Annotated in this window: 54 protein-coding genes and 1 tRNA gene (1 of these 55 running past the window's edge); 49 read left to right on the top strand and 6 right to left on the bottom strand. The window is 37.4% G+C overall.

What is annotated here, in order from left to right:
* The 13 genes from J3U71_RS08185 to J3U71_RS08125 all read left to right on the top strand — a co-directional run.
* Positions 1 to 6: the end of a LytTR family transcriptional regulator DNA-binding domain-containing protein gene (locus J3U71_RS08185; protein ID WP_267393775.1), read on the top strand. 729 nt of this gene lie to the left of the window's left edge; the window shows 6 of its 735 coding nt (coding positions 730-735); its start codon lies off the left edge, out of view; the stop codon is at positions 4 to 6.
* A gap of 148 nt (positions 7 to 154) precedes the next feature.
* Entirely contained in the window at positions 155 to 598 is a 444-nt protein-coding gene (locus tag J3U71_RS08180) for a CidA/LrgA family protein (protein WP_220268555.1), read from the top strand.
* Entirely contained in the window at positions 598 to 1,323 is a 726-nt protein-coding gene (locus tag J3U71_RS08175; protein WP_220220208.1) for an LrgB family protein, read from the top strand. The genes J3U71_RS08180 and J3U71_RS08175 overlap by 1 nt, the downstream gene beginning before the upstream one ends.
* 225 nt (positions 1,324 to 1,548) lie before the next feature.
* Complete coding sequence (locus tag J3U71_RS08170) at positions 1,549 to 2,808, top strand: PTS sugar transporter subunit IIC (protein WP_267393779.1); 1,260 nt, start codon at positions 1,549 to 1,551, stop codon at positions 2,806 to 2,808.
* A gap of 44 nt (positions 2,809 to 2,852) precedes the next feature.
* Entirely contained in the window at positions 2,853 to 4,322 is a 1,470-nt protein-coding gene (locus J3U71_RS08165; RefSeq protein WP_267393781.1) for a glycoside hydrolase family 1 protein, read from the top strand.
* Between the two features lie 596 nt (positions 4,323 to 4,918).
* Positions 4,919 to 5,818: a metal ABC transporter solute-binding protein, Zn/Mn family gene (locus tag J3U71_RS08160; protein ID WP_374106524.1), complete on the top strand. Its 900-nt coding sequence runs from the start codon at positions 4,919 to 4,921 to the stop codon at positions 5,816 to 5,818.
* A gap of 19 nt (positions 5,819 to 5,837) precedes the next feature.
* Positions 5,838 to 6,980 carry an SLAP domain-containing protein gene (locus J3U71_RS08155; RefSeq protein ID WP_267393783.1) on the top strand — a complete coding sequence of 381 codons (1,143 nt, stop codon included), beginning with the start codon at positions 5,838 to 5,840 and terminating at the stop codon, positions 6,978 to 6,980.
* Positions 6,981 to 7,033: 53 nt separating this feature from the next.
* Positions 7,034 to 7,654 carry a metal ABC transporter ATP-binding protein gene (locus J3U71_RS08150; protein ID WP_267393851.1) on the top strand — a complete coding sequence of 207 codons (621 nt, stop codon included), beginning with the start codon at positions 7,034 to 7,036 and terminating at the stop codon, positions 7,652 to 7,654.
* The gene (locus J3U71_RS08145; protein WP_267393785.1) at positions 7,654 to 8,451 is read left to right on the top strand and encodes a metal ABC transporter permease; all 798 of its coding nucleotides are present in this window, start codon (positions 7,654 to 7,656) and stop codon (positions 8,449 to 8,451) included. Before J3U71_RS08150 ends, J3U71_RS08145 begins: the two co-directional genes overlap by 1 nt.
* A 167-nt stretch (positions 8,452 to 8,618) precedes the next feature.
* Positions 8,619 to 9,854, top strand: a complete 1,236-nt coding sequence (locus J3U71_RS08140; RefSeq protein WP_220268550.1) for a lactate oxidase — start codon at positions 8,619 to 8,621, stop codon at positions 9,852 to 9,854.
* Positions 9,855 to 10,031: 177 nt separating this feature from the next.
* Positions 10,032 to 11,528, top strand: coding sequence for an ABC transporter substrate-binding protein/permease (locus J3U71_RS08135; protein WP_220268549.1), 1,497 nt, complete (start codon positions 10,032 to 10,034; stop codon positions 11,526 to 11,528).
* Positions 11,521 to 12,270 carry an amino acid ABC transporter ATP-binding protein gene (locus J3U71_RS08130; protein WP_220220204.1) on the top strand — a complete coding sequence of 250 codons (750 nt, stop codon included), beginning with the start codon at positions 11,521 to 11,523 and terminating at the stop codon, positions 12,268 to 12,270. Before J3U71_RS08135 ends, J3U71_RS08130 begins: the two co-directional genes overlap by 8 nt.
* Positions 12,271 to 12,285: 15 nt before the next feature.
* Complete coding sequence (locus J3U71_RS08125; RefSeq protein ID WP_267393788.1) at positions 12,286 to 13,428, top strand: ArgE/DapE family deacylase; 1,143 nt, start codon at positions 12,286 to 12,288, stop codon at positions 13,426 to 13,428.
* 105 nt (positions 13,429 to 13,533) lie between these two features.
* Here the strand turns inward: J3U71_RS08125 and pepF are convergent, their stop codons facing one another.
* On the bottom strand, positions 13,534 to 15,339 hold the full coding sequence (gene pepF / locus J3U71_RS08120; RefSeq protein ID WP_267393790.1) for an oligoendopeptidase F: 1,806 nt from the start codon (positions 15,337 to 15,339) through the stop codon (positions 13,534 to 13,536).
* Positions 15,340 to 15,492: 153 nt separating this feature from the next.
* Between pepF and J3U71_RS08115 the strand changes: the two genes are divergently transcribed.
* The 5 genes from J3U71_RS08115 to J3U71_RS08095 all read left to right on the top strand — a co-directional run bounded on the left by J3U71_RS08115 (position 15,493) and on the right by J3U71_RS08095 (position 19,993).
* A complete protein-coding gene (locus tag J3U71_RS08115; protein ID WP_267393792.1) occupies positions 15,493 to 16,677 on the top strand; it encodes an LCP family protein in 1,185 nt (394 codons plus the stop codon).
* Between the two features lie 28 nt (positions 16,678 to 16,705).
* Positions 16,706 to 17,065 (top strand): hypothetical protein, encoded by a 360-nt coding sequence (locus tag J3U71_RS08110; RefSeq protein ID WP_220268544.1) that lies wholly within the window; start codon positions 16,706 to 16,708, stop codon positions 17,063 to 17,065.
* Between the two features lie 118 nt (positions 17,066 to 17,183).
* The gene (locus tag J3U71_RS08105) at positions 17,184 to 18,731 is read left to right on the top strand and encodes an ABC-F family ATP-binding cassette domain-containing protein (protein ID WP_267393795.1); all 1,548 of its coding nucleotides are present in this window, start codon (positions 17,184 to 17,186) and stop codon (positions 18,729 to 18,731) included.
* A gap of 7 nt (positions 18,732 to 18,738) precedes the next feature.
* Complete coding sequence (locus J3U71_RS08100) at positions 18,739 to 19,515, top strand: threonine/serine exporter family protein (RefSeq protein ID WP_103752952.1); 777 nt, start codon at positions 18,739 to 18,741, stop codon at positions 19,513 to 19,515.
* Position 19,516: 1 nt separating this feature from the next.
* Positions 19,517 to 19,993: a threonine/serine exporter family protein gene (locus J3U71_RS08095; RefSeq protein ID WP_103752951.1), complete on the top strand. Its 477-nt coding sequence runs from the start codon at positions 19,517 to 19,519 to the stop codon at positions 19,991 to 19,993.
* A 208-nt stretch (positions 19,994 to 20,201) separates the two neighbouring features.
* Here J3U71_RS08095 and J3U71_RS08090 read toward each other — a convergent pair whose 3' ends face one another.
* Together J3U71_RS08090 and J3U71_RS08085 are read right to left on the bottom strand one after the other, a co-directional pair.
* The gene (locus J3U71_RS08090) at positions 20,202 to 20,906 is read right to left on the bottom strand and encodes a C39 family peptidase (RefSeq protein ID WP_103752950.1); all 705 of its coding nucleotides are present in this window, start codon (positions 20,904 to 20,906) and stop codon (positions 20,202 to 20,204) included.
* A gap of 160 nt (positions 20,907 to 21,066) precedes the next feature.
* Positions 21,067 to 22,644, bottom strand: a complete 1,578-nt coding sequence (locus J3U71_RS08085) for a multicopper oxidase family protein (RefSeq protein WP_220268540.1) — start codon at positions 22,642 to 22,644, stop codon at positions 21,067 to 21,069.
* A gap of 360 nt (positions 22,645 to 23,004) precedes the next feature.
* On the opposite strand from J3U71_RS08085, the gene J3U71_RS08080 reads away from it, so the two are divergent.
* From J3U71_RS08080 to lacG, 6 genes are all read left to right on the top strand, one after another.
* Positions 23,005 to 23,580: a hypothetical protein gene (locus tag J3U71_RS08080; protein WP_267393798.1), complete on the top strand. Its 576-nt coding sequence runs from the start codon at positions 23,005 to 23,007 to the stop codon at positions 23,578 to 23,580.
* Between the two features lie 88 nt (positions 23,581 to 23,668).
* A complete protein-coding gene (locus tag J3U71_RS08075) occupies positions 23,669 to 24,289 on the top strand; it encodes an LVIS_2131 family protein (RefSeq protein WP_220268538.1) in 621 nt (206 codons plus the stop codon).
* Positions 24,290 to 24,468: 179 nt separating this feature from the next.
* On the top strand, positions 24,469 to 25,320 hold the full coding sequence (locus J3U71_RS08070; protein ID WP_267393803.1) for a PRD domain-containing protein: 852 nt from the start codon (positions 24,469 to 24,471) through the stop codon (positions 25,318 to 25,320).
* 14 nt (positions 25,321 to 25,334) lie between these two features.
* Complete coding sequence (locus J3U71_RS08065; RefSeq protein WP_220268536.1) at positions 25,335 to 25,691, top strand: PTS lactose/cellobiose transporter subunit IIA; 357 nt, start codon at positions 25,335 to 25,337, stop codon at positions 25,689 to 25,691.
* A gap of 31 nt (positions 25,692 to 25,722) precedes the next feature.
* A complete protein-coding gene (locus tag J3U71_RS08060) occupies positions 25,723 to 27,444 on the top strand; it encodes a PTS lactose transporter subunit IIBC (protein WP_220269718.1) in 1,722 nt (573 codons plus the stop codon).
* Between the two features lie 14 nt (positions 27,445 to 27,458).
* On the top strand, positions 27,459 to 28,877 hold the full coding sequence (gene lacG, locus J3U71_RS08055; protein ID WP_267393806.1) for a 6-phospho-beta-galactosidase: 1,419 nt from the start codon (positions 27,459 to 27,461) through the stop codon (positions 28,875 to 28,877).
* A 98-nt stretch (positions 28,878 to 28,975) separates the two neighbouring features.
* Here lacG and J3U71_RS08050 read toward each other — a convergent pair whose 3' ends face one another.
* A complete protein-coding gene (locus J3U71_RS08050; protein WP_267393808.1) occupies positions 28,976 to 30,526 on the bottom strand; it encodes an O-antigen ligase family protein in 1,551 nt (516 codons plus the stop codon).
* A gap of 106 nt (positions 30,527 to 30,632) precedes the next feature.
* The gene (locus tag J3U71_RS08045) at positions 30,633 to 30,947 is read right to left on the bottom strand and encodes a DUF2187 domain-containing protein (protein WP_220268533.1); all 315 of its coding nucleotides are present in this window, start codon (positions 30,945 to 30,947) and stop codon (positions 30,633 to 30,635) included.
* Positions 30,948 to 31,045: 98 nt separating this feature from the next.
* On the opposite strand from J3U71_RS08045, the gene J3U71_RS08040 reads away from it, so the two are divergent.
* The 4 genes from J3U71_RS08040 to J3U71_RS08025 all read left to right on the top strand — a co-directional run bounded on the left by J3U71_RS08040 (position 31,046) and on the right by J3U71_RS08025 (position 34,316).
* A complete protein-coding gene (locus J3U71_RS08040) occupies positions 31,046 to 31,594 on the top strand; it encodes a guanylate kinase (protein WP_220268532.1) in 549 nt (182 codons plus the stop codon).
* A gap of 179 nt (positions 31,595 to 31,773) precedes the next feature.
* Complete coding sequence (locus J3U71_RS08035) at positions 31,774 to 32,259, top strand: C40 family peptidase (protein WP_220268531.1); 486 nt, start codon at positions 31,774 to 31,776, stop codon at positions 32,257 to 32,259.
* A gap of 225 nt (positions 32,260 to 32,484) precedes the next feature.
* Positions 32,485 to 33,234: a C40 family peptidase gene (locus J3U71_RS08030; RefSeq protein ID WP_220268530.1), complete on the top strand. Its 750-nt coding sequence runs from the start codon at positions 32,485 to 32,487 to the stop codon at positions 33,232 to 33,234.
* Between the two features lie 167 nt (positions 33,235 to 33,401).
* Complete coding sequence (locus J3U71_RS08025) at positions 33,402 to 34,316, top strand: C40 family peptidase (protein ID WP_267393812.1); 915 nt, start codon at positions 33,402 to 33,404, stop codon at positions 34,314 to 34,316.
* A gap of 120 nt (positions 34,317 to 34,436) precedes the next feature.
* On the opposite strand, the gene hflX is transcribed toward J3U71_RS08025, so the two are convergent.
* Entirely contained in the window at positions 34,437 to 35,702 is a 1,266-nt protein-coding gene (hflX, locus tag J3U71_RS08020) for a GTPase HflX (protein ID WP_267393814.1), read from the bottom strand.
* Positions 35,703 to 36,074: 372 nt separating this feature from the next.
* On the opposite strand from hflX, the gene J3U71_RS08015 reads away from it, so the two are divergent.
* The 21 genes from J3U71_RS08015 to J3U71_RS07915 form a co-directional block, all read left to right on the top strand.
* Positions 36,075 to 36,530, top strand: coding sequence for a PTS sugar transporter subunit IIA (locus J3U71_RS08015; protein WP_220268528.1), 456 nt, complete (start codon positions 36,075 to 36,077; stop codon positions 36,528 to 36,530).
* A 21-nt stretch (positions 36,531 to 36,551) separates the two neighbouring features.
* The gene (locus tag J3U71_RS08010) at positions 36,552 to 37,952 is read left to right on the top strand and encodes a PTS galactitol transporter subunit IIC (RefSeq protein WP_220268527.1); all 1,401 of its coding nucleotides are present in this window, start codon (positions 36,552 to 36,554) and stop codon (positions 37,950 to 37,952) included.
* Positions 37,953 to 37,986: 34 nt separating this feature from the next.
* Entirely contained in the window at positions 37,987 to 38,277 is a 291-nt protein-coding gene (locus tag J3U71_RS08005; RefSeq protein ID WP_220268526.1) for a PTS sugar transporter subunit IIB, read from the top strand.
* 48 nt (positions 38,278 to 38,325) lie between these two features.
* Positions 38,326 to 40,434, top strand: coding sequence for a BglG family transcription antiterminator (locus tag J3U71_RS08000; protein WP_267393817.1), 2,109 nt, complete (start codon positions 38,326 to 38,328; stop codon positions 40,432 to 40,434).
* A gap of 362 nt (positions 40,435 to 40,796) precedes the next feature.
* Positions 40,797 to 42,236 (top strand): MFS transporter, encoded by a 1,440-nt coding sequence (locus tag J3U71_RS07995; RefSeq protein ID WP_267393820.1) that lies wholly within the window; start codon positions 40,797 to 40,799, stop codon positions 42,234 to 42,236.
* A 249-nt stretch (positions 42,237 to 42,485) separates the two neighbouring features.
* Positions 42,486 to 42,773: a type II toxin-antitoxin system HicB family antitoxin gene (locus J3U71_RS07990; RefSeq protein ID WP_220268523.1), complete on the top strand. Its 288-nt coding sequence runs from the start codon at positions 42,486 to 42,488 to the stop codon at positions 42,771 to 42,773.
* A gap of 344 nt (positions 42,774 to 43,117) precedes the next feature.
* Entirely contained in the window at positions 43,118 to 43,684 is a 567-nt protein-coding gene (locus tag J3U71_RS07985; RefSeq protein WP_267393822.1) for an aldose epimerase, read from the top strand.
* A gap of 106 nt (positions 43,685 to 43,790) precedes the next feature.
* Complete coding sequence (locus tag J3U71_RS07980; protein ID WP_267393824.1) at positions 43,791 to 44,903, top strand: LCP family protein; 1,113 nt, start codon at positions 43,791 to 43,793, stop codon at positions 44,901 to 44,903.
* Positions 44,903 to 45,520, top strand: coding sequence for a glycerol-3-phosphate acyltransferase (locus tag J3U71_RS07975; protein ID WP_267393826.1), 618 nt, complete (start codon positions 44,903 to 44,905; stop codon positions 45,518 to 45,520). Before J3U71_RS07980 ends, J3U71_RS07975 begins: the two co-directional genes overlap by 1 nt.
* A 40-nt stretch (positions 45,521 to 45,560) precedes the next feature.
* Positions 45,561 to 48,536: an LTA synthase family protein gene (locus J3U71_RS07970; protein WP_220268519.1), complete on the top strand. Its 2,976-nt coding sequence runs from the start codon at positions 45,561 to 45,563 to the stop codon at positions 48,534 to 48,536.
* Between the two features lie 270 nt (positions 48,537 to 48,806).
* Entirely contained in the window at positions 48,807 to 50,072 is a 1,266-nt protein-coding gene (gene tyrS, locus J3U71_RS07965; protein WP_267393829.1) for a tyrosine--tRNA ligase, read from the top strand.
* A 128-nt stretch (positions 50,073 to 50,200) separates the two neighbouring features.
* A complete protein-coding gene (locus J3U71_RS07960) occupies positions 50,201 to 50,590 on the top strand; it encodes an NUDIX domain-containing protein (RefSeq protein WP_267393831.1) in 390 nt (129 codons plus the stop codon).
* Positions 50,591 to 50,716: 126 nt separating this feature from the next.
* Complete coding sequence (locus J3U71_RS07955) at positions 50,717 to 51,055, top strand: heavy metal-binding domain-containing protein (RefSeq protein ID WP_103752923.1); 339 nt, start codon at positions 50,717 to 50,719, stop codon at positions 51,053 to 51,055.
* 59 nt (positions 51,056 to 51,114) lie between these two features.
* Positions 51,115 to 51,187: transfer RNA gene (locus tag J3U71_RS07950), tRNA-Thr, on the top strand.
* A gap of 274 nt (positions 51,188 to 51,461) precedes the next feature.
* Positions 51,462 to 51,956, top strand: coding sequence for a hypothetical protein (locus J3U71_RS07945; RefSeq protein ID WP_267393833.1), 495 nt, complete (start codon positions 51,462 to 51,464; stop codon positions 51,954 to 51,956).
* An 80-nt stretch (positions 51,957 to 52,036) separates the two neighbouring features.
* The gene (locus J3U71_RS07940; protein WP_267393835.1) at positions 52,037 to 52,870 is read left to right on the top strand and encodes a hypothetical protein; all 834 of its coding nucleotides are present in this window, start codon (positions 52,037 to 52,039) and stop codon (positions 52,868 to 52,870) included.
* 420 nt (positions 52,871 to 53,290) lie between these two features.
* Complete coding sequence (locus J3U71_RS07935) at positions 53,291 to 54,955, top strand: hypothetical protein (protein ID WP_267393837.1); 1,665 nt, start codon at positions 53,291 to 53,293, stop codon at positions 54,953 to 54,955.
* A 170-nt stretch (positions 54,956 to 55,125) separates the two neighbouring features.
* Positions 55,126 to 55,437 carry a hypothetical protein gene (locus tag J3U71_RS07930; protein WP_267393839.1) on the top strand — a complete coding sequence of 104 codons (312 nt, stop codon included), beginning with the start codon at positions 55,126 to 55,128 and terminating at the stop codon, positions 55,435 to 55,437.
* On the top strand, positions 55,437 to 56,510 hold the full coding sequence (locus J3U71_RS07925; protein ID WP_267393841.1) for a helicase HerA domain-containing protein: 1,074 nt from the start codon (positions 55,437 to 55,439) through the stop codon (positions 56,508 to 56,510). Before J3U71_RS07930 ends, J3U71_RS07925 begins: the two co-directional genes overlap by 1 nt.
* A 2-nt stretch (positions 56,511 to 56,512) precedes the next feature.
* The gene (locus J3U71_RS07920) at positions 56,513 to 57,058 is read left to right on the top strand and encodes a hypothetical protein (protein ID WP_267393843.1); all 546 of its coding nucleotides are present in this window, start codon (positions 56,513 to 56,515) and stop codon (positions 57,056 to 57,058) included.
* 126 nt (positions 57,059 to 57,184) lie between these two features.
* On the top strand, positions 57,185 to 57,671 hold a 487-nt coding region (locus J3U71_RS07915; RefSeq protein ID WP_267395732.1), incomplete at its 3' end, for a Rep family protein.

Below are 57,671 nucleotides of genomic sequence, written 5' to 3'. Positions count from 1 at the left end.
ATGTAAAAAGAAAAAATAGGACTTGTGAAAGTTGCTAGGTGCAGTTCACAAGTCTTTTTTTGCAGTTCGCCGTTAAATCGCTTTCAAGATAATATTTTTCCGTTAAGGTAGTTACTGAAGGCAATCAAAGATGTAATGAGAAAGGAAATGGCTTATGAAGAAGGGAAAAGCAGAAAAAACAAAGTCAGCGCCGATTTTGGTTCAGATGTTTATTTATGCTGCAATATTATTTGCATCCCAGATAATATCTGATTTAATGCCAAAATCATTTCCAGTGCCAACGCCAGTCATTGGGTTAGTTTTACTCTATCTCTTGCTAACCTTTCATCTTATTAAAGTTGAATGGGTTGACTCGTTTGGAAGTGCGTTGATTTCGCTGATTGGTTTTATGTTTGTTCCGTCAGGAATTTCACTAGCAGCTAATCTGAAGATAATGGAAACGCAAGGAGTGCAATTAGTAATTGTAATTATTGCTTCAACAATTATTCTGCTGGTTGTCGTTGCTTATACAACACGGTTTTTTAGCTGGGCTGTTCATAAGATTACTAGCAACCAAACTAGTATTGTTGATCATAAAAAAGTGGGAGGTGTTAAATAGTGAAATATATTGCAAACCCATTATTTGGCGTTTTCTTATCATTGGTCCTTTTCTTGATTGGACAATGGCTATTCAAAAAATCCAAGGGATTTTTCCTCTTTCAGCCACTTTTTGTCAGCATGGTTTTGGGAATTGCCGTTTTGGTTATTCTGGGCAAGTATTTTAATGTCACGACTGCGACAGTTTATGCTAAAGCCTATAAACCAGGTGGCGACATCATTTTTTGGTTTATTACACCGGCCACAATTGCTTTCGCTGTACCATTGTATAAACGTAATGATGTTGTTAAGAAAAATTGGCTCGTCATTTTATTGGGCTTAATCGTTGGTACTTTTATTTCAATGGTATTAATTACTTTAGTGTCTAAGGCAGTTGGACTTGATAAGGTTGGTATTAGATCAATGCTCAGCCAATCCGCTACTACTGCTGTTGCAATGCCGCTCACTTCTTCAATCGGAGGCAATGCTTCAGTAACCGCCATGGCATGTATTATCAATGCGGTTGTAATTTATGCTCTTGGCAAACAATTAGTGGACTGGTTCAAACTAAACAGTGATCCGCTAGGAACAGGCTTAGGGCTAGGAACTGCAGGCCACACGGTTGGCTCTGCTTTTGCCTTGCAACTAGGATCAATTCAGGGAGCAATGGCGGCTGTCGCCGTTGTAGCAACTGCTTTAGTTGATAATTTGTTGGTTCCAATCTTTTCACATATGATTGGATTATAGATTTAGAATTAGAAGATTTGTTTATACGTTTACTTACACTAAAAGCGTGCGGGAATTTCTGCACGCTTTTTAGTTTGTAGGCTTGCATAATAATCTGGAAAAAGAGCATGAAATATCTGTCTTTTGTGTATAGAACGAAAAAAACATAAATTTATAATAATATTAACTGATCAATTTTTAAATTAGGATGAAAGCGCTATTTTATTATGCAGGAGGAAATTATGCATGAAAATACAAGATAAATTCTTAAAAGGTGCTCAAGCGATACAAAATAACATTTATGTTAAGTCAATCTCAGATGGTTTATTATCATTAATGTCAATTATTATATTAGGTGCAATCGGTAGTTTAATTAATAATCTTCAAATACCAGTTTATCAGAAATTACTTGTTTCACTGAACCTAAAACCGATTTTGAGTATACCAGCAAATGTAACAATTAACGTTTTAAGCTTATATGCCACGTTTTTAATTGCAAATAAGTTTTGTGAATTAAATGGTAATGAAAACAAAAAATATGGACTTGAAGTTGGAATAATTGCGCTAGTCAGCTTTTTAATCGTAACTCCATTTAATGTTGACAAATCTTTCTCAATTACAGGAGTTCCGAGTGAATGGTTAGGCGCTAAAGGCTTATTTACATCATTCTTAGTTGCATTAATAGTAGCTAAACTTTATCTTTTTTTGAAGAAAAAGGGTTGGACAATTAAAATGCCCGATGGGGTTCCTCCTACTGTATCAAGTTCCTTTGCTGCACTAATACCTTCTTTTATCATAGCTTTTGTTTTTTTGGCAATCAGATTCTTGTTCTTAGCCACTAAATTTCAGAGTATGCAAAACTTTATTTATACAATAATATCAACACCATTGACTATGCTTAGCAACAATGCGTTTACAATGATTTTATTGGTTTTTTTGACTCAGTTGTTATGGATATTTGGTATTCATGGCGTTATGATCGTTGTCTCTGTTTTTATTGGAATTTGGATGCCGCTTGACGCTGCTAATCTTGCCGCATTTAATGCTGGACATGCAATTCCTAATATATATACTGGAGCAATATACGGAATGGCGACTTTTGCTGGTTCTGGTTTAACGATTGGTCTTTGCATTGCAATGCTAACGGCTCATAAAGAACAATATCGGATTTTAGGTAAACTATCTTTAATTCCGAACTTGTTTGGTATAAATGAGCCTTTGATTTTTGGAACGCCAATCGTGATGAATCCGATATTAGCAATACCATTTATTCTGACCCCTTTAATTGGAATAGTAATTGCTATTTTAGGAATTAAAATGGGTCTGTTACCTATTCTTCCAGGAATTAGCGTTCCTACTGGAACACCGATTATCCTTCATGGCTTTTTAGCTGGGGGAGGTAGCATTGCCTGGGCTATTTATGAATTAATCATAAGTATAATGAGTTACTTCACATATTTACCATTTTTTAAGAAACTTGATTCTGAGCCTGAAGCAAAAGAATAAATACTTTAAGATAAATGTTAAATCGGTATGATTGAAAGGAAAATATGAGTAATAAAAGATGTACAAAAACTTTTCCAGCTAATTTTTTGTGGGGAGGGGCTACTGCTGCTAGTCAAATAGAAGGAGCATGGAAAGAAAAAGGGAAAGGGGTTACGATAACTGAGGTTGTACCACAACCTAATTTCAAGCAAAAGTTGGCATTTCCAGAGGTAACTAAAGACAGTATTAAGCGTGCATTAGCTGATCATAATGATGCTCGCTATCCAAAAAGAAATGGAATTGACTTCTATCATTCTTATCAAAAAGACATTCGCTTATTGCACGAAATGGGCTACCGTGCATTTCGGTTTTCTATTTCTTGGGCAAGAATTTTTCCAAATGGAATTGAAGAAAATCCTAACCAAGATGGTCTCCAATTTTACGATAAAATTATAAATGAGTGTTTAAAATATCATATTGAACCAGTAGTAACGATGCACCATTTTGATTTGCCGTTAAACATAACTTTAAAACAAAATGGTTGGGCAAGTAGAAAAACAATTGATTTGTTTACAAAGTACACTGAGGTAATTATTAATCGTTATAAAGGAAAAGTTAGATATTGGATAACTTTTAACGAAATAAATTCTGGTACTTGGGGGTTTGTCGGTACTGGAGCTTTAGAGGATGGACTTAGTAATAATCAAAAACTAAATCTTCGATATCAGTCTTTGCATCATATGTTTCTTGCGAGTGCATGTGCTGTTAAGCAAGTACACAAACTTGACCCAAATGCACAAGTTGGCTGCATGATTGCTAAAGATTTAATTTATCCTTACTCCTGTGACCCTCAAGACGTTCTTTTGGCGCAGAGAAAAGAAAATTTAAATTATTTTTGTAGTGATGTTCAAATCAAAGGCAAATATCCTAGTTTTATGAGTAGGTATTTTAATGAACATCAGATTCAAATTGATTGGGAGCAAAACGATCAGAAAACTCTTGAAGAAGGTAAGTGCGATTTTTTGGCATTTAGTTATTACTCATCTTTAACAGTCTCAAGCTCTAAGCAAGACAATAGTCAACATGGCAATATGGCGCTAGGAAAAGCTAATCCATATTTAAAGAAAACACCTTGGGGCTGGCAAATAGATCCAATTGGACTGCGTATTACTTTAAACGGTTTTTGGAATAGATATCAAATCCCGCTGTTTATTGTTGAGAATGGGTTAGGAACTGCAGATAAGGTTGAAAATGGAGAAATTCATGATTCCTATCGAGTTGACTATTTGAAGCAACATATTGCACAAGTGCTGGAGGCAATTAAAGATGGAGTAAAAGTAATTGGCTATTTAATGTGGAGTCCCTTTGATTTAGTTAGTGCGTCCACTTCTCAAATGTCTAAGCGATATGGCTGCATTTATGTTGACCTAGACGATAATGGCAATGGCACTTTGAAGCGAATACCTAAGGATTCTTTTTATTGGTATAAAAAGGTCATTGAAACTAATGGAAAATTAATTGAAAATAATAACTGACATAAAATTATTTGAGCAGAAAAAGTGAAGATCAAGAATCTGGGGAGAAATTAGTTCTTTGAGCAAAAAGAGCAGGTAATACACTGAAAAAAGTGTTTTGCCTGCTTTTTACTTCTTTACGCAACCCAAGTTAATTATTAGACTCTTCCTAGAGCATATTGTTAGAGTAAAGAAAACAACTGCTTGATTAGATGAACTACGTGCATACTGGCGTAAAAGTTACTAATCATGTGGTAAGAAATCTTCTGCCGGTTAACCATATACATCATGGGCAGATTTTCGGTAAGCATTTAAGCGACACCGCGTCCATAAATGCTTTACGACTTTGAAAACCAATAAAAATATATATCAGTTACTATAATAAGCAAAGCTAAAAGAACTAATTCCGATTGAATATCGGGAATTAATTCTCAACTGAAATTTATTAAACTGTCCTAAATCTTGAGGTTCACATTGCAAGTTCAGCATTTTTTGTTAGCCTAGGAGAATTGTTTCTTCTCAGGCTCTGTTTAGTGTATAATGGTTATTAATTGTAAGTAACTTTTATTGCTGCGACGGTCCAATTTATGTTATTAAAAAAATAAAATAGAAAAGGAATGACAACAATAATGACATTTGCTAAATTAAGGAAAATTTTTACAGGTACGGCTTTAATTGGTCTGGTTCTCCTCTTACTCAGTGCTTGCACGCAGAAACCACAAAAAAGTAGTAAAATTTCGATTATGACTACGACCAACGTTTATGCTGATATTGCTCAAAATGTGGTGGGAAAATATGGTACGGCACAGGCAATTATTAAAAACGCCAATGCTGATCCACACGACTTTGAGCCAACAACTAACGATGCCAAAGCATTATCAAATGCTGACATTGTTGTCGCTAACGGATTAGGTTATGATGGCTGGATGAATAAACTTGCTTCTTCGGTTGATAAAGAACCGGTGCTTGTGGGTGAAGACCTAATGAATTTGAAAAAGGGCGCTAATCCGCACATCTGGTTTGATTTGACTATGCCAACAAAGTATGTTAATTACTTAGTTAGAAAGCTCAGTAAAAAAGATCCACGTCATGCAAGCTATTACCGTGATAACGGGCAAAAGTATTTGCGTAAAATAGCTCATATTCAAAAATCGGCTTCTCAAATAGATGGTAAGAATAGCAAGCCAGTTTATGTTAGTGAACCTGTGTTTGATTACGCATTAGAAGCCGCTCACTTAAAAGTCGCCGATCAAGAATTTGAACAAGCAATTCAGAATAATACGGATCCAAGTCCTGCAACTGTCCGGGCAATGTCAGAGGGAATTAAGCAGCGCAAGATTGCTTTCTTTGTTGCTAATTCACAGACTTCTAGTTCAACTGTTAACAGTTTTATCAAGTTGGCTAAAGAGCAGGATATTCCTGTTCTCTATGTCCGGGAAACAATTCCTTCTAAGACAACTTACCTTGAATGGATGACTGAAAATTATCAAAAATTGGCTGCTGTAGCCAAAAAATAGTTATTACGAGGAAAGAAAAATGAGGAAAATAATTGCGGCTTTAGCTTTTGCTGCAGGAATAACAGTTCCAACTGTCACTGCAGTTGCAACTAAGCCAGTAGCAGTTCATGCCAGTTCAATTAATGATATGGCTAAGCAAAATAGTTACGGAGGCATAACTTACCTCAACCAAATGTTGCAGCAAAAGGGAATACCATTTAACGATTTTCAAGCCCAAAATAAAATTAATTATCGTAATGGTAAACCTGAAGGTGTTGTTATTCACGAGACAGCGACGCCTGGTGCTTCAGCCTATAATGAGGCAATTTATTTTAACCGCGAATGGATGAATATTTATTCGTATGTTCATGCTTTCGTTGACAAGACTGGCGTTATTCAAATGACGTCAACTGATTATGGCGTTTGGGGCGCTGGTCCGCAGGCTAATAATCGCTTTTTCCAAGTAGAATTATGTGAAGAAAATAATCTTTCTGACTTCGCCAAAAGTGTTAATAATGACGCAATTTACGTTGCACAAGTGATGCGTAAATATAACTTGGTACCAGATAATGCCGTCCATGATGGCAAGGGAACTGTTTGGTCTCACCGCGCGGTTTCTCAATTTTTGGGTGGAACTGACCATGGCGATCCTGATGGCTATTTTGCTAAATGGGGTTACTCGATGGACGACTTTTTTGACCTCATCAAGTACTATTATGATAATGGCTCAGCTGGTAGCGTAACTCCAGCTCCCACACCGGTTGCGCCGCAGCCAACTAAGCCTAAGCCAACTGCACCAACAGCTCCCACACTACCTAAACCAGTTGGAACTAAATTGTTAATGCATAACGCTTTGATTTACGATCAAAGCGGTGTCAAAACTAAGCAGGCAACTAAGAAGGCTGGGACTAAGTTAACAGTTTATGGCACGAAAGTTATTAAAGGTAGAAAGTACTTGCAAGTTGGCACTAATCAGTATGTTGTCGCAACTAATGTTGACGGCAGCTTAAGGCTCCTAAAGCATAATGCTTATATCTATGACGAAGATGGTATCCGCATTGGCACGGATAAGTTATTGCGGGGCAATTATGTTAGAACTTATGGCGGGCGCGTCAAGATTCATGGGCGCAAGTACTATATTATCGATAATGGACAATTTGCTAAGGTTGGCAATTTTAAATAAAAAAGTTTCAGAGGTGCAATTTGTCTGATATTTTAACAGTTAATAATCTCTCAATGAGGTTTGACAAAAAGACCGTTTTTGAAAATTTGAATTTTAAACTAAAAAAAGGGTCGATGACTGCGCTCTTAGGTCCCAATGGTACTGGTAAGACAACGTTAATCAATGTTTTAATGAAAATGCTGGTACCGTCAAGCGGTTCATTTGAATTTGCGGATGGTGTTCGCTTAGGCTATGTTCCCCAGTTTCGTAATATTGATGCGGAATACCCGCTATCAATTGCCGCTTTTATTGGTTTAAATGCACCTTTAATTAAAACGGGCAAGGTAAAGAAAACTATTAAAGCCCAGCTGCAGGAAACAAACTTATACGATATTAGGAATACGCGGATGGGTGAAGCTTCAGGCGGGCAAAAGCAGCGTGCTTATCTAGCCCAAGCGCTTCTTGATAGTCCAAATGTAATTATTTTGGATGAGGCTACTGCCAGCTTAGATCCAGTGGCTAAGGATGAACTCATGCGGTTGATTAAGCACTTAAATGAAAAACACAAAATAACGGTTTTATTTGTAACGCATGATATCCCGTTGGCGGAAAAATATATGCAGGACTACCTGTATTTGAACCACCAAAAAATTGAGCAGGGGGAAATGGCGAATTTCAAGGAGGCTTATGAATAATGTTTGCATATGACTTTATGCGCAATGCCTTCTTGGCTAGTACTTTTATTGCGATTACCTGTGGTACCGTAGGGGTTTATGTGGTTGCCCGCAACTTTAGCTTTTTAGCGCATACCTTATCAGAAATCGGCTTTGCCGGAGCAGCCTTTGCTGTCTGGTGCGGGATTGGACCGTTATGGGGCATGTTATTATTTACCCTTCTTGGTTCAATCAGTGTTGGTGAATTATCACTGCACAGTGAGCAAAAAGAATCGTCAATTAGTGCGATTTCTGCCTTGTTCACGGGGCTAGGGGTATTATTCTTGGCCATTTCCGGTGCCAATAGTAATTATGCTACTAATATTTTGTTTGGCAGCATAATCGGTGTTGATAAGCACGGCGTAGTTCAACTGGTTATTTTATCCATCATTGTGTTATTAATGATTTTCGGTATGCAAAAGCAGCTTAATTTTGATTCATTTGATCATATTGGCGCACTGGCGCATGGGGTTAAAACTGGCTGGGTTAGTCTGGTATTTTTAATTGCCTTAGCAATGTCTGTATCAATTGGTGCACAAATTGTTGGTTCATTATTAGTTTTTATTTTACTGACTTTGCCACCAGCTACGGCTAATTATCTGGGTAAGACGGTTGGCGCAATGATTGCCTGGTCTGTCTTCTTTGCTCTTGTTGGTGTTTGGCTAGGGTTATATCTTGGTTTTATTACCAATTTACCAGTTACCTTTTTCATTGCCGTAATTGAAGTTGTAATTTATCTTATTACTTACTTCATACATTTATTTAGACGTAGTCTATAAAATAGTTAAGAAGAAAATTTGCAAAAGCAGGTTTTCTTCTTTTGCTTGTGAAAAAATATACAGCAAGAGGCTTAACAGAATAACATTCTTTTTAAAAATTCACTAACTATTGTAAGCATTTCCATGTATAATAGAAGTAGATAGTTTTAAACAAAGGAGTCTTACCAATGACATCATATTATAATGGGTTTCCTCAAAGTGATCGAGACGAAGCAATAAGCATGATTAACCTCGATGAGCTTGAGGAGCGTGCAAAAGAAGTCATGCCAGAAGGAGCTTATTATTACATTGCCTCTGGCTCGGAGAATGAGTGGACATGGCGTAATAATACTGCTGCGTTTAATCATTTTCAGATTGTGCCCCGTGCGTTGACTAATATGGATAGCCCGCAACTTGATACCGAGTTTATGGGAATGAAGCTGAAAACGCCGGTAATAATTTCACCAATAGCTTGCCACGGTATTGCGCATAAGGATGCTGAAGTTGCTACACAAAAGGGTGCAGCTGCGGCTGGTGCACTATTTACATCCAGTACTTACGCAAACAAGAGTGTTGAGGATATTGCGGCCGCTGCTCCTAATGCACCAAGATTTTTCCAACTTTATTTAAGTAAAGACTGGGATTTTAATAAGATGGTCTTTGATGCGGTCAAAAAAGCCGGTTATTCTGGCATTTTCTTAACTGTTGATGCTCTTGTTTCCGGTTTTCGTGAAGCTAACTTAAGAACTAAATTTGCTTATCCAGTTCCACTAGATTTCTTTACCCGCTATCAAGGCGCAAAGGGTGAAGGTCAAACTGTTGCGCAAATGTATGCTTCTTCGGCACAAAAGATTGGCCCAGAAGATATTAAGCGGATTAAGGAAATGTCAGGCTTACCTGTCTTTGTCAAAGGTGTTGTTTGTGCTGAAGATGCCTTCTTAGCAATGGGTGCCGGTGCTGACGGAATTTACGTAACTAATCATGGTGGTCGTGAAATTGACTGTGGTCCAGCAACAATCGACATGTTGCCAGAAATTGCTAAGGCAGTTGACCACCGTGTACCAATCATCTTTGATTCAGGCGTACGGCGCGGTTCGCATGTCTTCAAGGCTTTAGCCCTTGGTGCTGATTTGGTCGGAATTGGTCGTCCATATCTATACGGCTTGGCACTTGGCGGTGCAAAGGGCGTTCAATCAGTGATTGAACAACTTAACCAGGAATTGCTAATTGATATGCAATTGACTGGTTGCAAGACAATTGCAGATATCAAGCATGCCCGGTTGACTCATTTCAACTATACTGCTGATAACTTGAAATCAAATACTGATCCATCAAGAATTACCCCATATCCTGTAACTAATGATAATCAGCTAAAAGAAGAGGATTCAGCAACCGATGCTGTTTCTGGTGCTTCTCAAGAATAGAATTTTAAATATTATTAACGAAAATGTTCTGCATTTACAATCTAACAAGGTTAGTAAGCAGAACATTTTTTATTTTGGCTATCAAAAATGAGAAAAAAAGTCAAATATGACGTTGTAATTTAATATTTATATTATTATAATTGCTATAATGTAAAAGCTAATAATGGAGGAAAAGTTATGAAAAAGGCGTGGAAATGGCTTGAGATGGTCCTCGCAGTGTTCATGTTGTTGGCCTTGGTGCCACAAAAAGCGCTAGCTACCAAAGACACTCAATCCACTAAAATAACGGATACTTACCTGAAAAAAGTAAAAAGTAAGGGCGAGCTTGTTATGGGAACCAGTCCAGACTTTCCTCCTTATGAATTTGTCAAAAATATTAATGGCAAATCTAAGGTAGTCGGGATGGACATCGAGGTTGGGCAAAAAATTGCTCACGATTTAGGAGTTAAGCTAGTTGTTCGAACAATGGATTTTGATTCCTTACTTGTCGCCCTGGAAACTGGCAAGATTGATATGGTCATTTCTGGGATGACTGCAACACCCAAGCGGGCGCAAAGTGTAGACTTTAGTACGGCTTATTATAGAAGTGGACAAGATTTACTGATTAGAAAGGCTGATAAAGATAAGTACCATGACTTCCGTTCTTTTAAAGGCAAGACAATCGGTGCTCAGACTGGCAGTTTGCAGGCGACTTTGATTAAGGAGCAAGCAAAAAGGACCAAGCTGAAAACAATGGATAAAGATAGTGATCTTATTTTAGCTTTGAAAACCAATAAGTTTGATGCGGTGGCAGTTGATACCGCCACTGCAGCTGCTTTTGCCAAAAATACGGATGGCATCATGGCAATTCCTTCGGGATTAAAGATAACTTCTGATGGTTCTGCCGTAGCTTTTCATAAAGGTGCTACAAGTTTAGTCAAAGCGGCAAATAAATCGATTGCTGAGATTAAAAAGAAGGATTTGATTAACAAGGTTTATTTACCAAAAGCCGGTAAATACCTAGCAGGTGGAAAAACTAAAAAAGAGGCTAAGGCTTCGAACTCAATGTGGGCATATAAAGACTTCTTCATTGCTGGTGTTGGCTATACCCTGTTTATTTCAGCAATCTCAGTCATTTTTGGCTTTTTACTAGGAGCAATTTTGGCTTTAATGCGGTTAAGCCATAATGAAATTGCTCATTCAATTGCAACGGCATATATTGAATTTGTGCGGGGAACGCCTTTAATGGTCCAACTGCTCTTTATCTATTTTGGCCTAGGTTTAGTAGTCAATATTCCGGCACTTTTGTCAGGAATCATTGCTGTTTCACTGAACTCGGCGGCTTACGTTGCGGAGGTTATTCGGTCAGGAATAAATTCAATTGCAACAGGGCAGACAGAAGCCTCACGTTCATTAGGACTGTCACGCTCGGCAACGATGCGCTATGTAATTATGCCGCAGGCTATGAAAAACATTTGGCCTGCTCTGGGAAACGAGTTCGTTTCCTTGATTAAGGAAAGTTCAATTGTTTCTGTTATTGGTGTTAAAGACCTGATTTACCAGTCAAGAATTGTTCAGGCTGATACTTATCGTGGAGTCATGCCATTAGTAATTACAATGATTTTGTACTTTATCATCACCTTTGGCCTGTCCAGCTTGATGAAAGTATTTGAAAGGAAAATGAATCATGACTAACAAGGCCCCAGTTATTGAAGTAGAACATTTAAAAAAGACATTCGGTCATAATGAAGTTTTAAAGGATATCAACGCAGAAGTTGATGATGGCCAGGTGATTTGTTTGGTTGGTCCAAGTGGCGCGGGAAAAAGTACCTTTTTACGCTGTCTTAATCTTTTAGACGAGCCGACTTCTGGCAAAGTACTGTTTAACGGGCAAGAACTAACCGCCTTAAGTGAGGATCAACTAGATACTTTACGTGAAAAAATGGGAATGGTTTTTCAACAATTCAACTTATTTCCACATATGAATATTATTGAAAATATCAAATTGGCGCCAATGAAAGTCAAAAAGCTTAGCGATGAGGAAGCAACTGCTAAGGGCATTGAACTGCTCAAACAAGTTGGGCTGGAAGATAAAGCTGAAGCATTTCCAGCAAGCTTATCCGGTGGTCAGCAGCAGCGGGTTGCGATTGCACGGGCATTAGCTATGGATCCAGAAGTGATGCTGTTTGATGAACCAACTTCAGCTCTTGATCCAGAAATGGTCGGCGAAGTATTGAAAGTAATGCAAGATTTAGCGCAAAAAGGGATGACCATGGTGGTGGTCACTCACGAGATGGGCTTTGCCAAAAACGTTGCCGATGAAGTTTGGTTCATGGCAGACGGCTATGTACAAGAAAAGGCGGCACCACAAGAATTTTTTGCCCAACCAAAGACCAAGCGGGCGCAGGAATTTTTGGCAAAAGTACTAGAAGCATAAAAAGAGGATAAAATTGTGGATAAAAAACGTGCACTTAGAATCCTGAGCGATTTAATTGCGATTGATTCGGCCAATGATCATGAAAGTCTAGTTGCTGATTATCTGACGAACTTATTTAAAAATTATCCTGTTAACATTGAACGTGTCACTTATGCACCCGGACGTGACAATTTAGTTGTGACAATGGGAAATCATGGTCCATTGCTTGGCTTTTCCGGTCATGAGGATGTTGTGTCAGCTGGTGATTTGGCAAATTGGCAGTTTCCGCCGTTTGAAGCGACAATTAAAGATGGCAAGCTCTATGGTCGGGGCGCAAGCGATATGAAATCCGGCCTTGCGGCAATGGTGGTTGCAATGCTTGATTTGCTAGACAGTGGGCAAGAACTACCTGGCCGAATTCGCTTATTAGCTTCTGTTGGGGAGGAAACCGGCGAATATGGGGCAGCACAATTAGTCAAAGAAGGCTATGCTAAAGATTTAGCTGGCCTAATTGTTGGTGAACCCTCGCACTTTAATATCCGGGTAACTCATAAAGGCGTAATCGATTATTACGTGACTTCAAAGGGAGTTTGTGTTCATTCATCGACACCAGAAAAAGGTCAAAATGCGATTATGCCGCTGATTGCGTTTGCCCAAAAGGCACAGGACTTAATGGCTAGTCATACAAAAAAGGATCCAGTCTTGGGATCTTTGACCCATGTAATCAGTCAGATTCAAGGTGGCAGTCAGATTAACTCGGTTCCTGATCATGCTTGGCTTTCAGGCAATATCAGGACAACACCGGTTTACCCTAATGAGCAGATATACCAAGAATTAGAACAGATTGTAGCGCAATTAAATGAGCAGGGTGCGCAGCTGAAAATTAGCTATAGCTTTCCTGAAGTGCCGCTGCCTAACCAAGAAAATACGAAACTGGCAAGATTAGCCAAACAGGTTGTTAACCAAGAATTTAATTTGCCGTGTGAGTATACGGCGGGAACAGGTGCAACGGATTCATCTGAATATATTCAAGCTGGCACTTTTCCAATCATTATTTTAGGACCAGCGGCGGGGACAACCGATCATCAACCAAATGAATATGTTGCAATAGATGACTATTTATTGGGATGTCAATTATACCAAGCTTTAGCCAAACGCTTTTGGGCTGAATACCAATAATTTTAACTATAGAAAAACCACTTCTTTGAGTAAGAAGTGGTTTTTTGATGTGAGAAATTTTATTTCCATATTTGTTATATTATTTACATGGCAAAATTTCAAGGGTTATTTAAGATTTTTTGTCACAATTGTTTTAAATTCAGTTAAGCGTTGTGCAAAAGTTGTGAAAGCTTCTTCCAGATAGTCAGGCTTAGTCATGTCAACGCCCGCCCGTTTCATAATTTCGACCGGGTAATCGCTTGAACCGGATTTTAAGAAATTAAGGTAGGCCTCTTTTTGGTCGCTGCTGCCGTGAACCACGTTATTGGCAAGAGCAGTAGCAGCCGCAAAACCCGTAGCATATTGGTAAACGTAGAAGTTATAGTAGAAGTGCGGAATCCGTGCCCATTCTTTGGCAATTTCACCACCTGGTTCTACCGCGTCACCGTAATAACGCTGATTTAGTTCACCATAAAAGTCATCTAACCGGTCAGCTGTCAAAGGTTCGCCCTTGGCATCCATTTCATGAATAAATTGCTCAAATTCTGCAAACTGCGTTTGCCGGTATAACGTACCTTTAAATGAATCAAGGTAATAATTAAGGACAAATGCCCGCGTCTTGGGGTCAGTGATATGATCTAAGAAGTACTCAGTTAAAATGTTTTCGTTAGTTGTAGAGGCAATTTCGGCAACAAAAATTGGGTAATCACCATAAACGTATGGCTGCGTCTGTCTTGTGTACATGCTGTGGACAGAGTGACCAGTTTCGTGTACTAGCGTATAGAGGGAGTCAACATTATTTTCCCAATTGAGTAACTCATAAGCATCTGTATCATAAGAGCCACCGGAATATGCTCCTGTTGCCTTATTCTGTGATTCAACTACGTCAATTACCCGATTATTAAAGATGTAATCGACTTGCTTCAAATAGTCTTCACCAAGAGGGCGCAAAGCTTTTTTAGCTTCCTCCTTGGCTTCCGCAAAAGTATAGCTCAATGATGGCTTACCGGTTAAAGGAACATACATGTCCCACATTTGTAAGTCGTTTAAGCCCAAGATTTGCTTTCGCAAATTTACGTATTCGTGTAGTAAATCAAGGTGTTGGTCAACCTCAGTAATTAAAGTATCATACACAATTGTGGGGATACCATTTTCATCTAACGCAGCATTTCTAGCCGAATCATAGTCGTGAACCCGCGCGTTATAGTTATGTTCCTTAACTTCACCAGAGAGGGTAGAAGCAAGTGAGTTTTTAAATTGATCATACGTTGCATACATAACATCAAAAGCGTTTTGACGAACTTTCCGATCTTGAGACTGAATGAGTAGGGAATAGAGGCCGTCGGACAATTGCACCATTTCGCCATCTTCATTTTGTACATAACCATATTCCATGTCGGAATTGGTTAACACATTATAGGTGTTTCCGGAAGTACTCAGTGCATCGCCAGCATCGGCAATTAGTCGTTCTTCTTGGGCTGATAGCGTGTGTGGCCTTTTACGCGTAATCTGTTCCAGCATGTGGGCGTAGTCATTTAGTCGTGGCTCCTCACTCTTAAACTGTGCCATTTTTTCTTCGGGAACTTGAATAATTGCGGGATTGAGGAAAGCAATGGCCGCTTCAAACTGACTGGTAAGTGCCTGCACTTGGGCCACATATCCGAGATAGTGGGCATTACTAGTGTCGACATCGCTAGACATGGTTGCATAGACATAAACCTTTTCTAAATTCCGACTAACAGTCAAAATCTTGTTTAAACCTTCATATAATTTATGCCCTGATTCAGTAAATTTTTCCTTTAAATTACTTAGACTCTGAACATCATTTTTAACCTGATTGTATGCGATTTCCCAGTCTTTATCCGTTTTAAAGATCCGGGTTAGATCCCACTTGAGTTCTTCAGGAACTTCATTTCTTTTGGGAATAGCCATTAACAGTTCTCCTTTATTTTTTATATGCTTAATACTAATTATGCTAAAAACTAAAAAATAAGATATTATTAATTATATTTGTTAATATTCTAATTCAAGTTTGAAAGTGATACAAATAAACATGGATAATTATGGAAGGAATTGAATCAAGGTATGGAACCAAATTCAAAACGGAGAGAAGATTACCGTAAAAAGCGCTCTTCCCTTAATCTTCACCGTAATCATGTTTTAGCGGCTCCGACTGGGGCACTAAAAGGCAATCTTTTTGCCCGAGTTTGCGGTATTGTAATCGTTTTATGCGTAAGCTGCGGCCTGGCATGGGCTGCTCACATGTATTTCGCTTTACACAGTGCAATTGATGGTCAAAGTGGCAATTCTGCTACTTCTGCGTTAATTGCCCAGAGAAAACCAATTTCAATTTTAATTCTTGGCGTTGATCAAGGACTTGAAGGTCGTCATGATAAGGGTAATTCAGATACGTTGATTTTGGCTACTGCTAATCCTGGTAAAAATAAGGCAACAATGACCTCGATTCCGCGTGATACCTTGGCTAATATTCTAGGCGATCCGGGAGATAAGTACAACATGTTTCGGGTCAATTCTGCCTATGGAATAGGCGGAAGCAAGGCGTCAATGCGAACTGTTTCCGCATTACTGGATGTTCCGATTAATTATTATGTCGAAGTGAATATGAAGGCACTCAAAAGTCTTGTTAATGCTGTTGGCGGTGTCGATGTTAACGTACCGTTTGACTTTTCTTATGACTGGTGTGATTTTCGTAAGGGAAAGCAGCATTTAAATGGCCGGCATGCAGTTGCTTATGTTCGGATGCGTCACGATGATCCCCGCGGAGATTATGGGCGGCAAATGCGTCAGCGGCAAGTAATTAACGCAGTTGTCCACAAAGCAATCTCGGTTGATTCAATTGCTAATTACCGTAATTTAGTAAAAATCTTTACCAAGTATGTTCGGACCAATCTGACATTCAATGATATGTTGGCTTTGGCATTGACATATCGCGGCTGTTCGCAAAATATAGATAGCGGTTATATTCAAGGACATGATGCGTGGATTAATGGATCATCAATCCAAGTCGTTTCGACCGCGGAACTGCAGAAGGCATCTAACAAAATCCGGACCAATCTTGACTTGGAAAAGAAAGTATTGGATAATGATGAAACTAAGCTCAATAAGTTAAATGAGCAGAATAATAATATTAAATGGAAGGATCCTAATCCCTTTACTAATTACCAAATTTATCATTCAGTCGTGACAGATGAATCAGAAAATAAATCAACTGGAACGGATACCAGTGATGACAATTCAACTGGTCAGTAGTTATTGATAGCAAAGGAGGCAAAAAAATATGCGTGGGCAATCAGTATTCGCAGTTATTTATGGCGTAATTTCAGCACTTGTTGCCTTTATTGCCGCGTCGGCTATTTGCTTGCGCACATTTCACTGGACTTTACCGGCCGCTGTTTTGGCCGCTAGTTTTTTTGCCTTATTTTTCTTTGCTCTTTCATGGTTTCGGGGGCACGCTTCTGTTGAAATTAAACGGATTGCGCGTGAATATAAGTTATCTGATCAAGATTTGGCTGAAATTACCGGAATGAAAGCAAGTGATTTTCCAATTTATCACGATAAATTGCAATTAATTTTGCCTAAGCGTTATTGGCCTAAAATATTGGAAGCCTTGCAAAAATATGAACAAGAAAGAAAGTAAAAAGGTGGGCAAAACGCCCGCCTTTTTGATTGCGCGCATTAGCAACTTAAGATGATGAGCAAAAAGGCAACTTGCTTGGATACTGGCAGACAGATAATTAATTTGAGGGAGATGTAAAATGAGTTTACTGCAAGTTAAGAATTTAGGACAAAGTTTCGTGGATAAAACTTTGTATGAGAATGGCAATTTTGTTCTTAATAAGGAAGATCATATGGGAGTCACTGGTCAAAATGGGGTTGGTAAATCAACCTTAATTAAGATTTTAACTGGTGAGATGTTACCGGATGAAGGTCAAGTAAAATGGCAAAATCGGGTAACAGTAGGCTACCTTGATCAATACGCTAAGTTAGCTCCAGGTGTTACGATTCGTGAATTTCTGCGGACAGCATTTGCACCGCTATACCAAAAAGAACATGAGTTAAGCGCCCTTTACAATCAATATGCGGAAAAGGGTGACGCAGAACTGCTCGAAAGGGCGGGGAAACTGCAAACATACCTGGAAGAGAATAACTTTTACGGCATAGATACAGAAATTGAACGAGTTGCCTCGGGACTGGGGCTAGCAGAATTGGGTTATGATCATGACGTCAGTCAATTGTCCGGTGGACAAAGATCAAAAATTATTTTAGCCAAATTATTATTACAAAGTCCTGATGTATTGCTGCTGGATGAGCCAACTAACTATTTGGATGTTTCCCATATTGACTGGCTGGTCGGCTACCTAAATGACTTTACCGGCGCTTTTATTGTAGTTAGTCATGACTATGATTTCTTGGGCAAAATAGCGAACTGCATTATTGATATTGATGTTGGCACGATTACCCGTTATACTGGAACTCTTAAGCAGGCAATGCGGCAAAAAGAAGCCAATCGAGAAACTTATTTGAAGGCTTACACTAATCAGCAACGCAAGATTGCTAAGGAAGAAGCATATATTCGGAAAAATAAGGCGGGAACGCGCTCTAAGAGTGCTAAGTCACGTGAGCGGCAACTTGCCAGAATGAATGTTTTAGCTCCGCCTAAGGGCAATCACAAACCGCATTTTGAATTTCCTTATGTGGCAACGGCTGCCAACTTGTTATTGCAGACGCAAGACTTGGTAATCGGATATGACCACGCGTTGGTGAAAGAAGCCTTTAATTTCTCGGTCGGTGGCAATGAAAAAGTGGCAATTACTGGTTTTAACGGCATTGGCAAAACGACTTTGCTAAAAACATTGCTGGGACAGATTGAACCGATTTTTGGGACATTTGCTTTATCTGAAACCGCCAAAATTGCCTACTTTAAGCAGGACCTAGCTTGGCCTAACCAAAATATGACGCCGCTGCAATACTTGCAAGAAATCTTTGAACGCATTAAGCCTAAGGAACTGCGTGGCGCCTTGGCTCGGTTGAGTGTGACCGCCCAGCAGGCGATGAGTCCTTTGAAAAAATTATCTGGGGGCGAACAGGAAAAAGTGAAATTGGCTAAAATGCAGTTTGAGCCAGCCAATTTACTCTTTCTTGATGAGCCAACCAATCACCTTGACCGTGATTCAAAAGATGCGTTGCGGCAAGCAATTGTTAAGTTTCCCGGCAGCGTAATTATCGTTAGCCACGAACGCGACTTTTTCCAAGGTGACTGGGTTGATAAAACAATTGATATTGAGACAATGAATAAACTTTGAGGAAATTATGCCTGGACAGAAAGATAAATTATTTTACCAAGAATTGCTTGATACTTGCCTTACAGCAGGCCAGTTAATGATTGAAGGCGGCAGTGAGATGTACCGGGTCGAAGACACGATGGTGCGCATTGCTAAAAGCGCTGGTGAGCCAGATCCGCGTGTGTTTGTAATGCCAACGGGGATCTTTATGAGTATCGATCACGGCAACTATTGCCAAAGCATTTTGGTTCATGAGCGGAATATTAACCTAGAGTTGGTTGATCGGATTAATTCGCTGTCACGGGCTTTTGCAGCGCGTGAAATTACCTTACGCCAAGTTAAAAGCCAAGTATTTAAAATCGCTCACGGTGGATTTCCAGTTTTTCCATTATGGTTACAAACAATTGGCGCCGGCATTTTAAGTGCAACGCTAATGGTAATGTTTATGGACAACTATGATTGGGTTGATTTTCCGGCTGCGGCAGTAGTCGGTGCTATCGGCTTTGTTTCGTTTTATTATTTTAAACGCTTTACAAAAGTCAAATATTTAGCTGAATTGGTGGCAGCAATGATTATGACGATTGTCACGGTGGGGTTAGTTCGTCTGTTTCCCGCAATGATTATTGATAATATTCTTACCGGGGCTTTGATGCCATTGGTCCCAGGCTTAGCATTAACTAATGCCTTGCGTGACTTGTTTAAGGGCGACTTGTTATCAGGAATGGGCAAGATTTGTGAAGCAATGTTAACCGCCTTTGCCCTTGGCGGCGGCGTTGGGATTATTTTGAAGTTTTTAGGAGCATAAAATGCCATTTTGGTTAGAATTAATTATTAACATCATTTTTGCCTATCTTGCCTCAGCCGGCTTTGCCCTAACTATTAATGTTCCGCGCCGCGTGCTTAACCTAGCGGGAATTAGTGGGGTCATTAGCTGGATTATTTACTGGTTAGCGATGGAGGCCTCAATGGGCCGGCTATTGTCTAATTTGCTGGGTTCATTTGCGATTGGCATTTTAGGAATTGTCTTTGCCCGAATAAAAAAGTGTCCGGCAACTGTCTTTTATATCCCGGCTATTGTTCCCTTAGTACCGGGAGTTCCCGCATACCAGGCTGTGCGTGAGTTAACCGCCGGTAATATTAACGGGGCAAGTGACTCGGCTTTACGTGTGATTATCGTTACAGGCTCAATCGCCTTAGGGATGTTACTATCAAGCATGTTTGTAGAAATCTTTTTCAGAATAAAAAAATTTTACAAGCAGAATAAAAGTACGTATAATAAGTAATACGAGTCGACAAAAACGCGAGATGCGTATTTGGATGAGGACGCCCGCCTTAGCTGGCAGACACGGGAAGTGTTGGCTGTTGACCAACCTGATGTGAACAGAAGTAGTCACTTGTTTTTTAACGAGCCTCGATTTGGAAAAAGCAGATTCTTAAGTGAATCTGCTTTTTTGTGCACTAAAAAAGCCGCTATCTTGTAAAATAGCTGACTTAATTAAGATATAGCGCCTGTTTACCTTGCTGATTATAGCTTCTCTCCAAGTTGTGCCAAGAAACCACTTTGTTTTTATGACCAAATGGGTCGTTAACCAGAACTTGGTGTTTTTTCTTGTTGTAACCAGTAATTACGCAGGCATGTGATGAAGGAGTGACATTTACTTCTCCTTCTTTGGTTTGCCAAGTTTGCATGTCGTTGACATGATCGAACTTGAGTGTTGTGATAATCAAAACCGGATGACCATCAGATACCAATTTCATGACTTGGATGAAGTCGTGTCCTGAGAAATTCTGAATGCGGTTAGTGTATTTGCGGGCTACTTGTTCAAGCGGCTCGTTATAAACACACCAGCCGGCGTTTGCTTGGCTCATATAACCAACAAATCCCACATGAGGATTGCCCCGAAACTGTCCGTCGCTGGAAAAAGAAGCAACATGCTTAATATTTTCTGATAGATCAAGTTTAGTTACTTTGATGCCGTAATATTGCAGCAGCATTGACAAGGAAGTAACTTCACAGCCGTTAGGCAACTCAGGATACTGATTTTCTAGTGGTACATCCAATTTTTGGGCTGACTTTAATGTTACCCAGTCGTATTTGTCCTTGAAATCATTTGAGTTAAAGACTGCAAAGGCTAATCCTAAAAGAAATACGCCGAGCAACAGGAACACTAGGTTTTTGCTTCTATTCTTTTTCATAATGCTATTTAAACATAGGCTATAGAAAAAAAGCAAAGCCGTTTTTCACAATGTCTCTAAATTTAACTGATTTTTAGTGATTTGCTTAGGATAAAATAGGTAAAAGAAAAAAACGCTCTTACTTGAGCGTTTTTTTACTTTGTTTAAGTTTAAGTTTTAATTAATGGTGGCTAGCGCCTGAAAGTGCGTCCATTGAGTGATCTTCACCCTTAACGTCCATACCTTCAACATCCATTCCTGGGCAGTAAACTTCGTCCATTGGAATACCTTTTTCTTCAGCAAATGCCTTAGTCAAAGTTTCCATGTCCATTAAGTCATACTTCTTGTCTGGATCCTTAGGATCAACGATTTGGATTTGCGCCATCATACCAGCATCTTCGTGTTCGATAATGTGGCAGTGGTACATGAACACACCTGTGTTTTGGAAGTAAACCTTCAAACGAACAGTTTCTTGTGGGGCAACTTCAACAGTATCTTTGTAGACACCTTGTTCGTTTGGATATGGGTCCTTACCGTTACGTGAAACAACAAGGAAGTGTGCACCGTGAATATGGAATGGGTGGAGCATACCGTTAACCTTATCATTAGTGTTAGTTACATCCCAATATTCAGCGGTCATTAACTCTTGCTTCATGTCAATTCTTTGCATGGAGAATAGCTTGCCGTTAATCATGTTGTGGTTGTCCATCGTTACGTGAGGAACTGGTGAATTAGGGTTAACAACAGGATCATATGGTTTGAATAAGGTGTCAGGAATTACACTGTCATCTTTTTCATACTTGTGAATTCTGAATTCAACCAACTTAAAGTCATCAGTGTAAAGGTTAACAACATCGCCTTCCTTGTAGTTACTGAAGTCAACCACAACTTGTTGACGCTCACCAGGTCCGATTAAAACCTTAGTCATCTTAACTGGATGCTCTAAGAATGAATCATCCCCACCGATTTGGGTCATTACCAAATCATCACTAAAGTGCAGACGCCATTCACGCCGGTTAGATCCACCTAAGAAAATCAACCGAACTTTTTGGGTAGTGACATCTACGTAAGGACGAACCACACCGTTAATAACTGGCGTATCGCCGAAGATACCCATTGCATTATAATCTGCCTTGTAATCAAATTGGTTATCTTCATGGAAAATCCGGTCTTGCAAAATAATTGGAAATTCATCTTTACCATAAGTCTTAGGAATTGGTAATTGTGCTTCGTTAGCATCAGTTACAACAACACCCATTGCAAGACCCATCCAAACCTGCATGGCAGTAGATGGACATGGGTGAGCATGTAACCAAGTGAGAGCTGCAGGTTGGTTAACTGTGAAGTCAATGTGCTTTTCTTCTCCAGGGTATACAGGTGAGTGGCAAGCTCCATCGTTGCCAGGGCCTGAAACCTCCATGCCGTGCCAGTGATAAGTAGTTAATTCAGGCAAACTGTTCTTCAAAGTTACGTGAACATGTTGCCCTTTAGTTAAGACCATCGTCTTACCAAGGACTGGGAAATTGTAGCCCCAAGTATGAGTCTTTTTACCAGGTAAGAATTGAAAGTCGCCTTCTTGGGATTCAATGGTGTACCAGACATCATTGTTTTCTTGTTTATCAGGCTCTAAGACTGGTGGAACAATTAATGGTTGAGCTTCAACACCTTCAGGAATATGAAGTTCTTTGTAGCCCATACCGTGGTTTTTATCAAAATCGTCTGAGTTATAGAAATAATCTGTATAAACTTTTTCTGACATATTTGTCTACCTTTCAGTTTGAAAAATTTAATAAAAAATTTTCTTAATTTCAATAGTAATTCTATTCTTTGTGAAAACGCTTGTAAAGTGGCTATAAAGAAGTTTTCGCATGAATAGTTAAAGAACTCTTTTTTTAACCTGTTTTGAAACAATTTCGTTATTTTATCCGGATTAAAAAAATCGCTAAAATAGGTATACCTTAGTAAAAGTGGGTGACCATAATTTTCTTAACGCTTGTTTTTTTAAACAAATGTTCTTTAAAAATTATTTTTTAAAAAAATAAAAATAAATTGTTTTTGGCGCTGAATTTGAGTATCGTATAGAAGACTGATAACTAATTTATAAAAGGATTTTTTTATTTTGAAGATTAACTTAACTGATTTAACTACTAAAATTGAACAACAAGACTACTTACAGGATTTAGAAACTGTCAAATACGCAGATATTAGTAAGTCGAAAACCAAAATTAAGAGTTTAGCAACTAAAATGATTAAAGAAACTGCTGCAGCTATCAAGCATAATTCCTTAAGTCACGTTGCACTTGAAGTAACGGGGCAAAGACCGGTCACGTTCGTCTTAGAAAACAATATTATCAACTTGCCATACAGCAATTATAAAAAAATTACCAATTTCTTTGAGGAAGAAAAAGACTATCCAGTATTTGTTTACTTTGAAACGCAGTCGGAATTTTTGAATGCCTCTAATTTTCGCATTGATCAAATAGCAACTGAAGAGGAAATTACTCAGAATGAAGATGAGGTAATTAATAAGCTGGTAGAAGCAATTATGGCAAAATTAAGTCAGGTGCGTGAATACAAGAAGCTTGAACCTGTAGCGAAGACTAAAAAGCCGGCCGCTAAAAAGACGCTGACTAAAAAAGTAGCCGCCAAAAAAACGGTCAAAAAGACGACGACTAAAGCTAAAGCAAAAAAGTAAGCACATTACTTTAATAAGCAATTAACCTTTTTGCACTATTCAAGCAGGGCTTTTTACAATATAATGAAGATTATTACAGGAGGAAGTTATGTTTAGCTGGAATCTACTGGGCATCTTATTGTGGGTTATTGCCATTTTATATTTCATTTTTATTATTCAAAATATTCGTAAGCGTCGGATTACGATGATTATTAAGAAGCACCAGAAGTTTAGCTGGACTAATTTTTTGATTGATCTGCTCGAAGTAGCAGTTTTTTTAGTCGGCATTATTTGGCTCTTTAATAAAACATTGCTTGATAACCCGGATTTAGAAGATAAAAGTGTAATTAGTTCAAAAATCACGTATCAACCGTTAGTAATGAATACTGGTTCGGGTAATTCAAGTTATGTGACGATTAATTCAAAAAAGAAAAAAATTAGTACGCAGACTTATACTTATTATCGTGCTGGGCACAAGGCGCAAGTTTCGAGTGACTTTGCTACAGTGGCTTATGGTAAAAGTCCTTTAGACTTAAATGCTTCACGGATACCATACCAAAAGAGCCAGCTTAAGAAAATGGACCGTAAATACCAGCGTGCTTATGTTGCAACTTATACGGCGACTTATAAAAAGGTTTGGCAAAACGGGCTTGGCTTGCATGCTGGTCATACGGCTACGCAATATTATTTAATTCGAATTCCAGATGCTTCGTTCATCAAAGAAAAATAAGCTTAAAATGAAGCGTTTACAAATATAGCGATATGTGCTATGTTTGTAAGTAGATAATTAAATAAGTGGGTTGTTACTATTAAATTAGGCGAAACTACTAGCAATATCAGTTAAATTAGGAATTGTAGTTTAACTGGTCATTGCTGGTAGTTTTTTTTGTTTAAAAAAGGAGTTAAGTGATGCGCCTTAAAAAAATTTTTAATAATAACAGTGTTTTAGTTGTTACTGAGCAGGGAAAGGAAGCAATCGTTTTTGGTAACGGTGTGGGTTTTAGTCAGGGGAAAAGTAAAAACATAGACACTAGTAAAATTCAAAAAATATTTTATTTAAATAATAAAAAAGATAAGGAGTCTTTTGACTATTTGTTTCGTAATATTCCGGTTGAAATTGTTGCGGTTGTTTTTTCAATCATTGATAAAGCCAAGAAAGATTATAAATTTCATGTATATGACTCCATTTACTTAACTTTAAGCGAACATATTAATGGAGCTTACAGTCTACTTAAGAATAATGAATATCAGGAAAATCAAATTCCTAATTTTGCCAAAGAATATCCCTTGGAATATCAGATCTCATCCGCAGCACTAAATATCATTAATCATAGATTAGGTGTTTGTTTTCCTAAATCTGAAATTAGAAGCTTAGCCTTACATTTTATTAACAGTAAGATTCCTACCGGTATACCTCAGAAAAGTAAAAAAAAACGGCGTATATCTAATAATTCAAGGATGATCAGCATTGTGATGAATGTGCTTGATGATAACAACATATATCAAAATGCCAGAAACAAAAATAGTTTTCGACGCTTACTAATTCATATTCAGTATCTGTCTAATCGTATTCGGCATCCCCCTGTAAAAAAAGAAACTATTGACAAGAAAATTCAAACTGACTTGATTATGGCTTATCCAAAGTCATTTAAGATAACCCAAGAAATATTTCAAAAGTTCAAAGCCGAGTTTAATTGCCAATTGTCAGAAGCAGAAGAGACATATTTTGTTATTCACATCCATCAAATTTTAGAACAGTAATTTAAGGAGAAAAAATGGTATCAAAAAAAGAAATATCAATGGCAGGGTTTGAAATTGTTGCATATGCGGGTGATGCTAAAACTGCTTTAATTAATGCTTTAGATGAAGCGAAAAATGGTAATTATGAAAAGGCAAAGGAGTTAATAAAAAGTGCTGATGTCTCTTTAAATGATGCCCATAATTCGCAAACAAAATTAATGAGTGCAGAAGCAAACGGTGAGGAAATGGAAACGACCTTTATTATGTCACATGGGCAAGACACCTTAATGACAACAATGCTTTTGCGTGACGAAATTAAATATTTTGTTGATTTGTATCAAAAATACAATGATATTAACAACCAGCTTGAGAGACAAAGAAATAAGGAATAGTAATAGTACTGATTCAGAAAGAAGTTTTATGATGAATGCTGTAATTAAGCAAATTGAAAAAGCACAACCTTTTTTTCAAAAAGTTGCTGCCAACAAATATTTACGTGCTGTTAGAGATGGTTTTATAGCATTAATGCCAATAATCATCTTTTCAAGTATTTTTTTATTAATTGCCAATGTTCCATTAATATGGCACTTTGCTTGGCCTACAAAGGTCGCAAATGCATTAAATATGTTTTATAACATGTCGATGGGAGTTTTAGCACTTATGGCTTCTTCTTCAGTTGCTAAGGCCTTGACCGATTCTTTTAACTTAAATTTGCCAAAAACCGGTCAAATTCCAACTGTTGGTGTCCAATTTACCGCGCAAGTTTCATTTATATTAGTCGCTGTTGACACGATGGTTGACAAACTGAATAATCTTTATTTTGCGGTGGCAATGATTGGGACTAAGGGACTCATATGTGCCTTTTTAGTAGCCTTTATTGTTCCTAATATTTATTACCAATGCTTTAAACATAATATTACGATCAAGCTACCTGATGCAGTACCTCAAAACATTGCTGGCGCCTTCAAAAATATTATTCCATTTGCAATAAGTACCTTCTTATTTTGGGGCTTTTCGTTAGCTTTTCGCGCTGCAACTGGAACGAACTTAGCGGCCTGGATTATTCAAATATTATCCCCGTTGTTTACTGCGGCAGATGGCTATTTGGGCTTAGCAATTGTTTATGGTGCAATGGCCTTTTTCTGGTTTATTGGAATTCAAGGCCCGTCAATTGTCGAACCAGCAGTTACTGCAATTTATTTAAGTAATGTTGAACTTAATTTATCAGCCTGGAAAGCAGGCAATATTGCCGGTGCTAACAGGATTTTAGCTCAAGGAACACAATATTTCGTTGCAACTCTTGGCGGTACAGGCGCGACATTAGTAATTACATTAATGTTTGCATTTTGGTCAAAGTCAAAAGAATTAAAGGCAGTTGGCCGTGCAGCTTCTGTTCCGGTATTATTTGGCGTTAATGAACCAATTTTATTTGGCGCACCGTTAATTTTAAATCCGGTCTTCTTTATCCCATTTATTTTGACGCCAATAGCTAATGTATGGCTATTTAAGATTTTTGTTGATCTATTTCATATGCCAGGTTTTATTTACAATTTGCCTTGGACAACACCAGGTACCCTTGGTCTGATTATGGGGACGGGATTTTCTGTTGGTTCAATTATTCTAGCAATTTTACTTTTAGTAGTTGATACAATTATGTATTATCCTTTTTTCAAAGCCTATGACACGCAAAAATGTGCAGAAGAGGCTAAGAGTGCAAGTAATTTGAACGTAAAGAATGAAGATAGTCATTCTGTTCAAAGTAGCAATGAGGATACCAGCTCCAAAGAAGATGCAAGTAAGATTCCTCTTTCTGCAACTAAAGATGGCAAGGCGCTAAACGTTTTAGTTTTATGTGCAGGTGGTGGAACGAGCGGTATTTTGGCTAAGGCCTTAAATAAATTAGCAACTGAAAACAAATTGCCGCTCTCTGTTGCCGCTGCTTCGTTTGGTGCACATCATGACCTGCTAGCAGGTATGGATATCGTTATTCTGGCACCACAAATGAATGCGATGAAAGATGAGCTACAAAAAGAATGTGACAAAAGTAATACCAAAATGTTAACGACTACTGGCAAACAGTACATTGACATGACACAACATGCTGACAAATGCTTAGATCTTATTATTGCCAATATTTCTGATTAAGGAGAATTGTTAAAATGAGTATATTAAAGAGAGTAAAAAGTTTACCCCAAAATTTCGTATGGGGTGGAGCTACTGCCGCTTATCAAGTGGAAGGAAGTACTAAAATTGATGGTAAAGGCAAAACAATGTGGGATGATTATCTTGAAAAACAGGGTAGGTTTTCACCAGATCCTGCTAGTGATTTTTACCACCGTTACCCGGAAGATATAGGTCTAGCCAAAAAGTATGGTTTAAATGCCATTCGTGTTTCAATTGCTTGGACCAGAATTTTTCCTCAGGGCTTTGGCAAAGTTAACCAAAAGGGTGTTGAGTATTACCATAATTTATTCAAAGAATGTTTAGACAATGGTATTGAACCGTACGTCAGCCTGCACCACTTCGATAGCCCTAAAACTTTGTTTGATGATGGCGATTGGCTAAATCGTAAGAATATTGACTACTTTGTTAAATATGCGGAATTTTGTTTTAAAGAATTTTCAGAAATTAAAAATTGGTTCACGATAAATGAACTGATTTCCCTAGCATATTCCCAATATATCACCGGTACTTTTCCTCCTAACCATCATTTTGACGTGTCAAGTGCAATTCAGGCTCAACATAATGAACTGCTAGCACATGCACGTGTTGTTAATCTATATAAAAGATTGGGTTTGCCTGGTCGAATAGGTTTAATTCATGTCCTGCAACCCGTTTACCCAATTTCCAATAATGAAAAGGATAAACACGCTGCTAAGTTAGAAGACGCATTTATAAACAAGTTTTTATTAGATGGAACATTTCTAGGCTATTATTCTGATGATACGATGCAGTCAATCAATGAAATTCTCCGCTTAAACAATGCGCACCTTAAGATTGAAGATGGCGATTTAGATATCTTGTCCGAGGCAGCAACACAAAATGATTTCTTTGGCCTTAATTATTATCAGAATCAATTTATTAAAGCTTATCAAGGTGAAAGTGAAAATCATTTTAATGGTACAGGCAATAAGGGGACGTCTTCTTTCAAATTTAAAGGTGTTGGTGAAACTGTTAAAAAAGAAGGTGTGCCGACAACTGATTGGGATTGGAATATTTATCCAGAAGGCTTGTATGATATTCTAAAAAGAGTCAGTCGTGATTACCCCAACTGTAAGACAATTTATATTACTGAAAATGGCTTAGGCTATAAAGACCATTTTAGCAGCGCAGATAACATTGTTGACGATGAACCAAGAATAGATTTTATTGATCAGCACGTTGCGGCACTTCTTAAAGCTCGCAAAGAAGGTGTAAATGTTCAAGGCTACTTTGTCTGGTCTTTACAGGATCAATTTTCTTGGGCCAATGGTTATAACAAACGTTACGGTCTCTTTTACGTGGACTTTAAAACACAGAAACGCTACATTAAAAAAAGTGCCTTATGGTTTAAGGCACTAGCTGAAACGATGAAGTAAAAGTAGATATTTTACTTTGACTATTTAAAAGATTAGCTCCAGAGTTTATACATAGATTAAAAAAACTCAAAGTAAAGCAAATAGAGTTTTTAGTGTATCTAGAGCAATCTTTTTTTGTTGCCATTTTTATCTACACTATTAATTTTTTGCGATTTTCGTACCTGAATCAATAAGTTGCCTTGAATAAAGGCGAGAATCAAGCTTGCAGTTAAAAAGTCGATGACATTGCCAGATGAAAAAGCTGCCAATAGGATAAAACAACTGGACGCAAGAAGCGAACTAACTAAGTAGGTTCGGGCATATTTAAAGCGCAACCACTTATAAACCCCGTATAAAATCGTGGCAAGATAAGGTCCCATAAACAAGATCATTCCAATGAAGCCAAGTGAATAAATTTGTGCCGAGAAATCACGCTCTAAATTAAAAATATTGTTTTCGCGCGTATACGAAATGCCGAAATATTTATCCAGCCGATTATTGTTAGTTTTGACCACCTGGTTAAGCATTGCCTTTTCAAGATAGCGGTTCTCCATGCGGACTTGCCCGGGTTGATTAATAATTTTTAACCAAAATTCAGGATCGTATTGATATGGGTAGCTGTGAAAAACAAATTTGGGATTTAAGGCATAAGCCTGGTAGTTTTGCTTAATAAAAGCACGTAAGAAGTCTTCCCGCTTTTCACCAGTAGGATATTTCTTCAGTCCAACTGCTAACTCCCGCTTTTCTGAACTCAAGTCGTGATCAGATTGCTTGGCTAAATAAATTTCGTAATTATAGCGCTGAATAGCTGGTCCAAAAGGTAGAATTACTAGTGAACCCAGCATAATTAAGCCGGCTACCAAAAACGGCCAGCCACCTTTTTGCACGTCTTTAATTACGTATTTATGGAAAATAAATAGTACTAAACTAATAAAGATGCCACCTAAAAGGCCAATTGCGGCAACTTTTGTCCCTATTTCAATCATTGCCAATGCTTGGATAACATTAAGACCAATAGTTAACCGGTTAAAGTTAGTGAATAAATAATAGACCATTAGCGGCACAAGCATGAATAAAACGGCCGAAATCATATTGGTAAAGTTGAAAAAACCCTTGGAAGCCATGTGCGAGTAACCAATATTCGGATTAAAAAACCAAGCAAAAATATTAACACTAATCGTTCCTGTTTCGTAAGATTTGAGTGAAATTACAAATAGGTTAGACACGACAATTGTTCCCGAAAACAATCCTGAGATGCCTTCAATTACCTGGCGCAACTGTTTTTCACCAAAATCAAGCTCGGTAGTTAAAAAGAGAACGATTAACGGTAAAACCATCCGAATTAAGTAAAAGAGTTCACCACTACTTGAGTAGCCGTAGTTAGTGGGATTAACACTCGTAAAATTGCGAACATGAATTAAGTGCAGCGCCGAATAGATGATTAATAAAACTAAATAAACTAGCAGCCATTTTTTTGTTGTCAACTTTTTCCAGGACTGTTTCTGGCTGAAAAAGAGACAAATCAGGACACCAACTACTAAAATGCGAATAATAGTTGGTAATGTAAATGGCAAAATAGTTGCTAGGGTACCATGATAAAACCAATATAAGTCTAAAAAAGGTTGGATTAAAATAAACCAAAATAAGATGGTTCTTGCTTTTTCTTTCACTTGTTTTCTCCATTAATGATTATTGATATTAGTTTAATTTTAGGCAAAAACCAAGCAAAAAAAAAGAGCGGTGAATTTTATTCACTGCTTTTTAAAAAATATCTTTTTACTTGGATTCTTTGTCAGCGTCATCAGTGGCTTTTTTGGCTTTGGCAATTTTTTCCACTTTTACATCACTTTTAGCCTTAGCTTGAATTTCTTTTATTTTACGTTTAGGTGCAGCTTTCAAGTTCTTGAAGTTAACAACAATTTTGTTATTTAAGTCGCTAACAGCTGTTTCATCAGCTTCATCAAAGTCAATGATTTTCAACAGGGCAGAATTTTCGTAAATTTTTTCTACTTTACCTAAAAACGGTTTAGTAAGTTCTTCTTCTGATTTTGCGCTAAGAATGTCATCTATTTTTATTTCAGTTTTCTTCATGGTTAGTATTTTACTTCCTCTCTTCCCCGTGTTTAATTATAATAGAAAAATATATTATTATAAAAGTAAACTATTTTCAAGTAAAGGAAGCCTGGATTTTGCAAAAATTAATTTTAATTGCTGGCCCCAGTGGTGCTGGTAAGACAACAATTTCTGAATATTTAACCAAAAAGTTCAACATTCCGCGGGTTTTGACCCATACTACTAGACCGATCCGTCAAGGAGAAAGTCCAGACACCTCTTACCATTTTGAAAATGATATCAGTTTTAGCAAGCTGCATTTCTTTGAGCATGTCAAATACGGTTCTTACCAGTATGGCTCAAGTAAGGAGGCATTGGAAGAGGCATGGGAAGAGCACCAGCTAGTGTCATTAATTGTTGATATCAAAGGTGCAGCCTCTTATCTAAAAGCAATTAATCACCAGGTATATTTCTTATATGTAACGACTAGTTCGAAAAAGGAACTAAAGGAACGGCTGTTAAAGAGAGGGGATGATCCTGCCAAGATTGCGGAGCGCTTGAGCGGTAGCGAATTAAATACTTTACCAGAAAAACTAAAGGCAGATGCACATATTATAGTGAATGATAATTGGAGTAAAACCGAGAAGAAGCTTGATGCTATCGTAAGTAGTTTGTTAAGCGTTTAAATATTACTACTGGTTGGACTGTGTTTTTAAAAAAAATCTTAACGTTTTGTAGCTCATTTGACATGAATGTGTAACATTTGGTGAGTACTATATAGATTGTCAGGTACAAATTAAGGGAAATCAAAAGATTGTGCTCGGCAAAGTAAAAAGAAATCTTGAGAAGGAGAAAGAGATTAGTTTTGGGACACAGACATAGTTTAATCAAGTTAGTTACATTTATATCACTATTTTTTACTGGCATTGCCACTGTAACTACAGTTACAGCAGCTACTACAACTGATGTTGATGCCAGTTCAGTATCCAAGAAGCGTGATGCTGTTGTTAAGCTAGCTAAAAAACAAGTAGGCAAAGGTTACGTTTATGGTGCAAATGGTCCGTCGGCTTTTGATTGCTCTGGCTTGGTTCAATATGTTTATAAAACAGCGGGTGGAACAGTTTTGCCACGTACTACTTTTTCACAAGTTACACTTGGTAAAAGAGTTTCAATGAAGAAATTGAAAAAGGGTGATCTTCTTTTCTGGGGATCAGCTACATCCCCATATCACGTTGGTATTTATGTTGGTGGTAATCAATATGTTCACGCCGCAACTCCCGATCAAGGTGTGTTAAAACAATCAATCAGTACTTACTTTTATCCTTCAGCCGCTAAGCGCGTGCTTGAATAATTATTCTCTACTTAAACTCAACCAATTTTCTTTTTACATATAAAGCAATAATTAATTAGTCCTATATAGAAACGCCGGTTCTGAAAGGGCTTTTTTTATTTTCTGGTATCACTTCTGTAACATTTTTGTAATATAGTACGAGTAGAATTAGAACTGTGATATAGAGATTATTAGATAAAAAATGTGTAAATACTATTGAAGATGTAACATGGGAGGAATTTGATTTTGAAGATTAAGAGTAATTTGGTAAAATTTACTGCTGCGGCTGCTTTAACCATTACTGGCTTAGGGGTTGCAAACGCTACTAATTCAAATTCCACGGCTCACCAAGTTGCAGCTGCAACTACTAAAGTTAAAATTAATTATGTTCCTGGCTATGGTATCAATGTTTGGGACAATTACAACAACCCTAGTTTTACAGGAAATAGGATTAAGCATGGCAAAGTTGTTGATGTTATCAGCTCGGCAATTGACACTAAGGGCAGAACGTGGTATGAGATTGGTGAAAATCAATGGATTCAGGCCCGTTACACGGTAGATGCAAATGATGACAATGTTGCTAAAAAAGCAAGCCAAGCAGGTATGGTCGGCAAAAATGTTACATCTTCTTCAAAACAAGCTGCTAAAGTTGTTAATTTGGCTAACGCAGAAGTCGGTAAGGCTTACGCATGGGGAGGTAATACACCTAACGGATTTGACTGCTCAGGATTAGCACAATATGTTTTCAGTAAGGCTACCGGTAAGGAAATCTCCCGCACTACTTATTCACAAATTAAACAAGGAAAGACTGTTTCCCTTAAGAACCTAAAACCAGGTGATTTATTGTTCTGGGGTTCTGCATCTTCTCCTTATCATGTAGGCATTTACGTGGGCGATAATCAATATGTTCATGCTGCAACTCCTGCACAAGGTGTTGTTAAAGACAGTATTAGTTCATATTTTTATCCTTCAGTTGCCAAGCGTGTTCTCAACTAGTTGTAGAAAATATTAAATAACTAAAGCAAAAGCACTTAGAAATTTATCTAGGTGTTTTTTTATTCCTATTTTAATGGATGTAACTTGATAAATAAATTTAAGCGTCTAAAATAAAGTGGAGTACTAATTAATGACCACATCTAGCTACCAAAAGGAGATTGAATTTGATGAAGCGTAATTTTTTGAAAATGGGTCTTGCGGCAGCTCTCACATTAACGGGCGTTGCTGTGATGGCACCACAAAAAACGGTAGATGCGGCAACACTAAAAGCTCCGGTCAAACGTGTTCAAATAAACTATTTGCCAGGTAAAGAGGTAAAAATTTGGACAAATTATCAAGGCGGCCAGCTGATTAATTTCCGTGCTAAAAATAAGAGCAAGTGGAATGTTGCTGAAACTGCAGTCGATAAAAAGGGTAAACTTTGGTATAAAATTGGCGACAACGAATGGATCGAGGCGCGCTATACCGAGGATGTGGATGATGAAGAATCAGCTAATCAGGCTGCAACCGAGCAGATAGCCGCAAAGCCAAAGAAAAAGGCCAAGAAAGCTAAAAAGCAAAAGAAGCAACCAATGAATCAGGCTCAGGCCGCAAAACCAAAACCGAATAAGCAGGAAACGCCTAAGCCAGTTAGTGCCACAAGTAATAACAAGACACCAAAACCGGCTCCAAGCAAGTTGCCAACTGCAACAGTCCCAGCCGCAACAGGTAGTGCAGCTCAACGTGCGCAAGCCGTTGTTAATTTGGCTAAGTCGCAATTGGGCAAAGGTTATGCCTGGGGTGGTAATGGCCCTGATAATTATGATTGCTCGGGCCTGGTCCAGTCAATTTATAACAAGGTTGCAGGTGTTCAATTACCACGTGTGACAACTGATCAAGTTAAGGTTGGAACGACCGTTGCCATGGATCAGTTACAGCCAGGTGACTTATTATACTGGGGTTCAGTTGATGCACCGTATCATGTTGGTATTTATATTGGCAATAATCAATATATCCACGCCTCAACACCAGATACGGGAGTAGTGTTACAAACGCTTAGTTCTTACTTTTATCCGTGCATTGCTAAGCGTGTAATTCAATAATAAATAAAAAAGACTGACGATAATGGGCAGTCTATTTTTAACTAGTTAAATATAAAAACAAAAAGACTTTATTTCTTAATTATGACTGTTTGCAGTAATTGAGAATAAAGCCTTTTTTAGTTAGATTATATAATTTTGAAACTGTTGCTGTTTTTCTGGTGCTAGTCTGGCGGTAATATAAACACCGTCTGCGCGATAATTCTCGGCAATAATTTGAGCACTTTCGTGCAAGTCGGCCAGCGGCTTGCCAGCCGATAACGGCAAGAGCAAGTTAACTTGTTGGTAATTGGCAAAAACTCGTTTAGTAATTAAATTGGCCAGCAATTTAATTGATTCTGGATTAGTAGCTGAATATAAAATTCCGCTACCTTCAATTTGCGGATAATGACGTTCAGACTTATCTGCTTTATTGTAAGCCGTAATCATCGGGGTATTTTTAACGCCAATCTCAGTTAGAACATTTTGCGTAGTACGAATCATTTGAATCATATTTGGATCTGACGCATCAACTACGTTAATTAGCAGATCGGCATCCTTAACTTCTTGTAAAGTAGCCTTAAATGATTCAATCAGATTATGAGGCAATTTAGAAATAAAACCAACTGTATCGGATAGGATAAAGCTAAAATTATTGTTTAGCTCAATCCGTCTGACATTGGTGTCCAAAGTTGCAAAAAGCATGTCCTTAACAAAAACCTGCTTTTCGCCGTTTTCCTTGGTATATTCTGCTAGTAAGCCGTTCATTGTCGTTGATTTACCGGCATTAGTATAGCCAACTAGGGCAACCTTGGGAATATGGTTTTGATTACGTCTTTTGGCCTTAATTTCTTCTTGTCCCGCAATTTCCTTCAGCTCTTTTTTAATGACGGCAATTTGCTTCCCAATTGTCCGCCGGTTTAATTCTAGTTTTGATTCACCGGCACCACGGTTAGCAAAGCCACCGCCGCGTTGCTGGTCAAGGTTATTTTCTGACGGATGCAGACGCGGCAATTCGTATTCTAGCCTTGCAAGCTGAACTTGCAATTTAGCTTGTTTGGTTCGCGCCCGATTTGAAAAGATCTCCAAGATTAATTCTGTCCGATCAATAATCCGCAACTTAGTCATTTTTTCTAAATTACGTATTTGGACGGGGGTTAATTCATCATTTAAAATAAGAACTTTCGCCCTTAAGCCACGGGCCATATCCTTAATTTCGTTTATTTTACCGAGACCAAAGTAGGTGCCAGCAACAACGTGTTCCAGGTTTTGCCGTGATTGGCCGACTACTTCCATATTGGCTGCTTCCGCTAAGTTAGCCAGTTCAGCCAGATAGTAATCAAAATTAGGGTCATTTAAGTTAACGCCAGCAATATAAGCTTTGGTTTTATGAGGTGTGTTATCGATCATGTAGTCCTCTTTTTATGTTTAAATCTTTTAGTGACATTTTATCTAGCGATTCTGCTTGTAATAATCCTCATGATCACGATCTCCTTTATGTAAATTAGGTTAGCTTAATTGTAATACAAAAGTGCAACTTTACCAAAAAGGCGGTTATCAACAAGTATAAATATAATAGTGAAAAATCATATCGATTAGATGTGATTTTTTATTTTGACGAAATTTAATCTAAATATGGTTTGAGAAAAAAGCACTTAACTTATCATCAACTTCTGCTAGTGCATTAGTTGCACTGAATTTTACTGGCATCAGAGACTTATCACGGAAAAGTGGTAATGATTAAATTAACGGTGAAATGACCTAAAGAATGGAGGTGAATTAATGGAACTTTTAAGCTCAGATTTAGTTTTTGCACATCTTAAAGTAAATAATGCTACTGAGGCTCTTCATTTTCTGGCCGGTCAGCTAAAGAAACAAGGAAAAGTTAAGGCTGATTTCGAGCAAGCGGTTCTTAAGCGCGAACAGATTCATCCAACTGGTCTGCCTAGTGGCAAGATTGCAGTTGCGATTCCCCATACTGATGTTCAGTATGTTAAAGAGGCGGCAATTACGTTTGCGACGCTGGCAAGTCCGGTAGCCTTTCATAATATGGCGGTTACTGCCGAAACGGTCAATGTTCAGATTATTGTTATGCTGGCGCTAAAAAATCCACATAGTCAGGTTAAAATACTGCAAAAATTAATGGCATTGTTTCAAGACCAAGAACTTTTGCAAGGGTTAGAGAAAATGACGGATCAGCAGAAACTATACGAAGCTGTATCTGAATATATTAAGTAAAAAGATTGGGAGGAATTATTTATGAAACCGGTAATTGATTTCATTATGTATATTGTTGGTTTGGGACCTACCGTCCTAATTCCAATAATTATGTTAATCTTTGGACTTTGCGTGCGAGTGCCTTTCACTAAAGCGTTACGTGGTGGTCTGATGGTCGGCATTGGCTTTATCGGTCTAAACGCTACCGTTTCAATTTTGACCGATGTAATGAATCCTGCGATTAAAAACATGATCCAGGTAATGCATTTGAACTTGCAGGTAATTGATGTCGGTTGGCCATCAGCATCAGCGATTGCATACGGCACCGCGGTTGGTGTTAGTATGATTCCCTTGGGAATTGCCATTAACATTCTGATGTTGGTGACGAAAACTACGTCAACCATTGATGTGGATATCTGGGATTTTTGGCATTTTGCCTTTAGTGGGTCTTTAGTTTATGCCTTAACCAAAGATATTGTACTTAGTTTGTTTTTAGCCAGTGTTAATATGATTGTAATCATGGTGACTGCTGACAGAACTGCACCGTTATCGGAAAAATACTTGGGTTTACCGGGAATTTCCATTCCCCACGGCTATGCTGGTTCGTTCGTGCCAATTGCAGTTGTTTTTAACTGGTTAATCGATAAGATTCCGGGTATTAATAAAATCCATATGGATGCCAAGGATTTCAATAAGAAATTTGGCTCATGGGGTGAACCTACATTGCTTGGCTTTGCCATCGGAATTATCATTGGCATTCTTGCTTATGGCTTTATTCCAGGAATGTCAATTGCAACTAAGTTGGGCAAAATTATGTTAATGGGCGTTACTTTGTCAGCGGTAATGATTATTACACCAAAGATGGCTGCTTTGCTTTTGCAAGGAGTTGTTCCCGTATCTGATGCAATTCAGTCGTTTACCCAGAAAAAATTTGCCGGTAAAAGAAAAATTTACATTGGGATGGATACTGCGGTCGGAATTGGTAGTCCAGTCGTCTTGGCCTGTGCCACTTTAATGATTCCAGTAGCATTGTTGTTTGCCTTTATTTTGCCGGGCAACCAGTTTTTACCAACAATTGGACTAGTCGGCTTTGTCTTCATGTTTCCATTGATAGTTTCAATCACCCACGGAGATTTCTTTAGATCATTTATTATCGGGGCCATTAATGTCATTATTGGTCTTTGGATAGGGACTAATTTGGCGCCATTAATAACCAAGTGTGCCCGTGCAGCCCATTTTGCCATTCCAAAAGGTTCATCCCTCATTTCAAGTATTGATTACGGTTCTAACCCATATCCTTGGCTAATTGTTCAAATCGCACCTTATAAAATTGCGGCATATGCAATTGGGATTGTGCTAATTGTTGGCTTATGCTGGTGGAATCGTAAGAAAATTACTGCGGAAGAAAAAGTAGCAGCTGCTGCTAACCAGGACAAGAAATAGTTTTAATTATAAATAGTGATAAAGGAGAAAACAGATGAAAAAGATTTTAGTTGCATGCGGAGCTGGCGTTGTTACTAGCACATCAGCAATGAATAAGCTGCAAGAAGAACTAGCTAACAGGGGAATATCACCAGATGAATATACTTTAGGGCAATCTTCTGTAGCTCAGATTGAATCATTAGCTGGGGACTACGATTTAGTTATTACGACAACGCAATATGATAATGATGCGGTTAAAATTCCCGTCATTAATGGTCTGCCGCTTTTAACTAACATTGGGATTGATCAAGTTATTGACGAAGTAATCGATAAGTTAGATTTATAATTCACGACTGTTAAATTCTTATACTATTGCATTTAAAGGGTGATTAATGTGACGGCAAGCAATTTTGCCAGTTTAACAAGAGCTCGGGAGTTATTAAACTATTTGGCAAAAGCACCTGGGTTTGTTAGTTTGAAAGAAATCTTAACCACTTTTAGAATTTCACGACGGACGGCTTTTAACTGGTTAAAAACAATTAATCAGCAGCTTCAAGCACAAAAATTAGATCAAATAATTAATATTCCACGCTACGGCTATAAACTAACTGATCGGACTAAGAAAAGTCTTACGCAAAAAAAAGCTAAATTGCCGTCGCTGCAGATGAACCATGAAACTATCTTAAATGCGCGTGAGAGGCAAACTAAGATAATTTTATTATTGCTGGATCAAAAGCATTATCTGTCAATTAATCAATTAGCTGAGATGTTTCATTGCTCCCGCAATACCATTATTAAGGACTTTAAGGCTCTCAAACGACACTTTCCGGCACTAAAAATCGGCAGTTCGCGTTTAGGACACCGCATTATTAGTGATGAAAACTCAATTCGGATAACGGTTTATGAATTATTATTGCGACAAGACAAACTCGTTTATGCTTTTATCAATCGCTTAAATTATTCATTCTCTATAGCTAAGGAATTGGTTATCAAGACGCAGCAACAATTGCACATAAATTTTTCTGAAAATTCTATTCAGCAACTAACTTACCTTTTGTTGTTTACTAAGTGGCGAATTACACACAATCAAATTATTGCTCAGAGTGAAAACTGGCAGTGGATAGCTCAAAATACTAAAGATGTGTTGCCTACCTGTACCAAACTACTCGTTAAACTGGGCGGCAATGAGAAGCTAAAAGGTGAAATTGTTTTTCTCAGTAAAATTTTCTTGTGTTCCCAAGCAACCGAAGTTGATTGTATTAGTAAAAATTTGTACCACGATATTAGTAATATTGCTCAGGAAATAATATTTCGCTATGAACAATTAACCGAACAGCAAATTTCGTACCGCGTGTTTACTAAGACCTTGTGTAATCATCTTTATGCAACCTTTTTCCGGGTAAAATTTGGTATCCCATTTTCTTCCAGTGAGGTTGATGAAATTAAGTGGCAATATCCCGTATTAATCAAATTTACGGCGATTGCATGTGCTCCATTAGAACATTATCTGCAGAAAAAATTGCCTAGTGAAGAAGTAGCATTAATTTGTCTTTATTTTGGTTCAGTCAATAATCGGGAATATCAGGAGTTTACGGAAAGTGATAAGTTAAAGCGTGCGCTATTGGCTGAAGTTTTAGTGGTTTGCTCAAGTGGGATTGGAACTTCAGCGATGCTATACCATGAGCTTAGTAAAACTTATCCGCTGATTAAATTTTCTTTACCACTTGAAATTCGCGATTTGGCTAAAATTTTTCAACATAATTACCAGGCCAAACTGATTATTAGTACTACGACTTTGCCTAAAGGCAAGTATCCCATTCCGGACGTGAAGGTTAAAGCCGTTATAACTAAGCATGACCAGACAATTATTGATAGTTTTTTGCGTGAGGAAGTTCCGCGTAAACTCGAGCATAATACCAGTGCAGTAAACAGCCTGGTTTCCATTATTAATGAATATGCAGATGTAAAAGATGAAAAGGGCTTACGGCTTAGCTTAGATAGATTTATTTTTCCAGGTTTACAAAAAAATAATAAAGCAGACTTGCCTACGTTAAGCGGTCTTTTACCTGCTAAGCACATTAGAGTTTTGCGGAAGAAAGATCAACTCAAATGGCAGACGGTTTTAAAATTGGGGTGTAATTTACTTGAACAAGACGAAATCATCGACCAATTTTATTTTGAAAAAATTGTTCAATTGATTAATCATTACGGTCCGTATATGCTGATTGCTAATAACATTTTTTTAGCCCACGCAGCCCCCAGTAATAGTAATAAGAAAGTTGGCTTGTCATTAATCTTACTTGATCAGCCATTAGAAATTCGTTCACGCGGGGAATCTGCTTGGGTAACATGCATGTTTGTCCTTTCACCGGGAAAAGAAAAAGAGCACGAAAAAGCACTTGAACAACTTGTAGACATTGTAAGAAGTCAGGAAAACATTAATCGTCTATTGAAGGCTAAATCACCGCAGGAAGTGCGCCAATTCTTATTATCGTTTTACTAAATAATTAAAAAGCGTTCATTGCTAAATGAGCGCTTTTTAACTGGCAAATTTAGCATTACTCCCAGTTATTCTTAACCTAATCGGTAAGTTTTTACCAGTCGTCAACTCTTTGGGTCAAAAACTGCAACCTAATACCGGCTAAGTGTGAATTAGCTAAATTTATTTACCATTTTTTGGACAAAATGTAAAATAATAATGGTCTGAATTACCTACAGCCTCAAGGCTTTTACAGCTACTTATAAAAGTAAGCGGTCACATCATATAATGTGGCCGTACTTTTTCTTGGCACCTAAGAAAAAAAGTGTATAATTTAAATCATTAAGGTACCTAACTAAATTTGAAAATTGAGAGGATTGGTAAGAATGACACAAACTTTGAGTTACCAAACTAACCAAAAGGTGCAAAAAAATAGATGGTGGATATTGGTGGCAGTTGGGTTATTTACCTTTATGTCAACGTTAGACGGAACAATTGTTAATATCGCATTACCGGTAATTAGTAATGACCTGCATATTCCAATGAGCCAGTCGGAATGGGTTGTTTCCTTATACCTGATAGTAGTCTGCAGTTTTATTCTGTTCTTTGGCAAACTGAGTGATCTTCACGGAAAAATCAAAATTTTCCGGTTGGGAGCAATTTTCTTTATTGCTGGTTCACTGTTATCAGGTTTAAGGGTTAATCTGGTCTTTTTGCTGGCTGCACGGGCATTGCAAGCGTTTGGTGCTGCAATGACGATGGCAACTAATAATGGGATTATCACCGAAATTTTCCCATCAACTGAACGCGGGAAGGCACTAGGAACTATTGGCTCATTTGTGGCCTTGGGTTCAATTGCCGGACCTGGCCTTGGCGGATTAATTTTAAGCCATCTTTCATGGTCATATATTTTCTGGCTAAATGTTCCAGTCGGTATTATTGCTGCTATTATTGGTGCAATTTACCTACCAAAAGACATTACCTTTACTAATGCACCGCTTGATAAGACTGGTTCATTCAGCTTTGCCTTGGGGATGGTTACCTTGTTTGGTGGCGTATTCTTAGGTCAGCAACTTGGCTTTACCGCAATGCCTGTTTTAGTCATGTTAATCGTTGGTATAGCTAGTTTTGTCTGGTTTGTTTATGTTGAAAATCATACAACTAATCCGTTGTTGCAATTCAACCTGTTCAAAAATCCTGATTTTTCAGTCAGCTTGTTGTGTGCATTATTAATCTTTATCACGAATTTCTTCTTTAATGTTGTTACACCATTTTATCTTGAAAATGCCCTTCATTTGGCACCGAGCCAAGCAGGCGTGATTTTGATGATTTTACCAGTAGTTCAACTTTTTGCCGCTCCAGTTGCCGGTACGCTCTCTGACAAGATTGGGCCAAAATTAATTACTTTCATTGGGTTAGTACTACTCCTAATCAGTCAGATCGGTTATAGTCTGTGCAATCTACACTCATCCATTTGGCTCTTCATTGTGAGCATCGCTATTATGGGTCTTGGTAGTGGTATCTTTAGTTCACCGAACAATTCTTTGGTAATGAGCTCTGTTGAACAAAAAGACCTCGGTGTTGCCGGCAGTATTAACTCCCTTTCACGTAATTTGGGAATGGTAATTGGTATTTCAAGTGCAACGACGATTTTGTTTGCTGCAATGAGTCATGCTAAGGGTGTACGGGTTACCGCATATTTGCCTAAACAACCAGAAATTTTCATTTATGGCATGCATGTTGTCTTCATGATCTCAATGATTATTTGCCTCATAACTGTTATTTTAAGTGGTTGGCGCTTTTTTAAAAAAGACGCAAAAAAGTAATTGCTTTTTTTATTAAAAATATGCTAAAGAAAAAATGTTGGTGCAGAAGTGCAGCAACATTTTTGGCGTTGGATTTAAAAATTAATGCCTGAAGTAGCTAGTATTCGCCTAGTTAACAAAATGGAAAATATCTAACAAAAAATAAGATAAACAATAATTTTTTCATAATTATTTCTTCTAAGCACTATTTTAGGTATATGATGGTATATAGGTAAAAATAAACCAAGCGAGATTGAGGAGGTTTGGTAGATGAGCCATAGAATTGTAACTTATCCAGCTATTTTTAAGCCCTTAGGAAATGATGTTTATGTAATTAATTTTCCTGATGTTAAAGGTGGAATTACTGAAGGCGAAGGTTTGCGCGAGTCAATGAAAATGGCTGCCGATACCTTAGCTAGCAGGTTGTATAATAAAGCTGAATTACCAAAATGCAGTAAAGAAAGCGAGATTCATCTTCCTGATGATGGTTCTTTTATTGCTCCAGTTTCAGCTGATTTGACTGAGGCCTCACATGATCGAATTAATTATGAGATTTAGCTAAAAAAAGCACCCCAAATTTTGGGGTGCCCTTTTTATTAACTTGTTCCAAAAACTAATTATAATTCTCGGGAACAAACATATTATAGTATATTAAAGTGATTTTTGCTAATAATTTAGGCTATTTTCTTTAAAAAATAGGTTGTAAAAAATGGTGTCAAGTCAACGATTAGCGGTTATTTTCTTTTTTCTTCCATTATTAAGTAATTTTATAGTATAATCTTCTATCAATTAAATTTTCTTAATATTTGTTTTCGCTAGAAAATTGTTGGCTTTCGTGACTGAATTGACATAAGTGCCATTTACGTGCTATTTTCTATGAGGGAGAAAGTTTGGAGTAAGCTATGCAAACAATAGAAAGTTCTATTCTGCGTGCTGCTATTGATGAAAAGGATGCACAATTAGTTAATTTTGTATCACAACACGATCAAATTGATTATTTCAAAGATGGCGACTCACAGAAGAAGTTAGGGATTGCCTTTATAGGTGATGACCAAAGTGAAAATTGGGCTGAGCTCTTGCCTTGGACTGTTGTCGATAAGGGAGATGCACGGGTTAGTTTAGCTTTGATTGATGATAGTGCGAGCTATAAAAGGTTTCCGTATCATTTTGAAGCAATCTTGTCTTACATACTTGAAGGCAATCGCGTCGTAATTAAATACTATTTAAAAAATAATTCACATAAGGAGATGCCATTTTCTGTCTTATTTACTTTGCCAATCAGCAATGGTTGGACAGAAAGTGAAAATGTGAACGAAATTGAGTTAAGCAAAAAGGATGTAACAATTAAGCTTGCATCTACTAATTTTGACTTAGCAATTAGAAATAAGCAGATCGTTGCCATGCTTGATAAAGCTAGGCTTGACGGTGATAGTGACGTGGAGTTAACACTAACTCTTACATTAAGTTAAATAAATTAATGATTTTAATAAGATATTATAGACAAACCGCTGTCGGTTTGTTTTTTTTGCTATAATGTACTCATTGTATGTAAAAATTGGGTAAATAAAAGAAAATATGGATCACAACGATAACCACCCGGCAAAGACGCGGGTTGAAGTGAATAAACGAAATTACAAAAAAAGACGGCATATTTTAGAGTTTTTCATCGGTCTGACTTTAATTGCTGCTGTTTGCTACTCATCTTATGTTTATCTTCGAACAAAGAACGCAGTTGATAATACCTATGACAGCAATAATCACGTTCAAATTAAAAAAGGCGAATTTGATGGTAAAAAGAAGTTCGCTGTCTTACTGATGGGGACTGATACAGGCGCGCTTGATCGTAAGGAAAAAATCGGCAATACAGATACAATTATTATCGCAGTTATTAATCCGCAAAAAAAGCGGTACACATTAATGTCTGTTCCGCGTGATACAATGACGCAAATGGCTGGTGCAGAGCAGTTTGAGATTGAAAAAATCAATGCTGCTTATCCAATTGGTGGTGCCAAAATGGCTATGAATAGTGTTTCGGAATTAGTTAATGTTCCCATTAAATACTATGCACTGGTTAATATGAAGGGGATTATGCGCCTAATTCGCTATGTTGGCGGGATTAATGTTCGGCCAACACTCAGCTTTGAGTATGGTGGCTACATTTTTAAGAAAGGCCAGTTAACTCATATGGGCGGAGGCGGCGCCTTAGCCTATTCAAGAATGCGTTATGATGACCCCGAAGGTGATTATGGCCGACAAAAGCGGCAGCGTCAAGTTATCACGACTTTAATTAATAAGGCAGTTTCCTTAAATACGTTGACGCAATTGGACTCTGTTTTAACGTCTATTTCGGGTAATGTAAAAACGAACTTGCCTTTTGATGCTTTAAAGCAAATTGCCTTTAATTACCGCGGCTCGACTAAGAATGTCAAAAATGACTATTTACACGGTCATAATGCTACAATTGATGGTGCCTCTTACCAGGTGCAATCGACTGCTGAATTGCAACGCGTTTCGAATTATTTACGCGCCGAATTAGGGCTTAAGCCGATGACGGTCAATAACAATGAAACTTATCAAAATAAACGCAACAAACGTCATGGTTTTGATTTTACCAATCCTGCAACGCAAGATTATAATATCTACAAAGATTATTTGAATCAGGATCAACAGGAAGAAGGTGAAAACTAATGCCACGATTGTGGGCCACTCTAATTGGGTATGCTTTTGGCTGCTTGCTATTCGCTGTCTTAGTATGTCGGTTGGGCTTGCATCAGGATCCCACCAAAGTTGGTTCGGGTAACCCGGGAACTGCAAATGTTGGTGCTGTTTTTGGTAAAAAATGGGGTATAATTACCTGCATTGGCGATATTGCCAAAACCGTTATTTGTTTGCTACTTGTACAATATTTTTTAGCAGAAAGAATTGCACTCGTCTATGCAGGTCTTGGATTAGTTTTAGGTCATTGTTTTCCATTTTGGGATCATTTTCAAGGCGGTAAAGGTGTGACTGTAACTGTTTGGTTTGCAGCAATCTATGATGTTCGGGCTGCAGCTGTAACTCTACTGATTGCGCTAATACTAATGATTGTTTTAAAAAACCTGACGCTTCCGCCGCTAGTTTTTATCTTATTGTTCAGCCTTTATGAATTAACTCAAGTTAAGGAAGCCTGCATCGTATTATTATTCATTACACTAATCATGACCTTTAAGTTTAGGCATGATCTAGTTGACTTTTTTACGGGTAAGGGTAAAAAAGTTGATGTTTTATACTCAATTAAGAAAAAATTGGGGATAAAAGTGCAATAATTGATTGCATCATTTTTTAGTGAGGACAGATACTAGAAACATGAATAAAAATAAAAAAACGTTAAAAGTTGTGCAGATTGTTTGTCTGCTGGCAGCTACACTTTTCATGCTGATCCAGATGTACAGCTTGAAGGGGATTGCGGCCCGTGCACATTATTCGTTTGTTCGCTTTATGCCGAATATGCTGCACAACGCAACGATCATGATTGTACCAATGGTCTTTGGTGCTGTTTATAGCAAGAAAAAACAAAGCGTGAGCGAAAGCTTTAAGTATTGGCTGATGGCAATTATCACGCTAATTGTTTATTACATTCTTTTCTTCATTAAAGTGCCTGGTCGCTTTAATATGTGGCGTGTGTTTGGGATGCTATTTCCAATTATTACTAGCACTTCCGTTTTATTTGCGGGTCTGTTTTTCAGTATGCTGGTTCAACCACGTCTTTATGATTTACAACACAAATTAACGGAAAAGCAAAATCTCTTAGTTTTAAGTATTCTAACCTTGCTAGGCTTTGCTTTGAGTGCGGGGAATTTGACATTCCAGTATTCACTGTATGGACTATACCTCATCTTATTTTTTGCTTGGGGGATGTTCTTAGCCAACGTTGAAATTAAGGGTAAGGTTTTAGCCCTTGCACTATTAAGTGGCTTAATTTCGTTTTTTGTCGTGATAATCGGCGTTTCTGGTTTTGATGCCGTTTATTGGTCACAAATCATTTCCGGCAACGGTGGTGGTGATTGGAATCGCGAATTTTTAAATAATCCGTCTTCACCATTTATGTTTTTACTGGTAGTTGCTGCCTTTCTACTTTTCAAGAAAGTAATCATGACTTTTAGTGAAAAGCAAATGCATTACTTCATTCCCGTAATTATGTTTATGGACGCACCGATTTCTAATCGGTTTATGAATGCCTTCCGTTTTACTGGTTCATCTGTAATCAACAAGTTAATCATGATTGTTATCATGGTTATTATTGCGATTATTTGGGATCAGTTACTGGAACGGTACTTATTTAAGCTAAAGCCTTGTGCAAAAGTAATCGATTATTTAAATCACGAGTCAAGTTTAGCCAAGATCTGTGAAAAAGGTTGGCAAATATTTACCCGCTTTATCATTAGAAACCGGGTTAACTTGTTAACGTGGGCATGGTTTTATATCCTGAGTTTTGGTTCGTTTCTGATTGAGTCAGACAATCTGCGGATTCAAATCAGTACTGCTGCAACTATTAATGCAATTGTCTACTTGCTAGGCACCAAGTTCTTTGCCATCATTTTGACAACGATCTTTTTAGATGCCTTGTTCTCCATTTTTTACTTTATTACGACTAGGTATTGGACTTCCAATATGCTTGTCAGCTTAATTGCGATTGGTTGGGCAATTGCGAATAAGATTAAGCTTCTTCTTCGCGGGGAACCTATTTACCCAACTGAAATTAGTGAAATCGTTAACTGGAAGACACTTTTGCCGATGGTCGGCAAGAAATTGGTTATCGTCATTTTGATAGCCATTGTCATTGTCATCGCACTTGATGTCTTCTTAGAACTTAAATTTACAATCAAAAAACATGGTTCATGGAAAAAGCGTGGGATCTGGGCACTGATTAGTTTGCTCTTATTCATGACGCCACTTCGTTTTAACCATGATGGTGGGGTTATTTACCACATTAACCGTGGATTTGATAACCGGCAGAAATTTAGGAATCCTGAGCGAGATATTCAGGTTAATGGGCCAGTCTTAAACTTCTTGAACTACATTGATCTGCAGATTATGGATCAGCCTGCAACAGGCTATTCTGCTTCAACAATCAAGCAGCTAAATGACAAGTATTCTAAGGTAGCAAATAGGATTAACAAAAACCGCAAGAACGATTTGCAAAAGCAAACAATTGTCTTTAATTTGAGTGAAAGTTTTGTTGATCCAAATACCTTCCCAACAATCAAATTTGAGCGTTCCGCTCCAAATCCAGTTAAATTTATTGAATCAATGAAGTCACGTTCTTCATATGGTACGATGCTTAGTGCTGGCTACGGTGGTGGAACTGCCAACATGGAATGGGAGACATTAACCGGACTGAATATGGGTCTATTTAAATCAACTTTGACACCATATGTTCAGGTTGTGCCAAATTATGACTTTTACCCAACAATTGGAATGAACTTTGATTACAAATCTGCTGTTCACCCATTTATTGGTACATACTATTCAAGACGTGAAGATTATCGCCGCTTTAAGTTCGATAAGTTTGTTTATGCCGGTTCCAAGTATAAGATTATTGACCAAAAGAAACTGGGCAAGAGTGGTTATAATTCCGACTTTACAACGTATGCAAATGGCTTACACCAAATTAATTCACGTAAGGGCGGCCAGTTTATTAACCTGATTTCAATTCAGAACCACATGCCTTATAACAATTGGTATCCGCATAACGAATACATGGGCAAGATTTCTGGTGATTTGTTTAACACCCCTGCTGTCCGTGAACAGATGGCAACATATGTCAAGGGGACACAATACACTGATAAGGCGGTTAAACAGTTTATCAGTCAGATTGATAAAATTAAGAAGCCGATTACCTTGGTCTTCTATGGTGATCACTACCCAAGCATTATTTCACAAAGTTATACTGCGAAATATCCGGTACAAATGCACTCAACTCGCTACTTTATTTACTCAAATAAATATGCCCGTGAACACGGCGCTAAGACGAGATTGCCACGGAAGGCGAATAACTTTGTCAGTTCCAGTGACTTTATTGCAATGATGTTGGAACAAACTGATTCAAAGGTAACGCCATACCAAGCACTCTTAACTGAGGTTCATAAGAAACTGCCTGCAATTACCATTAACTTTGATGGCGATAAGGGTTATGAGTTAATTGGTCGCAAGGGTCAAGTAATTGATCCAAAATATCTCACTAAGAAGCAACAAGAATTATTGTCCGACTATGAGACTATTCAGTATGATATGACTGCTGGTAAGGCTTATGGTTTGGGAATTAAAGGTTTCTACAAGTAAAAACGGATATTGACTTATTAAATAAAAATGAGTATGATCATTTATAATCAATTTAAGTAGCACTTCGATTCAGCGGACAGAGAACTAGCGGCTGGTGTGAGCTAGACAGGTCGAAGAAAGCGAAATACAAATAACAGGGTGGTTTCTTTAAAGACCAAGTTAAGGCGTTTATTTGAACGCAAACGTGGGTGGTACCACGGCTATGAAAAAGTAATTTAGTCGTCCCTAGATTCGATTTAGAATCTAGGGATTTTTTATTGGAGGAAAATAATGGCGAATTTTGATATCTTAGAGGACTTAAAATGGCGCGGCGCAATTAACCAGCAAACTGATGAAAAAGGTTTGGCTGAATATCTTGAAAAGCACGATGATTTAGCCTTATATTGTGGTACAGATCCGACAGGTGACTCACTTCATATTGGTCACTTAATTCCTTTTATGATTTTGAAGAGATTTCAACTTGCAGGCTACCACCCAGTTATTGTTATCGGTGGTGGAACAGGTACGATTGGTGATCCATCTGGTAGAAGCTCTGAACGAGTATTGCTTAGTGCAGAAAAACTTCACCAGAATGAATTAGCTTTAACCAGACAAATGGAAAGACTGTTTGGAACAGAGAACTTTGAAATTGTTAACAATGCTGAATGGTTGGATAAACTGAGTCTGATCGAATTTTTGCGTGAATATGGGAAACATTTCCAAGTAAACAACATGTTAAGTAAGGATGTTGTAGCCAATCGGTTAGAAAATGGTATTTCATTTACTGAATTTTCATACCAAATTTTGCAGGCCATTGATTTTTACCAATTGAATAAAGAACACGGTGTTCAAATGCAAATTGGCGGTAGTGACCAATGGGGCAACATTACGGCAGGAATTGACTTGATTCATAAATTGCTGGGTTCTGATCGCCAAGCATTTGGTTTGACCATTCCGTTGATGCTAAAAGCTGATGGAACTAAATTTGGTAAATCAGCTGGTGGTGCTGTTTGGCTTGATCCGGAAAAGACCAGTCCATATGAGTTCTACCAATTCTGGATAAACCAAGATGACCGTGACGTTGTTAAATACCTGAAATACTTCACTTTCCTCAGTCACGAAGAAATTGATGAACTGGCAGAACAAGTTAAGAATGAGCCATGGAAACGGACTGCACAGAAGACTTTAGCTCGGGAAGTAACTAAATTTGTTCATGGACAAGAGGGCCTGCAAGAAGCAGAAATGATCACTGATGCACTATTTTCTGGTGATATCAAGGACTTGACCGTTAAGCAAATTGAACAGGGACTTAAGAGTGCCCCTACGGCTGAAGCAGATGCTAGTGCAAAGAACATTGTTGACTTCCTAGTTGAGACAAAGATTGAACCATCTAAGCGGCAAGCACGTGAAGATGTTACTAACGGTGCAATTTATATTAATGGTGACCGGCAACAATCTGTTGATTTTGTAGTTGATCCGGAAAAGGCCTTCTCTGGTAAATACGTTATTGTCCGTAAAGGGAAGAAAAAGTACACCTTAGTTAATATTACTGCCTAATTTGACGCTTAAGAAACGACCTACTGCATTTTACAAAGTGGGTCGTTTTTATTTTTGGCAAAATGATGGGGCAGAGAACACTAAGTGGCTTAAAATAGAATTAACTAATTTTTGAGGGGATGATAGCTATGCGCGCTAGGGTAATCATTTATAATCCTGATTTGACGGCAATTTTATTAATTCACCGGCAAAAAAAGCAGCGAAATTATTGGGTAGTCCCTGGCGGCGGTGCAAAAAGGAGTGAAACGCCACGAGAAACTGCCATTAGAGAAATTAATGAAGAATTACGAATAGAGTTAACGCCAGCACAGTTACGGCAACTATTTGTGATCGATGATGAATACTTCTTTTTAACTGATTATCGGCAAAAAGCTGTGCCTGACATTAGCGGCGAAGAAAAAGAGCGGTCAACCAGTACGAATGTTTATCGGCCGGCTTGGGTTTCTTTGTCCGAATTGTTAAAAATCAACTTGATGCCACCCGCATTAAGCAAAAAGATTCTAGCAGTGATTAAATAGCGACTGTAAATATTTGTTTTATTATTTTTGGATTTATGATTGACATGTTACTATCTGTTAATTCATAATTTGGTTTTAGCAATATAAACTTATTGACTAAAAGGCCCTAATAAAGGAGGCTCACCTATGAGTAATGATGAAATATTAGTTACAACAACTGAAAATATACCTGGTAAGGAATACGAGGTTATCGGTGAAGTATTTGGTTTAACAACCCAGTCTAAAAATATGATTAAAGACTTCGGTGCAGGTTTAAAGTCAATGGTTGGTGGAGAAATCCGCAGCTATACACAAATGTTGCAAAAGTCACGTGAACAAGCTTTAGAGCGCTTGCGGCAAGAAGCTGTAGAAAAAGGTGCTGACGCAATTGTGATGATGCGCTTTGATTCTGGTACAATTGGTGGTGACATGCAATCAGTTGTTGCCTATGGAACAGCAGTGAAATTTCGCTCAAGTGCAGAATAATTAATTACTGCGGAGATATCCACCGGACAAGGTGGATATTTTTTTGATAGAATATTCTTGCCGCTTTAGCTCAGGAGGTAGAGCACCGCCGTGGTAAGGAGGAGGTCCTCAGTTCAAATCTGGGAAGCGGCTTAAATATAGTTCATTGATATTAATTAACCTTAATAAAGCAAGGATTTATGCAGAATGATTTATACTAATTTCAGTTAATTAAAAATAATTATGCACACAGAAATGCACACGCAAAATAGCGTGTTCCGTGAAAAAACTTTTAGATAGAAATAAAAGCTGGTATATCAACCTTATTAGTCACTTTTACGTGTGCAGAAGTGTGCACAAAACTGATATTGTATTATTGTTTTAAAATTAGAATCTCTAATAGTATACTGAATTATAAGAGAATTGCTTGAAAATAGAAGGAAGTAAAATTGAAATGAATCAAATGAGTAATAATAGAATAAAAAAAGTAGTAATAAGTACAATTAGTATAGCTTTTACGATTTTATTATTTGGTTTATTTGCTACGCATACTAATAGCAAAAATAATATTACTAATCAGGTACAAGCTTCAAGTCTCACAATTCCAAAAAAAATGCGTGGAACTTGGAAATCAAAACCAATCTACTCGTCCGAAACAAAACATATTAAAAAGAATATGGCTGTTCCCGCTATGAAAATGAAGGTGACTGCTAAAAAAGTTAGATGGCATTTTATTGGCTATGTTCCAGCACCCTATAATAGAAAAAAACATACAATTAAATTGGTTTCTAAACAAAATGGCCAACCAGTATTAAAAGGCCATGGTCCATTTCGTGATGATAATTACTTACAAATGAGTGGGAAAAAATTGATTCTTGCATATCATGGTGGCTTTAATCAATTTACTAAAGTAGCAAAATAAAAAACTAGCTATTTAGTTAATTAAGAACAAATAGTTAGTTCAAATCGGATAGATCAATTTATACGAAAGAAGTTTTTATCATGAGAAACAAAAAGTTATTAACGAAAACAATTATTATAGGAACCTTATTATCTACTAGCATTGGTACTTTAAGTTATAACGGTACGAATGTAAGCGCTAAGGCTTTACCAGTTGCTACTACAAAAGATTATAATAAATTACAAAGATTAGCTAATAAACCAGGTACGCACTATGTTAAAACTAGAAAATGGTATGCTGGTTTTGTACCTGGAAATAACGTAGAAGCTATTGGCACTTTTGGCACATATAAGTTAACTGGTGCAAAAGCCGATCCAGGTAAGGATGATTGGCAACCATATATTGGTACTAGGAATATTAACGGAAATAAATATTTCATAATAAATAATAAAGAACAAGATGGTAAAACTAAATATTTAGTGCCCGCAGCATATTGTCAAGTACCATACGCTTATAAGTTAAAGCCAGGACATAAAACTGTATATGATTATGACGGATCTTTAGCTAACGCATGGAATGGTTATAATCCATATAGAAATTCATATGGTGAAACTTTAACTAAGGAAAATATTATTTACAGTAGCCATAAAGACTCTGCAAAAGAGGTAACACTTGATCGTGTTGGTCAAAATACTGGTAAGAACCAAGGGTTCTGGATCGGTAAAACACCAATCACATTTAGAGTTGATGGTACTGATACCTACGAAGATTACTACCCACTGTACAACTATGATCCATCAGGTGAATTAGTAGTCAGCTACATTAAGACTGAAGATCTGGATCAATTCGAACCAGCTACGGTAACTTATAACTGGTTAGGTACGATCACCAAGGATCACAAGTTTAAACCAGAACATAAGAAATTAGACCTTTAATTATCAGTAACGGAAGATAATTCATAATTCAATAAGTCGTATTATTTAATATTATGAAAGGAATCATACATGTCTAGATTTAGTAATGTTATTTCTAAGACAAAGATTGTTATTGTTATTTAATACCTACAGTCATTACTCATAATGATTGTGTATATGTATTGTGTTTTTTATTTAAAGTGCTAAAATAAAATTGTAAGCGGTTAACACAGCTTACAGACCGTTATAGCGGTTTGCGGTCGTTAAAGGCGTTCTAACTACTCAGAGAGTTTATCTACGCAAATTGTAGTTTAAATCCTACAAACTCATATTTATTGAGTAACCGACAAATTGGTCAAACATATTTAATTGTTGACCTTTTCTTGGGCGATTAGATTAATCTAATCGCCTTTTTTATACTTAAGTAAGTGAGTAAATAAAATGAATATATATAACGAATTTGCACCACAAACATTTATTAATTTAAAGAACAATGATGTCTTTATTAGTCTTCCTGGTATCTTAAACTGGATAATTAATAACTCCGCTCTAGAAAGTATTCCTGCTAGAAATTGGGACATTACAGATTTAAAATCTTTTTTAATTAAGCATAATATTAACATCATATCTAAACAAGAAAGTGATTTTAAATTTGCTTTTAACGATATAAATTACACTGCCAATATGCAAATTACACCAGATGAAGAATTTGGGGCAAGCAATACGAAAAGAGTAGAGCTACTAAATTCTAATGACTTATTGAAATTAGTTAAGCTATTGCAATTGGGCAATTCTACTACTAAGCAGTACCAGGAGCTCATGTTTAAGGGCTTTTATCAAGACCAAAAAAGTGGATTATTTGTTTTCAACCTAAAGGATGTACTGTATAGTTTTGTTAACAATTCTCGAATGTATAGGTCAATAACATTTCGCTCCACTCTGAATGAACTCAAAATTTTTGCTAGTAAAAATAAAATCCAAATAGAATCAATTAATCCCAATCAAATTGAATTCTTAACAATGCCTGAAGAAATTAGGCCTAAAACTATTGATCAATCTTTTGATACGATTTTTGCTGACACAACTAATAATATGGTGGTTGTTGATAAAAATGCAGCTACAGCAAAGATACTCGAAGTAATTAGCACGAAGGGGTTATGCGAACTCTATCAAGCTATGCAAGAATTGGTGCCTGACTATTCTGAGGTTTCTTCAGGAGTTATTTGTCCCATAGATAAAGATAATGAAAATCTCTATAGTGTAGAAGCTACTCTTGAAATAATTAATTTGAGAACGGAAAGAATTAATATAAGTATTAGTAAAAGTGCAGTTCGTAAACAAATAAAAAAATTGGTCTCTGAAAATCCAGATAAATTTAAAACCTTCAATGTTAAAGCTGAATCAATTAATTTTCATAATAAGATTAGGCTGTATAAAAGCAATAAAGAGCTGTATTTAAATGAGCCATTGTTTGAAGCGTTAATAAATTTTTATTTACAAAGATATGCTAATCACAATCCTAATCCAGGACCACAATTTGAATTACTGTTTCCATCAATAATGGAAGAATTTAAAAAACGCGCATTAACTTTTGATCATCAATCTATTGAAATAAATTACGATACTATTAATGGTACTGAATCAGGACTTAACTATTACAAAGAAAACCTAGAAGAGTATATAAAAGAAAGAGTCAAGTGGTTAAAAGCCAAGCTAGACTATTTATATGATGGAATCACCACAAAAATAAGGTATGATATGCAATCTTCGTTACTTTTGCAAGTTGAAGCAGGTAAAAAAATATTACAAGAATGTTGTAAACAAGCCCAAAATTATCCTAATCCTTGCTTAAGAAGTATTTTGCAGAACGAAATACCACAAGCTTATAAGCAAATTATTAGTGATAGGGGCCGACAAGATTATAAGCAAGGGACTAAAATCAACTATGATGAATTGAAAGCAATTGACCAAGAATTTGAAGAGAATTTCAGTAAGAAAGTCAAAGACTTACTTGTAACAGTCAAGGAAAACTTTAACCAGGTAATGCAAATCATTAATAATTTAGCAATTAAAGTACATATAATGATTGATCTCAATAATCTTTAATAATATGAACCGAAAATAATAGATACTTTCGGTTTTTTTTGTCCAAAAATTGTCTTTTGCTCTGCACCTTAAGTCTAGACAATTTTAGTTTTTAATTTAACTAAACTATGTTTACAAGTTGGAGAACCGACTTGCAACTATTTTATTTAAATTGAAAGGAAGTATTATTTATGAAACGAAAAATGATAAGTGGATATTCCCAACAAGTAGTTAACAGATATCTCGATTTGGCCAAGCCAATCTATTGCTTAAGTATGGATCTAGCACCTCAATATGAGTGGAAAGACAGCAGACCTACCGACAACGTGGTTGCATACAGGGGATGGTTTACTCAAGAGGGCGCCGACGCGTTCTCAGTCAAGTTTACTAGCGAGATCAAATTACCTAAGTATCTTGCTAAGGTTGAGTTTGATGGCCTTGAGGCTTGCGAAGTTAGGAATAATGTGTACTTCCGAGCAAAATCGATAAAGGAGGCAAAATAATGGAGCTAAAACAATATCTAACCAGATGTCTGAACATGGCATTGAATTTGAAAAGCGGCGAAACCACTTATAATAATAGTTTTGAGGTTTTAATCCAGAAGGATGGATTCATTTTTTTACCTCGAATGCCCGCCAGCTTTGCGCTGGATGACGATTTGTACAGTCAAATCTATAAAATTACTAATGCTGCACTTTATCCTGACTACACCCTGCTTTTGCAAAATGCTGCTTACTTTATCGCCTTAAAGGACAAACCGCTGAGTTTAAGACGTGGTTTTTTCTTTCCCTGGATAAAGGGTATCCCAACTAGGCTAGTAATTAATGATAACCTGGATGCTTACTTTAAGGGATGTCAAGACACCCCACATTCAATGTTAGTACCAATCATGCGCGATTTAGGAGTTGATTACCGTAAGATAACCAGCATTGCGATAGCTGGCAATAGCGGGTCTGGCAAGACTTACTTGCTGACATACCTACTAGCAGCCTTGAATCCAATCTCAAGTCAAACGATAGTTATTGACCCTAAGCAAGATTACATTAGCCGCTATGCACAAGACCACAATATTAAAGCCATTTATCCTAGTCATGATGAGTCTAAGTCTGATTATGTTTCTTCTGTTAATGAAATTTTAAGTAAAGCAAAGTCAATCATTCATCAACGTCAAGCAGCTATGTTTGATAATCCGACTAAGACCTTTAGACCAATTACTATCATGATTGATGAGTTGCTGGCCCTAAGTGAGGGCGTAAATAAGCAAATTAAGGATTCATTTTTTGAGCTTTTATCACAGATAGCCTTGTTAGGTAGAGCCTCTCAAGTACACTTAATCTTGTGTGGACAGCGCTTAGATCATACCTGTGTTCCAACATCGGTTAGAGAGCAATGCAATGTACGTATTCAACTTGGCAACATTAATAGTGCTACTACCCGATTTTTATTTCCTGATTTAGACCCTACCGGTCTAGTAATTCCCAGTGGAAAAGGAACCGGCATTATTCAAATAATTGATAATGACCACGCCTACAATGTTCAATCTTTATTGTGTCCCACATATGGAAAGGAAAAATAAAAATGGGTCTTCAACTAAAAGCAAAAGTATACACTGCTATATATTGGCTAAATAATAATGTTATTATCCCTGGAGTATTACTCGTAATCTTATTTACTTATCTTTATTTTTCATCTTATTGGTGGTTGAAGCAAATTTTACTTTGGATAATTTTATTAAACTTAACAGTAACAGTTATTACTATTATTGGGGTACTGATTAGTCTAATGCTTATCTCGACTAAAAACTTATTATTGTGGCAATCGCTTAAGCAAACCTGGAATTTAAGAAATTTTATGCATCCATTAGATTATGATGATGTTCTTGACTCAAAAAATGTTGAAATAAATTATGCAATTAGCATGAGTTTTGTTGAGATTAAGACAAATAAAATTGTGGTTTGGCTATATAAGCCTCTTAACTACTCACCACGTGTAAGATTGCAAGCTATTTGGTCGACTGCCAGAGTAGAAGTAGCCGAGTGGAATGATAACAATTACATTTTTTCAAATGTTGAAAATAGTACTAATAGGCATTATTACAAAATTGAAGGAACAAAAGTTGAATAGCGGCTTTGCCGCTTTCGCCACTGGGCGAAGGAGCGGCAAGAAGCCGCCTAAAAACAAACTTAATACAAATGTGCAACAAGCGTAAATCCCTTATCAGTCGTGACATTTAACGGGCTCGTTATCATAATGTCACGAAGTGTGCAACTGTGCAGGGACAGAAAGGAAGTGACGCCAATGAAGAAAGAAATAAGAGCCAGACAGTTCATGTACGCCCAAGACCTAAACCATTTGAAAGTTAAGTCCCAAGAACTCCCTAATATACTAGATAATTCTGGCGCAATCGAATGGGCGTATATCAACCATAATCATGATCAAAATGAAAATGGTGAGCCAATCCGTGAGCATTTCCATATTGTGCTGAAGTATGAACACCCCCAGACGATCACTAGTATTGCAAAACTATTCCAGGATAAATCGCAATACGTGCAAATATGGCATGGCCGCATTAATAACGCATATTCTTATTTAATCCACGAAACCGCTGACGCCGAAAACGCCGATGGCAAGTACCATTACGCCGATAGTGCAGTCAAAGCATCATTTGATTATCCCAAGCGCTTAGAGCAGATCCGCGCCAAAATCAAGCTTAGCCCGAAATACGAAAATGAACAGA

It is taken from the genome of Lactobacillus sp. B4015 (assembly GCF_026536055.1).
Lineage (GTDB): Bacteria > Bacillota > Bacilli > Lactobacillales > Lactobacillaceae > Lactobacillus > Lactobacillus panisapium.
Note: the sequence above shows the minus strand (reverse complement) of the source record. Positions and strands in the feature narration are given on the sequence as shown.

What these genes read in the sequence shown, in the direction of transcription:
- J3U71_RS08180 (WP_220268555.1), top strand. Translation starts at nt 155, where the DNA reads ATGAAGAAGGGAAAAGCAGAAAAAACAAAGTCAGCGCCGATTTTGGTT.
- J3U71_RS08170 (WP_267393779.1), top strand. Translation starts at nt 1,549, where the DNA reads ATGAAAATACAAGATAAATTCTTAAAAGGTGCTCAAGCGATACAAAAT.
- J3U71_RS08165 (WP_267393781.1), top strand. Translation starts at nt 2,853, where the DNA reads ATGAGTAATAAAAGATGTACAAAAACTTTTCCAGCTAATTTTTTGTGG.
- J3U71_RS08160 (WP_374106524.1), top strand. Translation starts at nt 4,919, where the DNA reads ATGACAACAATAATGACATTTGCTAAATTAAGGAAAATTTTTACAGGT.
- J3U71_RS08155 (WP_267393783.1), top strand. Translation starts at nt 5,838, where the DNA reads ATGAGGAAAATAATTGCGGCTTTAGCTTTTGCTGCAGGAATAACAGTT.
- J3U71_RS08150 (WP_267393851.1), top strand. Translation starts at nt 7,034, where the DNA reads ATGAGGTTTGACAAAAAGACCGTTTTTGAAAATTTGAATTTTAAACTA.
- J3U71_RS08145 (WP_267393785.1), top strand. Translation starts at nt 7,654, where the DNA reads ATGTTTGCATATGACTTTATGCGCAATGCCTTCTTGGCTAGTACTTTT.
- J3U71_RS08140 (WP_220268550.1), top strand. Translation starts at nt 8,619, where the DNA reads ATGACATCATATTATAATGGGTTTCCTCAAAGTGATCGAGACGAAGCA.
- J3U71_RS08135 (WP_220268549.1), top strand. Translation starts at nt 10,032, where the DNA reads ATGAAAAAGGCGTGGAAATGGCTTGAGATGGTCCTCGCAGTGTTCATG.
- J3U71_RS08130 (WP_220220204.1), top strand. Translation starts at nt 11,521, where the DNA reads ATGACTAACAAGGCCCCAGTTATTGAAGTAGAACATTTAAAAAAGACA.
- pepF (WP_267393790.1), bottom strand. Translation starts at nt 15,339, where the DNA reads ATGGCTATTCCCAAAAGAAATGAAGTTCCTGAAGAACTCAAGTGGGAT.
- J3U71_RS08115 (WP_267393792.1), top strand. Translation starts at nt 15,493, where the DNA reads ATGGAACCAAATTCAAAACGGAGAGAAGATTACCGTAAAAAGCGCTCT.
- J3U71_RS08110 (WP_220268544.1), top strand. Translation starts at nt 16,706, where the DNA reads ATGCGTGGGCAATCAGTATTCGCAGTTATTTATGGCGTAATTTCAGCA.
- J3U71_RS08105 (WP_267393795.1), top strand. Translation starts at nt 17,184, where the DNA reads ATGAGTTTACTGCAAGTTAAGAATTTAGGACAAAGTTTCGTGGATAAA.
- J3U71_RS08100 (WP_103752952.1), top strand. Translation starts at nt 18,739, where the DNA reads ATGCCTGGACAGAAAGATAAATTATTTTACCAAGAATTGCTTGATACT.
- J3U71_RS08095 (WP_103752951.1), top strand. Translation starts at nt 19,517, where the DNA reads ATGCCATTTTGGTTAGAATTAATTATTAACATCATTTTTGCCTATCTT.
- J3U71_RS08090 (WP_103752950.1), bottom strand. Translation starts at nt 20,906, where the DNA reads ATGAAAAAGAATAGAAGCAAAAACCTAGTGTTCCTGTTGCTCGGCGTA.
- J3U71_RS08085 (WP_220268540.1), bottom strand. Translation starts at nt 22,644, where the DNA reads ATGTCAGAAAAAGTTTATACAGATTATTTCTATAACTCAGACGATTTT.
- J3U71_RS08075 (WP_220268538.1), top strand. Translation starts at nt 23,669, where the DNA reads ATGTTTAGCTGGAATCTACTGGGCATCTTATTGTGGGTTATTGCCATT.
- J3U71_RS08070 (WP_267393803.1), top strand. Translation starts at nt 24,469, where the DNA reads ATGCGCCTTAAAAAAATTTTTAATAATAACAGTGTTTTAGTTGTTACT.
- J3U71_RS08065 (WP_220268536.1), top strand. Translation starts at nt 25,335, where the DNA reads ATGGTATCAAAAAAAGAAATATCAATGGCAGGGTTTGAAATTGTTGCA.
- J3U71_RS08060 (WP_220269718.1), top strand. Translation starts at nt 25,723, where the DNA reads ATGAATGCTGTAATTAAGCAAATTGAAAAAGCACAACCTTTTTTTCAA.
- lacG (WP_267393806.1), top strand. Translation starts at nt 27,459, where the DNA reads ATGAGTATATTAAAGAGAGTAAAAAGTTTACCCCAAAATTTCGTATGG.
- J3U71_RS08045 (WP_220268533.1), bottom strand. Translation starts at nt 30,947, where the DNA reads ATGAAGAAAACTGAAATAAAAATAGATGACATTCTTAGCGCAAAATCA.
- J3U71_RS08025 (WP_267393812.1), top strand. Translation starts at nt 33,402, where the DNA reads ATGAAGCGTAATTTTTTGAAAATGGGTCTTGCGGCAGCTCTCACATTA.
- hflX (WP_267393814.1), bottom strand. Translation starts at nt 35,702, where the DNA reads ATGATCGATAACACACCTCATAAAACCAAAGCTTATATTGCTGGCGTT.
- J3U71_RS08015 (WP_220268528.1), top strand. Translation starts at nt 36,075, where the DNA reads ATGGAACTTTTAAGCTCAGATTTAGTTTTTGCACATCTTAAAGTAAAT.
- J3U71_RS08010 (WP_220268527.1), top strand. Translation starts at nt 36,552, where the DNA reads ATGAAACCGGTAATTGATTTCATTATGTATATTGTTGGTTTGGGACCT.
- J3U71_RS08005 (WP_220268526.1), top strand. Translation starts at nt 37,987, where the DNA reads ATGAAAAAGATTTTAGTTGCATGCGGAGCTGGCGTTGTTACTAGCACA.
- J3U71_RS07995 (WP_267393820.1), top strand. Translation starts at nt 40,797, where the DNA reads ATGACACAAACTTTGAGTTACCAAACTAACCAAAAGGTGCAAAAAAAT.
- J3U71_RS07990 (WP_220268523.1), top strand. Translation starts at nt 42,486, where the DNA reads ATGAGCCATAGAATTGTAACTTATCCAGCTATTTTTAAGCCCTTAGGA.
- J3U71_RS07985 (WP_267393822.1), top strand. Translation starts at nt 43,118, where the DNA reads ATGCAAACAATAGAAAGTTCTATTCTGCGTGCTGCTATTGATGAAAAG.
- J3U71_RS07980 (WP_267393824.1), top strand. Translation starts at nt 43,791, where the DNA reads ATGGATCACAACGATAACCACCCGGCAAAGACGCGGGTTGAAGTGAAT.
- J3U71_RS07975 (WP_267393826.1), top strand. Translation starts at nt 44,903, where the DNA reads ATGCCACGATTGTGGGCCACTCTAATTGGGTATGCTTTTGGCTGCTTG.
- J3U71_RS07970 (WP_220268519.1), top strand. Translation starts at nt 45,561, where the DNA reads ATGAATAAAAATAAAAAAACGTTAAAAGTTGTGCAGATTGTTTGTCTG.
- tyrS (WP_267393829.1), top strand. Translation starts at nt 48,807, where the DNA reads ATGGCGAATTTTGATATCTTAGAGGACTTAAAATGGCGCGGCGCAATT.
- J3U71_RS07960 (WP_267393831.1), top strand. Translation starts at nt 50,201, where the DNA reads ATGCGCGCTAGGGTAATCATTTATAATCCTGATTTGACGGCAATTTTA.
- J3U71_RS07955 (WP_103752923.1), top strand. Translation starts at nt 50,717, where the DNA reads ATGAGTAATGATGAAATATTAGTTACAACAACTGAAAATATACCTGGT.
- J3U71_RS07940 (WP_267393835.1), top strand. Translation starts at nt 52,037, where the DNA reads ATGAGAAACAAAAAGTTATTAACGAAAACAATTATTATAGGAACCTTA.
- J3U71_RS07935 (WP_267393837.1), top strand. Translation starts at nt 53,291, where the DNA reads ATGAATATATATAACGAATTTGCACCACAAACATTTATTAATTTAAAG.
- J3U71_RS07930 (WP_267393839.1), top strand. Translation starts at nt 55,126, where the DNA reads ATGAAACGAAAAATGATAAGTGGATATTCCCAACAAGTAGTTAACAGA.
- J3U71_RS07925 (WP_267393841.1), top strand. Translation starts at nt 55,437, where the DNA reads ATGGAGCTAAAACAATATCTAACCAGATGTCTGAACATGGCATTGAAT.
- J3U71_RS07920 (WP_267393843.1), top strand. Translation starts at nt 56,513, where the DNA reads ATGGGTCTTCAACTAAAAGCAAAAGTATACACTGCTATATATTGGCTA.